Consider the following 56,239-nt stretch of genomic DNA (forward strand, 5'->3'; position numbering starts at 1 on the left):
CGAACACGGAAGTTAAGCTCTTCAGCGTTGATGATAGCCGGGGGTTCTCCCCCCGTGAAAGTAGATCGCTGCCGGGCACTAAAGCCTTTTTCTCTTACTGGAGAGAAAGGCTTTTATTATATGAAATCATTTAACAATTGAGGTTGACTATGGCTTTAATGCCCTTTACAATAGTATTTGTGTCTGAGCAGATCACAAGTAAGCTTACATAGCTGAGATATTTTATCTGCTTCCTTAGCTCAGCAGGTAGAGCGCATCCATGGTAAGGATGAGGTCACCGGTTCGAATCCGGTAGGAAGCTCCATTAGTTAAATGACAACGCCAGTCCGAAACATCGGACTGGCGTTTTTTTATCCAGGACGCTTACAACAGAAGACGGGTGGGATTAAATATACTCCTTATTTTAAAAATTAACGTAATAGGGTAAACTATACTCGTTCCGATAAATGGATGATTACTGTTAAAGAAGCGGTGGTGAAGTTTAAATGAGGAAAAAATACGCTGGTTATGCTGAATTAAATGCTGGTGAATTAGAAGGCCGTGATTATGACATACGTGTACTTTTGGGTAGCCATAGAACCCTTGTGGCTCTGGCTCCGCATGGGGGAGCTATCGAAGCGGGAACCAGCGAACTGGTCGAAGAGCTTCACCGCAGCTGTCACTTTTCTGCCTATGATTTTCACGCTAAAAAGCGTACTGGTAACAGAAGGCTCCATATCAGATCCACGTGTTTCGATGAACCAAGAGCCCTCTCACTGGCTGCTGAAGCTTTATTTACAGTTACTCTTCATGGATACCGGGGCGAGGAGAGAAAAACCTATATAGGAGGACTGGATACGTCCACGGCAGACCTTATAGGTGCAGAGCTGGCTGCTTCCGGTTTTAGTGTGGATTTTGAACCACCATCTGCTATAGAAGGAAAATATAAAGGGAATATATGTAATAAAAACAGAAGAAAGCAGGGCGTACAGCTTGAGATCAGTTCAGCCCAGCGCCGTGCTTTTTTTGCTAATGAAGACTTGAGCAGTGCGAATAGAGGCAATCGCCTTTCTTCTTTTTATGAGTATGCCGGGGCGATTGGGAGAGCTTTGAGGCGGGCGGAAACCACCGTTTGTGTTACAGAAATGCAGATGTCTGAATAATCAACCGGGATGTTTCAAAAGCCTGGTTATTACATAAAAAGCTGATAAAAAGCGATACCCGCATTCACAGCAAACAGAAGGCCGATAAGAATACCTCCCAGTAAGGACAGGGCGCTAATCCGTATCCGTGGATCGCGGACAGTAAGAGCTGCGGCCAGGATTAACGTGACGAGTGCTGAAAGGTAAAATCCGAGCCGAAGTATTTCATGGGCCCTGTCGCCGAGCTCCCAGGTCAATGCCTGATAGATCATCCCTATCCCGAATACAAGCATAACTGTAAAGAAAATTACGCCAGAGCGTTGCAGAACAGTCAGTTGAAGCACCTCCATTTATTTATTGATTATATGTATTTAAGTGTTCTTTAAAACGAATCAGGGCCGCCGCCAGCTTGGGAATTGCTGCCGGCTTTCTCCTGCCCCTTGTAAGTATAACGCATGGGGAGATGTCCTTTATGATAAAATAGGGAAAAAGAGAGGAGCTTTTATGTTTACATATCGTATCCGGGAAGATCTTTATTTAAAGCTGCTGGAGCCATCAGATGCCGAGGCCGTTTTTACGCTCACAGACAACTCGCGGGAGCATCTAAGAGAGTGGCTGCCGTGGGTGGATCATACAAATGAAAAAGAGGATACAAAAGCGTTCATTCATAATGTGCGGCATGGATGGGCGGATCAAAAAATGTTTTCGGCCGGTATCGTTTTTCAAGGAAGCATTGCTGGAATAGCCGGCTTCAACCGTCTGGATCACCAAAACAGCCTTGGGGAAATTGGTTACTGGCTTGGAGAGAATTATCAGGGAAAAGGCATTATGACTGCGGTAACAGAAGCCTTTATTTCTTATGGCTTTGAACAGCTTGGCTTAAATAAAATCGTTATAAAAGTTGCCACGGCTAACGAAAAAAGCCGTGCTGTACCGGAGAGATTGGGATTTAAGCAGGAGGGCACACTGCGGCAGGAGCACTGGCTGCATGACCAATACGTGGATATTGCGGTATATAGTCTGCTGAATGAAGAATGGAAAATTTAAACGGTCGCAACTGCGCAGCAAAGTATATTATAATAGTGCAATGTGTGCAAATCCATAATTAGATTGAGGGGTTATTTTTGGTGATTGTAGTAAGCGGAATGATTGGAATTGGCAAAACGAGTGTCGCGCAGATACTTGGAGACGGCCTGGACTCGAAAGTGTACTATGAGCATGTATCGGACAATCCGATTCTTCCTTTGTTTTATCAGGCAGATCAAAAGGAAATTAATGAAAAAAGGTATCCATTTTTGCTTCAGCTCTATTTTCTCCGGACAAGGTTCCAATCGATTAAACAGGCTTACAAGGATAACGATGCTATTTTGGATCGGAGCATTTATGAAGACTGGTATTTTACAAAAATTAATCGTGATCTCGGAAACATTAACGATATGGAATTTTCCATTTATGAAGGCCTGCTTGAAGAAATGATGAAAGAAATTGAAGGTCTCCCTTATAAAAAGGCACCGGATCTTAATGTTTATCTGCGTGGCTCCTTCGAAACAGTAATGGACCGGATCTTCGAACGCGGACGGGATTTCGAACAGGATGAGGAACTGGTGGAATACTATCGGAAGCTCTGGGAAGGCTACGACGACTGGCTGGAAAATTACTATAGCGCAAGCGATACACTAATTGTAGATATGGATAAGACCGATGTCGTTCATAATCCGCAGGATGCTGAAGATCTGGTGGAACAGGTGAAGACTCTCCTGCATGCGAAAAATAAAATATAGACAGAATAAAGCTCCCGGGAATAAAGTCTCCGGGAGCTATTTCTTATATAACTAGAAAATTATGAAGGAAAAGTATGGAAAAGGATAAATATTGAATATTATTGCATGACAAACATTGCAGGTGTATTTCAAAAAATTGTAATAGTTTACAGTCTTATAACAACAATGTGTAAGACCTTGTAGTGCTGAGAGCCGCTACGTATACTAAGCCGTAAGCAAACATATCAAATAAAAAATCAGGAGGTGACAGCGTTAATTTATTAACAGGCAGAGCTTATACATATAGGAAACAAAGACGTACCCCAAAGGCAACACTGTTAATAAACATAACGTGCACTATTTATGAAAAAATTTGTAATGAGTTCGGCGGTAGCGGCAGCAATTTTATTCGCTCCTTCAGTAGCGGACGCTTCTATTGGAGATCAGAACCTTAAATCGGGTATGAAGGATTCAGATGTTTCAGAGCTGCAGCAGTGGTTGAATGATAAAGGCTACGAAGCAGGGCCTGTAGACGGTGTCTTTGGACCGCTGACAAAGCAGGGTGTTGAAGCGTTTCAGGCAGCGCAAAGTATTTCCGTCGATGGCATTGCCGGACCACAAACATTTGGAGAGATGAATTTAGGAGATTCGACTACCCCGCAAAGCAGCTCTGACTCGTCAGAGGATACAGCGGTAGCCGCAGAGTCTACATACAGCAGCTCCGGCTTTGCGCTTCCGGCTTCCGGGCACGTAACGTCTGAATACGGCCAGCGCGGCAGCGGCTCCCATAATGGAATCGACATTGGATATGGCGGAAGTTCAAGTATTTCTGCTTCAGCTTCTGGAACAGTAACATATGCCGGCACCATGAACGGCTATGGGAATACAATTATTTTAGAGCATACTGTTGATGGGCAAACGTACAATACCCTATACGCTCATCTGAGATCCATCAGCGTATCAAACGGGGAATCAGTATCTCAGGGAGAAGGTATCGGTATCATGGGTAACACCGGCCGAAGTACGGGCAGACACCTGCACTTTGAAGTGCATGAAGGAGCCTGGAACGGGGCAAAATCAAACGCTGTTAACCCGCGTTCCTACGTTTCTTTCTAATATGAGCACAATCAATGTAATGTAAAGAAACAGCGCAGCCTCTTTCAAAAGGCTGCGCTGTTTTCTGTAAATAAAAACCCCGGCCATGAAGCCGGAGTTTAGTTAAGTTATTATTCGGAACCGCTGTTTCCTTCTGATTCAGACCCACTATTTCCTCCCGATTCGGAACCGCTGCTTCCTCCAGATTCAGAGGCCACATTATTTTTGATATCTGCTTCCTCACGCAGCTTATCGGTGTATTGCTGCTGTTGTTCCTGTTGTTTTTGGGATTTAAGCTGCTGTTCGATCTGCGGACGGAGCTTTTCAAGAGAACCTGCATCTTCCTGACCTTGGGTCATCTGATTGTACATATCTTCTACTTCTTTATCGGTGACTTCTACCTCTCCTAGTTCTTCATCCAGAAGAGCCTGTATTTGCAGGGAGGTTTTTGCTTCCTCACGCAATTCTTCTTCTGTGTATCCTTGCTCTTCAAGAGCTTTTTGATATTCTTGGTCGGACTTAAATTGTTCTTTAAGAGAGCTTATTTGATCGTCGACCTCTTTTTCTTTTACCTCATAATTTCCTGATTTGGCTTTCTGTTCCAGAAGCTCCTGATTGATGAGGGAAGTAGCCGTTTGTTCTTTTAGAGTCGATTGAAGTTCTTCATTACTTTGATTGCCAGAGGCATCTGCTTGTGGAGCGTACTGCTCATAGTTAGTAGTAAAGATTGGTTCGAACTCTTCTTTAGTAATTTCTTGTCCGTTTACAGTAGCTACTACGTCAGGCACATCGCTTAAATCTGGTTCAGGCAAATCTTCGGACTGCTGTCCGCCAGAGCCCTGATTATTACCGGAGCCCTGATTATTACCAGAATCTTGGTTATTGCCGGAATCTTGGTTATTACCTGAAGCTTGTTGATCAGAGGATCCTTCACCTGATTTTTCTTGCTGATTGTTATCATTGTTGTTATTGGAGTTTTCCTCTGACTGTTGTTCTTCGTTTCCGTTATTGTTATCAGAGGAATTCTCCCCGCCGTCGCCGTTGCTGCAGGCGCCAATAATTGCCACCGACAAGGCGAGGCCTGTGCTCAGAATCCATTTTTTGCTCACTCTGATTTCTCCTCTCCATTGTATGCTCTCCGGGCATTGTAACACACGCCGTTACTCCTGTATGCTTTAACAGTCTATAAAAATGTATAATTATTATGAAAACTTGTAAAAGAAGAAAAAAGTATTGAAAGTTACGAAAGAATGTCGGCAAATCTAAAAATTCCTGATAAATAGCTGGAATAGTACGGTTGAAAGAGGAGGACAAACACATGGCTGCGTATTTTATGCTTATTATGGTGGTATTTTTTTATTCTGGAAATATTTTGGTAGGAAAGGCCATAAATGATCTCCCACCTTTTACAATAGCTTTCTTTCGGCTGCTGATTGCTTTTTTGTGCATTGTTCCCCTGGGCTGGAAAAGCGCCTGGAGGGCACGAAATGTATTTTGGGAGCATAGGCTGCCGTTGTTGCTGTTAACTGTGACAGGTGTAACGTTTTTTAATACATTCATCTATGGTGCGCTTCAATTTACTTCTTCTACTAACGTTTCTGTATTGGAAACAATAATCCCGGCAGTAACCGTTTTGTTGAGTACATACATTTTAAAAGAACGGCTGCGCTTTATTCAATGGACTGGGGTCGTACTGTCAATTGTAGGGGCGCTTTGGGTTGTAATGAATGGAAGATTGTTTGCCATAGCAGAAATGAACTGGAACGCCGGCGACGGTATTATGGTAGGGGCGATAGCCTGCTGGTCCATTTATTCCATCGCTGTCAAACGTTATATGCATCTGTTTCCCCCCTACGGTGTCCTGCTCGTAATGACGGGGATATCAATTATAATTTTAGTTCCTTTTATTACGGCGGAGTGGCTCTTTCTTGGCGTGCCTTCCTTCACCCTAAGCGAGCAGCTGCCGAGCCTTGCTTACCTGGGGCTCTTTCCAGGGTTCATCGCTCTATTGTTTTACAACCGGGCGGTGGACCAGCTTGGAGCCTCAAAAGCTTCGGTTTTCCTGAATTTCCTTCCGGTGGTTACGATGGCTGGGGCGGTGCTTTGGCTCGAAGAAACGTTAACACCGGCCAAGGTAATAGGGGCGCTGATTGTAATAGCCGGGGTTCTTCTGACTACCCAGGGGAGACCAAAACGATTTCCTGAAGGACAACCCAGCAGAAAACCATAAAAAGCTGCTTCTCCCGAACAGGGAGAGGCAGCTTTCATTGTTCCACTGGTGTCTCTGGGCCGGAGAGGGCACGCTGGTAAAAAACAAGGTCAAGCCATCGTTCAAACTTGTATCCGGCCTTTTTCACCGTGCCCACGTATTCAAAATCCTCTGTTTCGTGCAGATAGATGCTTCCCGGATTGGAAGAATCTATGCCGGCAATCATGGTGGCGAAGCCCTCCTGTTCCGCATGGTCGATTAATGTGCGGAGAAGAGTGCGGCCAACCCCGGCGCCACGGGCACGAGGGTGGACATATACTGAATGCTCAATGGAGTATTTGAAAGCTGCCCATGGGCGGAATGGACCGTAAGCAGCATACCCCTGAACCTTTCCATTTTGTTCATAAACAAAAACAGGAAGACCGTTTTTCTTTTTTGTGCGGAGCCATTCCAGCCGGTTTTCTGCCGAATATGGATGGTAATCGTAGACAGCGGTGGTGTTTAGAATTGCATCATTATATATCTCGGTAATCGCGTGAATATCGGCTTCTTCAGCCTGACGGATGTTCATAGGAATTCTCCTTTCTCCGCTTAAAAATAATACAATTCCCAGCTTTTCGCAATCATTATGTATAAAGAAACGACGAGCAGGGAATATATTTGAAGGACCATATAGAGAAGAGGTTAAACAGGAGGGAGAGCAGGAAATGACACTAAAAGTAGTTTTTGATTCCGGAGTCGCCGGCAGTGACCGTATTCAGGTGAATGATGAAATCACGCTGACGTATACGTGCGAGCATTATGAGCCAATAGACAGCTCTCCTTATTTCAAAGTGAATTTTGAGACAGAGGATCCTTTCGAACCGCAGGAGGGAATTGTCTATTTTGATGGAACGAATTCCAGAGTGGACAAGTATGGTCATGTGTTTTATCTATTATAAAAAGAAGCTGCCTGTGCGGCTTCTTACTACATAAGAACAAGTGGGAGTGCGGGCCATGTGGTTTATTTTAGCGCTGTTAAGTGCCGTGGTATTTGGATTTTCCTCTTTTTTCATGAAGGTTAATTCTTTTTGGAGGCTGCCGTTAATGCCGTTTTTGACGGGGCTCTACACGAGTGGGAGCGTCGGTTTTCTGGGATATGCTCTAATGGAGGATTCGTTTCATTTGAGCCTGGCAGTGCTTTTTGGAGGGATAATGGTGGGGGCTGGATCCACCTTTGGAAATCTTTTATATATGAAAGCTTTAAACGTTGGGCCGGCGAGTCTTTCTTCTCCGCTGGTAAATACCAACATTCTGCTGATTGTTCTGCTGGGTGTGTTTGTATACGGTGAACAGATCGGAGCAGTTCAGTACGCGGGCATTGGGTTCATTATGGCAGCCATTGCTGTACTGCCGTTGGATCCGAAGGAGGACTTCTCGATAAAAGGAGGCGTATGGTACGGGTTTATTTTAACAGCCACGTTATTTATGTTTTTCCGGAATGGAGGACTGAAAATAACAGAAGAAGCTGGACTTGAAAATACGCCGGTACTGTTTACAGGCTATCTGTTTGGCATGCTTTATTCGTTATATGGGTGGAGCCGGGAAAAGAATCAGCAAGCCCGTGATGCCACTCATTTACATATGAAAAAGGCATTTGGATGGGGGCTGGTTACAGGGATTTTTTCGTTTGGGGGAATGCAGCTCTACGCTGCTGCTCTTCGGGAAGGACCGGCAAGTATCGTTTCTCCTCTGTTTGCGGCCCACGCGCTTTTAGTAGCACTGCTATCGATGCTTTATCTAGAGGAGCGCATTACAAGATATCAGGCGGTAATCCTTGCAGTTGTCCTTATGGGGATCGTTTTTCTGCGCCTGTAATAAAAAAATCCGCCAAAAAAGCGGCGGATTTGAATTTTATGCGCGTTCGCCAACGACAGCGAAACGCTGGTTTTCATGAGCTGCTGTTTCTATTTCATCGACAACGGCCACCGCGTAGTCCGCATAGCTGATATAGCTTTCGTGATCGCTGTTAAGCGGCAGTACGTCCTCGGAGGTGGAGTAGGAGCCGGTTCGCCTGCCCTCTACATCAAAGTTTACAGCCGGACTGATAAACGTCCACTGTAAGCCGGTTGTCTGCTGAAGATCCTGTAAATTCCTGTTCTGCCCGTTAGCGGTAGGCTTCACCGCCTCGGGAAATTCCGGCGTTTCCACGACCCGGGTAGTTTTTGCGTTGTCTGTAAACAGGCTGCCGGCGCCGCCTACAACGATAAGACGGACATTTCCAGCTTCTTTTATAATAGAAATGAGATGCCGCCCGGCGTTTACATGTGCTTCTTCTTCCCCGAGTCCGGCTCCAAACGCATTCACCACCACATCAAAATCCGATACGTCTGATGCGGTTAACGAAAACAAGTTCTTTTCTTTTAAATTTACGCTGCTGTCAGGAAGCTTCGAAGCATCCCGGACGATGGCTGTCGTTTCTATGCCCCGGGCTTCTGCTTCTTTTAAAATACGGCTGCCGGCTTTTCCGGACGCGCCGATAATTCCTGCTTTCATACATCAATCACACCTTTTGTTTATAGCTTTTGAAGATACATATTATGAGTGAAAATTGTCTCTTCCTATTTTATACAAAGAGATGGGCCGTGACGTCTGCCAGGCTCTGCTTTTCCAGCTCTGCTTCCATGGCATTCTGTGCCCGCTTAAATGAGTCCTCCAGGGCGCTTTGAATATTTCGGCCGACAGGGCAGTCAGGGTTTGGGCTGCTGTGAGTGGAAAAAAGGAGGTCGTCCTGCTGAACTGCCCGGTAAATATCAAGAAGCGTAATATCTTCGGGCGCTCTGGTAATTAAAGAACCGGAGACTCCGGGCTTTGTCTGCAGCAGGCCTGCCTGCTTTAACATACCTGAAATCCGGCGGATAACGACAGGGTTTGTATTAACGCTTGCTGCGATGTAACTGGAACTGAGTCTTCGCTCCGGTTCACTTGCAAGCAGCGAAAGAATATGCACAGCGACAGAGAATCGTGTATTTATCATTGCTGGTCACCACCTGTAGCTTTAATGGTTACGAAACAATTATAGGATCATCGTTTATAAAAGTTTAGTACCATTTCTGATTTCGGCATCCTGGCTTTTAAATTGAACGCTATCAGCCAAGTGCTTTTAACTATACCCATTTTTATCGATAATAGAACTAGAAATTGAGATGGGCCGGATCTCTTGAATGAAAGCTGTGTTCAGTGTTCAGCATTTTCGGGCTCCACGTGCACATGAACGTCATGTACACCATGCTGCTCAATTAAAGCATATTCCACCTTTGTAGCTGTGTTGTGTGCTTCCTGGATATCGATTGAAGGGTCTACCAGAATGGTAATATCAACCACGGTGTTGTTTCCGTAATTTCTTGCTTTAATATTTCGGACCTTCTGCACATCATACAGTTTGGAAATTGTTTCCCGGTAATCTTCAATTTTATTTTCATCGAAGCCGTCGGTGAGCTGGAGCGCCGCGCCCCGGAAAACGTCCCAGCCGGTTTTAATAATTAACAAGCCTACAAGAGCAGCTGTCAGTGGATCAAGCCAATACAGCTGAAACTGAGCGCCAATAATGCCGATAACTGTGCCGATACTCACCATGGCATCGCTCCAGTTATCCTTGGCGGCGGCCATGATGGATGGGCTGTTAATTTTTTTGGATAAATTTTTGTTGTAGGTGTAAACGCCGAACATACAGACGGCGGCAAAAGCGCCGACAAAGGCAGAAATTAAGCCGGGGGGATCAGAAGGCCCGGCGAGAATAGATTGCACCGCGCTTACAAATACCTGAAGACCGACAGCAAGCATAATAAAAGAAGTAAATAAAGAAGCCACCATTTCTGCCTTCCAATGGCCGTAAGGATGGTCGGCATCCGGCGGCTTCTGGGAATAGCGGAGGCCGAACAAAACAGCGATCGACGCGATGGTATCTGTTAAATTATTCAAACCGTCGGCACGAAGAGCCGCAGAATTAGCCAGCTGGCCGACGGTAAGCTTTAAGGCAGAGAGAAATAAATAAGCGAAGATGCTGATGATAGCTCCCCGCTCTCCACGTTTTAAGTTACGAATACGTTCATCATTCATATTGACCCGGTCCCCTTGCGCAATTGATCGAACTATAGAGTAGCAGGAAAACTGCCATTGAGTCTACAGCAACGTTTTTCTACAAAGGTATAAAAATAACAAAAGGGAAAAAAAGTTGTTTGATGGCAAAAAACGTAATAATGTATAAAGTGCAAGCTTTTTGTTCCCAATCGTCTGTAATATTTGTTATACTAAACCCATCAACCAGTTATATAACAATGAACCATTCGTTATGCTTGGGTAAAGAACCCATCAGCAGCAACGGATGGCATCAGCTATCAAGGAGGCCAATAGAATGGTTGAAAGAAATGCAGACGTAGAAGAATTTTTAAATTCGCTCCCAGAACAGCAGAGCTCGATATTCCGCTACATGCGAGATGAGTATGAAGCATTGGCAGAGCGGGGCGAGCGGTTCGACGAAGCTAAGAATGACGAATACGTGGAAACTCTGGCCAGTAAAAAATTCGACGTTTCTCCTTTAGAAGCTGGAAACATTTATGCGACGGTAGAATCGCGCATTAACGCTTTTGAAGCCCTGCGTTCTTCGTAAAAAACTCTAAAAGACCAACGATGATAAAAACCTGCTGAGCCAGCAGGTTTTTTTATGCAGCTAAGCTGACAAGAGATGGTGCTGGGTAATAATACTTCGTATTGAGAGCTCTGCTGTCCAGAAATAGCTGTTAAGAAGAACGGTCTTTCTGATACAATATATCCGTACCTTTCATTAGAGGCGGAGGAACAAGGCATGAAAAAGATCTTTTACAGTCTGCTTTTTGTTATAGGAGCAGCTTTATTAATCAATGCATCGTTTTTTGCACTTCCGCAAAAAACCGTAGCATCCCTTTTAACACACCAGGACGAGCCGAAAAACGCAGACGTTATTATTGCTCTTAGCGGCGATTTTGAACGTTTATATACGGTAGCTGATTTAATGGAAAAAGGCTATGCGGATAAAGTGATCTTAACCAATGGAGAAGATGGCAGCTTTAATGAAAACCTGGCTGTGCGCGCTGGAATACCTGAAGAGGCGATTATTATGGAAAATCAGGCAGTCAGCACTCATGAAAATGCTGTATATTCAAAGGAAATCATGCAGGAGCGTAATTTTGATTCTGCTCTGGTGGTAACGAGTGATTACCATATGAAACGGACCAAATTTCAATTTGATGATGTAATGGCAAATACAGGTATTACTCTGGATTATGTACCTCATGTGCATGCAAAAGAAGCCTGGGGGGCTAAGCACGTACAGCTCTGGAAGGAATTTTATAAACTTACCGGCACTATAGGAATCGAATCCTGGGACCGGATGTCATAAAAAAACGAGCAGAGGATATCTGCTCGTTTTTATTTATTTAAGACCGGACAGAACCGTGCGGGTCAATAACGAATTTCTTCGCGGCCCCTTTGTCAAAGTCCTGATAGCCTTTAGGTGCGTCGTCCAGTGAAATCAGCGTAGCGTTTACTGCTTTGGCAATCTGCGCTTTATCGCTTAGAATTAATTTTAACAAGTTGCGGTGATATTTCATGACCGGTGTCTGCCCGGTAACGAACGTATGGGCCTTCGCCCAGCCTAAACCGATACGAATTTTTAGAGAGCCCTGCTTGGCGTCGCTGTCAGAAGCGCCGGGATCTTCTGTAACGTACAGACCCGGGATACCCAGCTGCCCGCCGGCTTCTGTAACTGTCATGATCGAGTTCAGCACGGTAGCTGGAGCTTCTTTCGCGTCTGGCCCGTGGCCGGATGCTTCAAAACCAACGGCGTCAACGGCGCAGTCTACTTCCGGTATGCCGAGGATCTGCTCAATCTGTTCGCCAAGACTGTCATGCTTTGTTAAGTTTACAGTTTCGCAGCCGAAGCTTTCTGCCTGCTTCAGACGCTGTTCATTAAGGTCGCCCACAATAACAACGGAGGCGCCGAGAAGCTGGGCGGAGTGAGCGGCTGCAAGACCTACAGGCCCTGCACCGGCGACATACACAGTAGACCCGGGACGTACACCTGCAGAAGCGGCTCCGTGGAAGCCGGTTGGGAAAATATCTGAAAGCATGGTCAGGTCCATAATTTTTTCCATCGCCTGCTCTTTGTCCGGGAAGGCAAGCAGCTGAAAGTCTGCATAAGGAACCATAACATATTCAGACTGACCGCCTACCCAGCCGCCCATGTCTACATAACCATAAGCGCCTCCAGGACGTTCAGGGTTCACATTTAAGCATATATGAGTTTTCTGTTCTTTACACAATTTACATCTGCCGCACGCTACATTAAACGGTACAGAAACAAAATCGCCTTTTTTAATAAATTCTACGTCGCGTCCTACTTCCACTACTTCCCCTGTAATCTCATGTCCAAGAGCCAGTCCTTTAGGGGCGGTTGTTCTGCCGCGAACCATATGCTGGTCGCTTCCGCAAATGTTTGTCGTCACAATCTTAAGAATAACACCGTGTTCACATTTTCGTCCTGCATTTGACGGCGGGACCCCCGGGCCTTCGTGAAGTACTAAATCAGGATAGCCAATGTCTTGAATCTCAACGTTACCAGCACCTTGATAAACCACTGCTTTGTTGCTCATCCTTTGATTCCTCCTCATAGTAGTGAAGTAGGAGCGCTTACGCCCTACTATCAGTGTATGTGATAAATTGACAGCAAGGAAGTACGCACTTTCTTGTTTGTTGCTTTCTGTCATGATACTATGTATAAAAAAGGGAGCGCTTTCATATGATGGATCCATTCCAGGCACATTGCGAGATGGAAGTGACGCTGGCTGTAATAAGTGGTAAATGGAAAGCAGATATTGTCCGGATACTCTCCGATGGTACTCCCCGAAGATACGGCTTCTTTCAGAAAAACCTCCCTGAAGTTACCCCGAAAATATTGACGAATCAGCTTCGTGAGCTTGAAAATGCAGGTATTTTGACACGTGTCATTTATCCAGAGGTGCCAGTCCGGGTAGAGTATCAGCTTACGGAAGCCGGAACGGGTCTTCTCCCGATTTTAGAAGCAATGGAAAGATGGGCTCAAAGCTATACGAAAAAATTTCAGTAAAGTGGTTGTAAAATACAGTCCGGCATCCCCTTTTATATATAGAAGCCGCAATATACCGGCTGACTATATGAAAAAGGGGATGTTTTAATGTTTCAACAACTGCCTCAGCTCGTCGATGTACGGGGAAGCGTAAAAAGAAATGGTTCTTATCAGAAGCGGTCGCTATCACAGATTACAGGCATCGCAAGACACCATTCAGCTACAACAAGCGGTGACGCTTTTTCCTTTGCCAATTATCATGTGGATACGCTTGGCTGGCCGAGCGTCGGTTATCATTTTGTAATTACAAAAGACGGAACGATTCAATGGGCCAATGGGATCGACCGGGTTTCATACCATGTAGGAAACAACAACACCCCATTAATAGGCGTCTGCCTGGTTGGAAGCGGTTCATTTACCGAGGCGCAGGAGCGCTCGTTCTTTGATCTTCAGGCGGCCTTAAGAGGAACCGATGGTGTAGAGGTTTCCACTAGTGACGTAAAAGGACACCGGGAGTATCCCGGCCACTCTTCAAACACTTGCCCGGGCATCGATATGGATATTGTGAGAGAAGCGGTGCGTGAAGGTCACCCGGTAGGAGAAGATTTAACACCGACGCTTCGTCCAGGCGACAACGGTCCGGCAGTCGCCCGAATGCAGCAGCTGCTGATGGACGCTGGGGAGAAGCTTCCGCTGTACGGCGCAGATGGCGATTTCGGAGACGAAACAGAAAATGCGGTCCGTTCCTTTCAGGAGTCGCAAAATTTAACCGTAGACGGCATTGTTGGCCCAAACACGTGGGAAGCTCTTGAAGCCTCTGCAGTTAAAGGAAAACTCGCGGTAGTACTGGCCGAGGTGCTGAATGTCCGTTCCCGCCCGTCCTTTGATGCTGATGCAGTAGCAGGAACGGTCAGTCAGGGAGAAGCATTCACCATTATGGAAAAAGTGAAGGTGGACGGAAGCAGCACTGAAATGTTCCGGTTGAAATCAGGGCTGTATATCACTGCCCATCCAGGCTATGTGCAGGTAAAATAAAATGTTCAGAAGATGGGTGCCATAGAGGCATCCATCTTTTTTACTATTTTTTTCTCATTTATAATATTTATCCAATTAAATGGTTTTTTTCTATATAATGGTCATTATGCAGTGTTAAAAAACAGAATATTCCAATCGGATCTTAACGCTGCCTACATATTTATTTGAAGGGAGTGCCATAATGCCATTAAGGAAAAAAATCGGGTTGCTGCTGGGACCGGCTTTATTTGCTTTATTGTTTTTCATCCCATCGCTTACCGGTCTTGAAAGCGAACCGAGAGCAGTACTTGCCGTTACGGTCTGGGTAGCTTCCTGGTGGATTACAGAAGCCTTGCCCATACCAGCTACGTCGCTGCTCCCTATCTTTCTGCTTCCAATCACAGGAGGGGCGGATGAAGAAACAGCAACGATGGCGTATGCTGATCCCATTGTTTTCATGTATATGGGTGGTTTTACCATTGCTCTTGCGATTGAAAAATGGAACTTACATAAACGAATTGCAATGACAATCATTTCGTTTGTCGGTACTGGAAGTCAGCGCATTGTGCTGGGCGTTATATTGGCAACGGCCCTGCTATCCATGTGGATTTCAAATGCTGCGACAGCATTAATGATGCTGCCGATTGCGCTGGCTTTAATTAAAGAGGTGAAGGATAAGGATTTTTTTGATGAAGTATCCTTGAACCGTTTTGCTAAGGGGCTGCTGCTGTCAGTGGCTTATGCAGCCTCTATCGGCGGACTGGCAACATTAATAGGGTCAGTGCCCAATGCTGCTTTTGCAGCTGTAGCTTCCTCTAATCTGGATCGGACGGTTACCTTTGCCGAATGGTTTCTATTTGGTTTCCCTTTAACAGTTATTCTATTGACCGGACTTTATTTTTATTTAACGAAAATTCAGTTTCGTGTGACAGCGCAAAAGGATATTTCAACTGATTTTGCAAGAAATCAGTTGAAAGAGCTGGGACCTATGTCCTTCGAAGAAAAATCGGTGCTGACCATCTTTACAATTGTCGGTTTTCTTTGGATTACAAGCGGATTTATTCCCGAAGCCTATCGTCTGTCTGATACTTCCATATCCATTATTGGAGCTACATCGATGTTTTTGCTTCCTGCTAAACAAGAGAGGGGCGGGCTTATGGTATGGCAGGATATGAAAGAGCTTCCCTGGGGGCTGCTTCTGCTTTTCGGGGGCGGATTGTCTCTGGCGGCCGCGTTTGAATCTTCGAATTTAACAGGATGGTTTGGCGAGCTGTTGGGGGGACTTGAGGTACTTCCTTTTGTCTTAATTTTAATAGTGCTTGCTGCGATTGTATTATTTATGACAGAAATCATGTCCAATACGGCAGTCTCGAATATGCTGATGCCGATTAGTATAGGTCTTGCGCTTGGCATTGGGGTAGACCCTTACGCCATCATGGGAATTGTGGCTCTTACTGCCAGCTGTGCTTTCATGCTGCCCATATCCACTCCACCCAACGCCGCGGTGTTCAGTTCAGATTATTTAACCATCGATGACATGGTGAAGGCCGGGTTTTGGATGAACATTGTAGCTATTTTTGTCATCGTGGCCTTTGTTTACTTCTGGCAGCCGGTTGTATTGAACTATTAAGCGATCGGGAAGGGTTATTTTATGTACACGCAGGATCAGAGTATCTTAGAAGTACTGTTTCCATTTGCGCTGATATTGATTGTTTGGTTCATATTCGATGGACTGTTACGGCAGAAAACCAGGCTGCCCTATAAAAATAAACCGAAGCGCAGGAGAAGTAAATCAGTAATTATAGTAGAAAAATCTTTAGAATGGACAGGGTCGGCATGTGTGCTATTTTTAAGCATCAGCTCCGGAAATTTTTTAATGTGGCATTTGATTCTTCTCGGAATGCCTTTAGCTTTAGTTCAACTAATTCAAGCAATTGAGCAGCGTGAAAATATACCAGAATCGAAAACCCATTGGCATTCATTTTTAGGAGCAGTATTTACTACCGCAATGGTATGCCGGGCGCTTGTTACATTCAATTAGAATCTAAAAGGCAATACGTCTCTACATTGAAAAAACCGCCTCCTGCAAACAAGCAGGGAGGCGGTTAATTAAAAGATGAAGGAATTAATCGATTGATTTTGCACCAATGTAGTGCTCTTCCCAATAATCACTGTTCGTGTCAGCGACCTCGACACCGTTTGAACCGGAGTGAATCATTTGGCCGTCCCCGATGTAAAGGCCACTGTGCGAAGCGCCTTCTGTGTCGTACGTACCTTCATAAAAGACAACGTCGCCTACGTTTGGCTCTTCTACAAATTCACCGTTGTTCTGCCAGATGCCTTCATGGGTTCTGGAAACGTCTATGCCGTTTTCTTCAAACACGTAGTTGATAAAACCGCTGCTGTCCAGACCGCTTGCGGTAGTTCCGCCCCATTCATAAGGAGTGCCCAGTACGCTTTCCGCGGAATCGACAAGTCCGGAATCAGATGTATTGGCTGATGTGCTTTCATCGTTAGGCTCCGAAGATTCTTCAGAGGATGCAGAAGCAACTTCTTCGCTTTCATCATTATCTTCGCTGTTCTCGCTGCTGCTTTCTTCTGTTTCACCGCCGGCCTCGGATGAGCTGTCTGTTTCGTCCAATGCTCCCATTGTTTCAGGGCCTGCGATGCCGTCTATGCTTAAGTTATTTTCTGTTTGAAATGCTTCTACAGCCTGTACAGTTTCATCATCGTAAGTACCATCAGCTTCAGAGTTATAGTAATCAAGATCGCTTAAAGCCGACTGAAGAGATTCTACACTGCTGCCGGTATCGCCGAGATAAAGCAGGTTATCATCAACAGATTCAGTTTCGTTTTCTGTATCGGAAGAGTCACTTTGGCTGGAGCTGCTGCTTTCGTCTGAATCAGGATCAGCGAATGCATCGGCATTTCCGCTTAAAGCCGGTGTTAAAGCTAAAGCCGTAACGACGGCTGAGGATAATATATATTTTGGTGCTTGTCTGTTGGATTTAAACATTCAGGTTCCTCCTTGTGGTGTTGATCAATTTATCGAACCGGGAGTAAGTGTAACAGACAAAACCATTCGGGAGGTTTCAGCCAGATTACGTTTTAATAACGTTATTTATGAAAATAGGACATAATTAATGAATAATTCCTATTTAATATAGAGATAAATGGCGGGAGGAAGGAAAGGAGCCAATCTCAACAGCTGTAATATTTTTAATAAAATGAATATTACGATTATTTATAAAGCTAGTATTTAAAAGGAGGTCGAACAATGGAGAGAGCAGAAAAGAGGCCGCTGAGAGAAAGAGTAAAGGTGCTTGGTCCGGGGGTGATTGTAGCAGCATCGTTTATAGGACCGGGAACGGTAACAACGGCCACAGGTGCAGGAGCCTCTTTTGGCTTTGCCCTGCTCTGGGCAGTGGTTTTTTCAATTATTACCACCGTCATACTTCAGGAGATGTGCTCGCGGCTGGGGATTATTACAGGAAAGGGGCTGGGAGCGGCAATCAGGGACCAGTTCACAAACCCGCTGCTGAAATACGGATCCATGTGGCTGATGATTATCGCTATTGTATTCGGCTGTGCTGCCTACATCGCAGGGGACTTACTCGGTACTTCTTTAGGATTAACGACCTTAACGGGCGTTTCTGAAAATACGATCGGTCCTGTCGTAGGCATTATTATTTTATTGATCGGTCTTAGTGGAAGCTACAAGCTCATTGAACGGGTCATGATAGTACTAATTACGGTCATGAGTATAACGTTTGTGACTACAATGGTCACGGCACAGCCTGATCCCGGCGATCTGTTTCGGGGTGCCTTTGTTCCATCGATTCCAACGGGAGCTATTATTACCGTGATTGCAATTGTAGGTACCACAGTTGTTCCTTATAATCTGTTTCTTCATTCCGAGAATGTAAAAGAACGCTGGAGTGAGCCTCGGCATTTAAAAGAAGCACGTCTGGACGTAGTTTTGTCCATTGGCTTGGGCGGCTTAATTACTGCAGCGATTTTAATTACGTCCGGGGCGACGATCCGCGGTCTGGAAGTAGAGTCCGTGGCAGATCTTGCTTTGCAGCTTGAACCACTGCTTGGCAGCTGGGCTACCGCTTTTATCAGTATCGGCTTATGTGCCGCCGGTTTTTCTTCCGCGCTTGCATCACCGCTCGGGGCCGCAGTTACCGTCAGCAGCGTATTGAAGTGGGAGCGCGGTATGAAAAATATTCGCTTCAAACTAGTGTTTTTGTCTGTGATGGCTATTGGAATTATTTCCTCCGGACTTGGGTTCGAGCCACTCGATGTTTTACTTTTTGCTCAGGCATTAAACGGTCTCATTCTGCCCTTTGTCTCAATTATGCTCCTGGTTATTATGAATAACAAAAACCGCCTTGGCCATTACGTGAACCACTGGAAGATGAATCTGGTGGGTGGGATTATTGTTTTAATCTGCGTATTTCTCGGCGTTTACAGTATTGTAGATGCGATTATGAGCTTTACTTCGTAAACTGCCTGTTTTTCTTGAAGGAAAATAAAAAGACGCAGCATAGGAGTGACGAGAACGGGAATAGATAGTACAAATCGGTACGGCACTCTGGCCCGGACGCGAAAGCAAAAAGCGCATTAAAAACGGGCTGGTGGTGAAAGGAGGGGCGTTTCATGAATCATCATGATTATGAAAAAAGGCTTGCTCTGCATGAGCTGTCCCCAGCAGAGCTTCGTTTGGAATTTAATGCTGAAGCCTTCTCATTTGAAACGACAGAGGACATGAACGATTTCCCTTATGAAATGATCGGCCAGGAGCGGGCCGAGCGGGCCATGGAGTTTGGTCTTTCAGTAAGCCAGGCGGGGTATAATTTATTTGTAGTCGGTCCCACGGGGAGTGGAAGAATGACATATACCCAGCACAGTGTGGAAAACCTGGCCCGGAAACAGAAGCAGCCGGATGATTGGTGCTACGTGCATAATTTTGATAATCCGGACCGCCCGGAAGTGCTTTCATTTCAGGCCGGGGAAGGCCAGCGTTTCCGCCGCGAGGTCGAAGGGCTTCTGGTAAACATCGGGCGTGAACTAAAGACAGCGTTCTCAAGCGACAATCACGAGAGACAAAAGCGGGAAATGTTTGAACAACTGCGTACGGAGATGGACGAGCTGTGGAAAGAAACTGACCAGTTCGCGGTGCAGCATCATTTCAAACTCGAACGCATGCAGAATGGCATTAATAAAATTCCCCTTCAGCGCGGTCAGCCAATGAACAGGGAGACGTACCAGCACCTGCTTGAAGCAGAAAAGGAACAGCTGAGGGCAAACGAAAAACTCGTGGAGGAAAAAGTGCAGGACGCTCTCCGGCGTGTGGCCAAAATGGAGGAAACCTTCCGTAAAGACGTGCAGATATTTATGGCAGACACAGCCTCGGCCGCGGTACAAAAGCTATTTGAGCCGCTTCGCAGGCAGTACGGTCATATGCCAAAGGTAACGGCTTATTTGACCGCATACGAGCGGGACGTTGTAGAGCATTTTTACTTTTTTGCCGAAGGCCAGGGACAGGAGGGCTCGGCGGGGGCGCTTGAAGGAATGAAGGAAAAACAGTATCAGCGGTACGTGGTGAATCTGCTCGTCAACAACAAGCATTTAGACGGAGCCCCGGTAATTTACGAATCGAATCCGACGTATCACAATCTGTTTGGCAAGGTGGAATACCAGGGGCAGATTGGCAGCCTGGTGACGAATTTTACTTTCATTAAACCAGGAGCGGTGCATCTGGCGAACGGCGGCTATTTGATTCTTCAGGCGGCGGATTTACTCCAGCATCCAGGTGCCTGGCCGGGATTAAAACGGATGCTTCAGACCGGGCATGTGCATATTGAAAACTCCTATGAAGAGCGGGGGCTGCTGCCAACCAGTGCACTAAAGCCGGAGCCCATTCCCTTCCGGACAAAGGTTATTATTATTGGCTCTTATTATGTTTATGATCTGCTCTCGAGGCTTGATGAAGAGTTTGATAAGCTGTTTAAGGTCAAAGTAGAGTTCGATACCGTCATGACCAAAAGCAATGAAAACAGCTGGAAAATGGCCGGATTCGTGAAAAACTACGTTCAGGAAGAAGGCCTGCTTCCGTTTCACCGGGAAGCTGTGGCCAGAGTGATCGACTACAGCTCCCGATTAATAGATGAACAGGGAAAAATGACCACCAGGTTTCAGGATATTACAAAGCTGCTCGTAGAATCCAGCCACTACGCGCTGCAGGAGGGTAATGCTTACGTCAAAGCAGAGCACATCTTCCGGGCGCTTGAGGAGAAATACAGACGTTCAAGCCATATTCCCGAACAGTACCGGGAGAAAATTCATGATGAAACAATCATGATTCAAACGGAAGGCTACCGGGTCGGGCAGATTAACGGACTGGCTGTGATGGGAACAAGAGACTCCATGTTTGGCATACCGACGAAAATTACGGCGCAGACGTATGTCGGGAAAAGCGGGTTGATGAACATTGAGCGTGAAACGTCTCTCAGCGGCCAGATTCATCACAAGGGCATGATGATTTTGACCGGCTTTCTTTCTGGCCAGTTTGCTAAAAACCGTCCTATTCCTTTATCGGCGAGCATCACTTTTGAGCAGACCTACAGTCTGATCGATGGCGACAGCGCTTCAAGCACAGAGCTGTACGTGCTGCTTTCATCTTTGGCAGAAGTACCTATTTACCAGGGTATAGCAGTAACCGGCTCGGTCAATCAGTGGGGAGAAATTCAGCCAATCGGCGGTGTTAACGAGAAAATCGAGGGTTTCTATCATATTTGCCGGGAAAAAGGGCTGACCGGCAGGCAGGGGGTCATTATCCCGAAGCAGAATGCCCGCAATTTAATGCTCGCTCGAGAGGTTGTGGAAGCGGCGGAAGCAGGCAGCTTCCATGTATGGGCAGTCGGCCATATTTCGGAGGGTATGGAAATTCTGACGGGTGAACGGGCGGGAGCGGTACGCCGAGAGGACGGCACGTATCCGGAAGGTTCGGTATTTGCCCGCACGGAAGCCCGTTTTAACCGCATGTATGAAATGGAAATCCGGCAGCATGGGACGGAATAATAAGCGGAGAGCACAGCCTGTAAGCGCGGGCTGTGCTTTTTATAAAATTGAGAAAATTGCTCTTGACTTTTCATGTATGCGGTTCCATAATAAAACCAAGTCACCGTGAATACGTATTCACCAGGAGTTAAAAAATGATTTCTTCCAAAGAAGTTGCCAGAGAAGCAGGAGTATCCCAGTCGACAGTGTCCAGGGTGCTGAATAATTCCAACAAGGTAAGCAAGGAAAATGTAGCAAAAGTCACAGAAGCAATGAGAAAGTTAAACTACAGACCAAACGCTATAGCCAGGTCGTTAGTCAGTAAGCGTTCCAAAACAATAGCGCTTATATCGGGCCCGTTGCATAACCCCTTTTTTGTGGAAACTACTTCATCTATTGTGAACTACGCGAAAGAGAAGGGGTATAACACAAACGTTTTTTTTGAAAACAATGGAGACAATATGGCTGTATATGAAACGGTTCTCTCCATGCAGGTGGACGGTATTATTTTATCTTCGGTTTTCATGGATGATCCCATTCTTCAAGAATTGCAGAACTCTCAAATACCTTATGTAATGTTTAACCGCAAGCATAACGAAGGTGGAAATTTTGTTGAATTAAATAATTACCAGGCTGGAAAGATGGCTGCAGATCATTTATATCAGCTCGGGCACAAGTATATAGGCTTCATCGGAGGGCCGATGTATACATCCACTTTTTACGGCCGGTATTTAGGATTTACGGAAGGAATAGCGGAACAAACCATGGAGACTGATAAAGTTTTTTTAAACGAAACGGACACCAGTGAAGAAGCAATAGCAGATGCCATCTTTAAAATGATGGGGCGCAAAGAACGTCCTACAGCGGTGTTTGCTGCTACAGATGCTATAGCTATTACTGCCATGGATACACTCATGGAACTCGGGTACCGGATCCCTGAAGATATTAGTATTTGCGGAGTGGACAATGTACGGATGGCCCGGCATCATGCGTTTGAATTAACCACTATCGGTGCCCAGTCCAATAAAAATTTAGGAAGACTTGGAATTGAACACCTTATTAATTCCATTGAAGCCGGAAAAGAAAATATGTCCCCGATCCAGGTTACCCTGGAACCTGCGCTGTATCAAAGAAAGACGACGGGACCTTTTAAACCAGGCTCAGTATAAACTGAGCGGTTTAATTTCGCTTCCGAGAATACGTATTCACGAATTTTGTTAGGAGGATGAAGGATGAAAAAGGGTTTGTTTTTATCAGGAGAGGATAAGGCGGCTGAAAAATATTATTCAGTTTTTAATCCCCATACGGAAGGTTTGATTGGAGAAGCAGCTGACTGTACCCCCTCCGAGATGAGTGAAGCAATAGAAAAAGCAGAGGAAGCGTACAAAAAAATGAAAGCGTTAACATCAAACGAAAAAGCTGAGATTTTATTCCGAGCTGCAACGATTCTGCGGGATAGGGAGGAAGAAGCTGCGAGGATTATCTCTCAGGAAGCCTGTAAACCGGTAACTGCTGCCCGCACAGAAGTCCAGCGGACCGTGCAGACGCTGCAATTTTCAGGCGAAGAAACCAAGAGAATGAACGGGGAATACTTACAATTAGACGCTGCAGAAGGCGGTGAAGGACGGGATGCTTATACACTCCATGAATCAATCGGAGTGGTCGGAGCAATTACTCCTTTTAATTTTCCATTAAATCTTGTTACTCATAAGGTTGGCCCGGCAATAGCCGCAGGAAACACTATCGTGGTTAAACCAGCGGAGCAAACTCCTTTTTCAAGCATGCTCCTGGCAGAAATATTAAGTGAAGCAGGTCTTCACCCAGGTGCAATCGCAATAGTTCCTGGAGATGGAAAAACGCTGGGAGAGGTAATGCTGAAGGATGAACGAATTAAAAAAATATCTTTTACCGGCAGCCCGGAAGTAGGAAAGCTGCTCAAAGCAGAAGCCGGCCTGAAAAAAATGACTCTTGAATTAGGAAGCAACTCGCCGATGTATGTGGATCAGTCATGCCGCGGAGAAGTGAGTGAAGTGGCTGAGAAATCAGTTAAAGGGGCGTTCGCTTATAATGGCCAGGTTTGTTTGAGTACACAGCGCATTTATGTGCATGAAGAAATTTTTGATGAATTTATACAAGAGTGCTCAGAAAAAACTGCCCGGCTTCAATTCGGAGACCCTTTGGAAGAAAGCACGGAGGTTTCGAGCCTGATTAATAAAAAATCACAGCAGCGCCTGTATGAATGGATTAAAGAAGCAAAAGCAGAGGGAGCAGAGGTTCTGGCAGGAGGAGAAAAAGTTGGTAATGGTCTAGAGCCAACGATTTTATCCAATGCTTCTTCTACATCCTCTATATCCTGCAAAGAAGCTTTTGGGCCGGTAGTAATCATCAACAAAGTAAAAAACTCTGAAGAAGCTCTGGAACAAATGAATAACAGCCGATTTGGCCTGAATGCGGGGGTGTTTACAAATGATCTGAAACAGGCCGTTGATATGGCACATCGCATAGAAGCCGGGCAGGTTCTCATTAACGATGTCCCTACTCTCCGTTTCGACCATATGCCTTACGGGGGAGTGAAGGATTCCGGCTATGGAAGGGAAGGGGTAAAATATGCTATCGAAGAAATGACGGAATTAAAAATGATAAGTATAAAATACCGTTAAGGAGAGAGTAGTATGCAAATACAGACAATGAGAGGAAAGAAAAAAGAGTATTTGTTTACTTGTTATTATCCTAAGTACGCAGCTGAATGGCTCGTAACGTTTCAGACCCTATTTGGCGAACGAACAGAAAAAATTATTACCGCTGGAGACGGGATAACAAATCAGCAGGGCATCATAGATGGTCTGCCAGTCTGTGAAACTGTCGAAGTACAGAACGAAGCAATTATTCCTTATGAGATCGAGAAGCAGGAATTTCAGGAGCAGGGAAAAGAGACATTAAGAAAATACTTTTTATATCAACGCCGTTCCTGGAAGGTTCCTGTAGTAAAAAGGGAGAACACGTATGTTTTTTATGCTCCTTATCAAATTGAAAGTGCAAAAAAACTTAACAGTAATAAAATGAAAGTAATGTTATATGAAGTGAGTTCAGAATCTTACGATAAATTAGAAAAGTTTCCTATTATCCAGCGATTTTATCAAGAAAGGGGAGCGTAGAATGAACTTCCTGATAATTATGGCCGTTTGTATAGCTGGCACCTGGGTCGGGATGGCACTGACACTTTGGAAAACAAATATTTTAAAGGAAAAAGAATAGGGGGATTCGATGGATACACAAATTGTAACCTATTCCTGGATTTTCATGGGCTTATTTATACTAATGATGCTTTATTTCGGCTGGATTGGAATGAAAAAAACGAAAACGTCAGAGGATTTTGCCACCGCAAGATCAAGCTACAGCCCCTTAGTAATCGCCTTAGTAATTGCAGCGGGTATATCCAGTGGCTCCACTTTTATGGGCATGCCGGGGCTTGCTTACAGCATCGGGACTCCGAGCCTCTGGTATCCGCTGCTTTATCCTATAGCCACCGTTATTGGCATGCTTTTTGTAGCTAAGGTTATAAAGAAATATGGCGATGAATTCGGTACAAGAACGATTCCGGAATTTATCGGCGAAAGATACAAAAGTGATTTTCTGCGGATTGCTTTAACGATTATTTCCATTTTGCTTATTTTTTACGTCGTTTCTCAATTTGTTGCTGCTGCGACAATGTTTCAAACTATGATGGGTGTTGATTACGGAGTTGGTTTAATTATCACAGCAGCAGTACTTGCTGTGTATGTATTTATGGGAGGGTCGCACTCAGATATTATTACCGATGCTGTACAGGGACTTTTAATGCTAATAGTGGCTATTACAGTATTTGTTTGCTTTATGACGAGCGTAGGCGTCAATGGCGGCTTTACCGATATGCTGAACACAGTGAGTAATGAAAATCCCCAGGGCGGCTTTAATCAATTGTTTCTTCCCGGTGATAATACGTACGGAGCTTTTTGGCTGGTAGCCTTACTATTTGTAGCTCACTTACCTTTTTCCGTGCAGCCGCACCTTGGTAACAAATTTATGGCTGTGAAAGGCAGTAAAGATATTAGAAAGCTGATTATGTATTGTACTATTTTTGCTACAATCCTGCCTTTAATGGCGTTGGGCGGAATGCTTGGAGTGGCCGTAGTCGGTGCAGACGCAGGTATTAGTCCTGACCAGATAATTCCGGTCCTTTTCAGTGAAATATTTCCGCCAGTAATTGCAGCATTTCTGGCAATAGCTGTACTATCTGCTGTAATGTCAACTTCAGACGGTCTGATAGTATCACTGACTCAACTGCTGGCTAATGATTTATATCGTAAAACGATTGTGCCTAAAATCAATATTTCGAAGGCAAAAGCGGAACGCAATGAATTGATTATCAGTCGTTACAGCACCTTTGTAGTAATCATAGCAGCTATCTTTTTCGCCTGGTCCCCGCCAGAATTCCTGGCAGTTTTCATGTGGATCGGCATTGGAGGTATCATGGCGGCTACTGCAGGCCCTATCGTGGTCGGTGGTATATGGGATCGGGCAAACAAAACAGCGGCTATTTCCTCTTTGATAGCAGCCACAGTTGTATACTGGTTCGTGTATCTGCCAATTGGACTTAACTTCTCTAATCCTTTCGGAGCTGCTGGTATTGGGGTCATCGTCGGTATGCTGACGATGTATATTGTAACTATAGCTACTACGGAGGCACCAAAGGAAAGCGGCTTAGATATAAAACAAAAACCTAGTACAAGGAGTGGAAAAAATGTATAAATCGTTTGTTTCCCCAATCAGAATTGTTTCAGGTGAAGGAGCGGTAAATGAAATACCGGCTTTGCTGAAGTCCTATCAGGCAGGGCGGGTGATGGTTTTTGCTGACCCAGGGGTGTTGGATGCCGGCATCGTAGCTCCTTTAGAAGACCAGTTAAAAGAAGCCGGGGTAATATATGAAATATATTCCGACCTAAAGCCGGAACCGCCTGCAGAAATTGGAAAGAATGCCCTGCAGGCACTAAAATCATTTGATGCGGATTTTGTTATCGGAATTGGAGGAGGAAGCTCGCTTGACATCGCAAAGGCAGTTTCTGTATTGCACGGTAACGAAGGGTCCATTGAGAATTATTTAAACCTTTCAGGAGATAAATCCCTTGCAAATAGAGGTCTCCCAAAGCTTTTAATACCAACAACTGCCGGTACAGGGGCAGAGGTAACAGATATAAGCGTATTTTCGCTGGAAGGTACCAAGGACGTAATCACCCATGAATTTTTATTGGCAGATGTTGCCGTGGTAGATCCGGATCTTACGATGACAGTGCCACCTAAGGTTACTGCTGCTACTGGGGTGGATGCTCTTACTCATGCAGTAGAAGCATATATTTCTGTTAACAGCACTCCGCTGACGGATGCTCTCGCTTTGGACGCAATGGAAAGAATAGCGAAAAATATTCGTACAGCTGTATGGAATGGCAGTAATAAAGAGGCGCGTGCACAAATGAGCTGGGGGAGCATGACTGCGGGGTTAAGCTTTTATAATGCAGGTGTTGCTGGTGTACACGCTTTAGCCTATCCGTTAGGGGGGTTATTTAAAATCCCTCATGGTGAATCGAATGCTGTACTTCTTCCTTATATCTTTGATTACATCTGGCCTTCCTGCATGGAAAAAATGGGAGTGATAGCAGAGCGGATAGGGGCAAATACTGAAGGATTATCAAAAAGAGAAGCCGCAATAGCGGGTGTTCGGGAGCTGAAAAACATTGTGGAGGATGTTGGGATTCCCTCTACATTGGAGCAATTCGGAATTAAAGAAAGTGATCTCGTGAATTTGGCTGAAAGTGGGGAAAAACAAACAAGGCTTTTAGCAAGAAGCCCTAAGCCGTATTCTTATCAGGATATTTTAGGAAGGTATGAAGCGGCTTATGCAGGTATTTTAGAAATTGACAAGTAAGTAAAAAAAGGCCCTGTTCTTATAAAAAGAACGGGCCTCTGCTTTATTCGCCGGTAATTTTTTCTACTGAATCGTTGAGCTGGTATTCACGGCCAAGCAGCGTGAAATCACTCCATTTTGTATTGTTTACATAATAAAACTGTTCGTTTTGAACGGCTTCGGTATCAGCAAGCAGATCATCCACAAGCTCCTGGGATTGCTCTGTCGGCTCTCCCTGGTCGGTGAGAACGAACAGGTAGTCGGCCCCTTCCACGTAATCAGGCACTGTTTCAAGAGAAATAGCCTGCGTTTCCGTGTTTTCTGTCACGCCCTCTGTCGGTTCAAGCCCTGCGCCTTCATACAGGCCGGCAAATACGGATTGATCGTGAACGTAAACTTCTTTGCCGATGAATTGGACGACGGCTGCTGTTGCATCTTCCGGCACGTCATTGTCCGCAAGCGTCTGTCTGGCTTCCTCCGCCTGCCGTTCATATTCGTTCAGCCATTCTTCGCTGGCATCTTCTTTGTTCAATGCATCAGCGGTGTTTTGAAGCTGCTCTTCCGGCGTGTCCCCAAAGGCAGTCATATACACCGGAGCAATTTGTTCGAGCTGATCGAGAGAGTCCGACTGATAATCGGATAAAAGGATCATATCCGGCTCAAGCTCGTTGATCTTCTCGACGTTTGGCGTATCACCGCCAACGCTTTCCACTCCCTCGAGCTGGGCTCCGTACGTATCGAGATAATAGTCAGAAGTGCCTATCGGCTGTTCATCAAGAATCAGCATGTCTGCTACATTCTGCAGGGCTACAACGTTTTGCGGATCTGATGGAATTTCCACTTCCCGGCCGGTGGGGTCAGTGACTGTTCTTGTTTCTGCCTCCGCATTCTCGCCGCTGTCTTCACTTCCGCCGGAATCTCCGGATGAATCGTTGCCGCAGGCAGCAAGCACAAATAAAAAGGCGAAGCCAACTGCAAATAAAGAAATCCACTTTTTAACCAATATGTATATCCCCCTAGTTGATAATAATAATCATTTGCATGACTATTATATGGTATTCATTTTATAATTACAATGTAAACCTTTGGAACTAAGTAAAAAATGTTTTTCGCATATTTTTAATAGAGCAGGAGGGGTGTGCTTTAGCCTGTTTAACGTTACACTGAAGGTACTTTGCTTTTACGATTGTAAAACGCATGCCGGAGACTCTGCGTACAGGAGGAAATTTTATGCGATTCGAACCGTCTGAACAAATCGAACGACTGCCGGAACAATTTTTTGCTTCACTTTCAAGAAAGGTCCAGAAACGCAAGGAAGAGGGACAGGACTTGATTAACCTGGGCCAGGGAAATCCTGATCAGCCGACTCCTGAGCCTATTGTCGAAAAGATGAGGGGCGCTGCTGAAAATCCGGAATACCATAAATATTCCCCATTTAGGGGGTATGAATTTTTGAAGAAGTCAGCGGCTGATTTTTATCAGCGGGAATACGGTGTGACGTTGGATCCAAAAACGGAAGTGGCGGTTTTATTCGGTGCAAAAACGGGGCTTGTGGAGATCAGCCAGTGTCTTCTTAACCTAGGGGATACCGCGTTACTGCCAGACCCGGGTTATCCTGACTATCTCTCGGGAACAGCCCTTGCCAACGCAGAAACGGCTTTTATGCCGCTTAAAAAAGAAAATAATTTTCGTCCCGATTTTCGGCAGATTGAAGCAGATGTGCTCAACCGGGCAAAAATGATGTTTTTAAATTATCCTAACAACCCGACTGCCGGCACTGCTACAACGGAATTTTTTGAAGAGACGGTCCGGACTGCTGTCCAGCACCACATTTGTGTCGTTCACGATTTCGCCTATGGGTCGCTCGGCTATGACGGCGAAAAGCCTCCCAGCTTTCTTCAGACCCCCGGGGCCCGGGAAGTGGGCATAGAAATGTATACACTTTCGAAAACGTTTAACATGGCCGGATGGCGTGTGGCTGTTGCGGTGGGCAATGCTTCAGTCATAGAAATGATTAATAACATCCAGGATCATCTGTATGTAAGTTTGTTTGGGGCGGTTCAGGAAACGGCAGCTTATGCGTTTGATCACGGGGCAGAGATGGCTGAAGATATACTGAATGTTTATGAAAGCAGAAGAAACGTATTTATTCAGGCGCTTCACGATCACGGTGTAGCGGTGCAGTCGCCCCGTGGTTCCTTTTTTGTATGGATGGAAGTGCCAAAAGGCTACACCTCTGCTTCGTTCACCGAAGAGCTGCTCGAAGAAGCAGGTGTAGTAGTCGCCCCGGGCCATGGCTTTGGCAGCATGGGAGAGGGGTACGTCCGCATTGGTCTGCTCGAAGAGGAACAGCGATTAAAAGAAGCGGCTGCACGGATCGCGGGTGTAGCCGCGGCGGTGAAATAAAAAAGCTGTTTAACTTTTTATTTCACCCATATTTCTGCTGATGGTCTTTTTTCCACGATAAATAGGTTTCGTCCTCCCGGGCCTTAATCCATTTTTCCTCAAAAATCCGGGCGGATTCGGCTTTTTCTTCATTGATCTGACGATCGTTCACGTTACCGTCTTTGTCGTATTTTTTGCCTCCTTTATAGTTGGCGTACCGGCGTGAGCGCGTATAGCCCATCTGCAGAAATTTTCTTGCCATATCCATTCCGACGAAGTCTTTTTGCTTTTTATACTCCAAAAATAATTCATAAATTTGCCCGGAGGACTCCCTGGCAATGTCCGGGGTCTTAAACCTCCAATACGGAAGAATTTCACTTTTATACGGCTCCACCATTAAAACGCCCTGTTCCCCGCGTCCTACGCGGTATTTATCCGGCTGTTCACGAAAATCAATACGATCAAAATCTTCATTATAATTAAAGCTCATAGCTGCTCTCTCCTTTATTTGCCTTTGTTTTCTTTGCCCGAAAATGATAAGAGTTATGTGTGAAAATACGTGCCTTATCAAGATTTATTTTCCCTGAAAAGGGGAATAACTAGTATGCGTAGCAGAAAAAAGGATTATTGAACATACATATCGAATTCTTGTGGTGGATGGAGGTTTTAAGATGGAATATATTGAAAATGTACGCAGCCAGCTTCTGGAGGAAGTCGAACCAGTTCCGGAAGCAGATTGGAACATAAAGACAGACACTACTGATTGGAGTATCGCCCAGGTAGTGGAACACCTCCGGTTATTTGAAGCTTTCGTAGGGAGGAGTATGAAAAGTGCTCTGGAAACAGAACCTACCACAAGAGCGGAAGAAAAGCCGATTCAAATGATGAAGTACCGGCGCCGGCCGGCAGAAGCGCCGCAGGAGCTCCAGCCGGAGGACATGGAATTTGGCAAGCAAAACCTGCTTGAGGAACTGAAGGAAACAAGAGAATATATCCGTCACCTGGAGGAAAAGCATACCAGGGAAGACTTAGCAGCACGTTCCATTTCGCATCCCAATTTTGGGCCTATGCCTCTTCATCAGTGGCTGGAAATGATCGGTCTTCATGAGGAGCGTCATATCGCTCAAATTCAAGATATAAAAACTAAATTATAGACTGAGGGAGGATAACAAATGAAAAAGCTCATTAATGGTGTGGACCAGATTGTTTCTGAAATGGTGGAGGGACTGGTGGCCGCTCACCCGGATAAGCTCCGGTCGATTGAGAACACAAATGTCATCGTGCGGGCAGATGCCCCGGTGCAGGGGAAAGTAGCATTGATCAGCGGCGGTGGAAGCGGACATGAACCTGCCCATGCGGGATATGTGGGAGAAGGGCTGCTCGATGCAGCAGTAAGCGGGGAAGTCTTCACCTCGCCGACACCGGACCAGGTGCTTGAAGCCATTAAAGCTGTCGACAGCGGATCGGGAGTTCTTTTGATCGTAAAAAACTACAGTGGGGATGTCATGAACTTCGATATGGCAGCTGATCTGGCAGAAGCAGAGGATATTACGGTCAAACAGGTTGTTATACGGGACGATGTAGCGATTTCTAATCCGGAGGACCGCCGCGGTGTAGCTGGAACGACGCTTGTGCATATGATTGCCGGTGCAGTAGCAGCTGAGGGAAAAAGCCTGGACGAGGTGGAAGCCATTGCCCAGGGTGTGGCTGACAACGTGCGTTCAATGGGCGTGTCCCTTTCTCCGTGTACTGTTCCGGCTTCCGGTAAACCTGGATTTACCCTCGATGAAAACGAGATGGAAATCGGGACCGGCATTCACGGCGAACAGGGCGTGGAACGGCGCGAGCTAATGCAGGCAGACGCCGTTACGGAAGAATTGGTTCAGCACGTGCTCGATGATATGCATCTAAATGACGGCAGCGAAGTAGCGTTAATGATCAACGGTCAGGGTGCGACGCCTTTAATGGAGCTGTATATTGTGGCAAGAAAGGCCATTCAGCTGTTGAAGGACCGTGGTATTCATGTAAAGAAAACCTTTGTAGGAGAATATATGACGTCACTTGAAATGACAGGGTGCTCGGTAACGATTTTAAATTTGGATGAGGAACGTAAACGGTTGCTACTATCCGGCAGGGAGTGAAGCTTTCATGGAACTAAGCACAGCAGTAATGAAGCAGTGGGCACTAAGAATCAATGCAAAAATGCAGGAGCATAAGGACAGGCTGTCCGAGCTTGATCAGGCCATCGGAGACGGAGATCACGGGCATAATATGGCCCGCGGCTTTCAGGAAGTAGCCAATAAATTGGAGGATACTTCCTACGATGATATTGGCGCGATGTATAAAGACGTAGCTTCAACACTGATTTCGAAGGTGGGAGGAGCTTCGGGCCCGCTGTATGGAACGGCATTTCTTAAAGCAGCCAATGCATGGAAGGGAAGAGATGCGCTTGACAGCGCAGCGTTTACCGAAGGCATCGAGGCAGCCGTTGGTGGTATTGAAACGAGAGGGAAGGCTTCCCTTGGCGACAAAACGATGCTCGACGTATGGATTCCTGTGCGGGATGAAATGAAAGAGCATGGTGCAGACGCGGAGAAGGCTGCCGGCACAGCTGAAAAAGAAGCAGAAGCCACCATCGATAAAGTTGCTAAAAAAGGAAGGGCTTCTTATTTAGGAGAGCGTTCGAAGGGCCATATGGACCCTGGAGCCTTTTCATCTCAGCTCGTTTTTGAAGCATTGGCAGAAGTGTACAAAGAGGGGGCCTCTTAATGGCTAAAGTCAGCATCATCGTTATTTCTCACAGCAAAGAACTCGCTGACGGCATTGTAGATCTCGTATCACAGACGAAACAGGAGGATGTTGCAATCGCCGCAGCCGGCGGAACTGAAGACGGAGAAATCGGCACGAGCGTTGATCGGATCACAGGAGCCGTCGAATCAGTTACGACCGAAGAAGGTGTGCTTCTGCTTTTTGACATCGGAAGTGCATTAATGAACGCGGAAATGGCACTTGAAATGCTGCCGGAGCTTGAAGGCCGTATTACAATAGCTGATGCTCCGCTTGTGGAAGGAACGTATATCGCTGCGGTTGAAGCTGGCATGGGAAAAACGCTTGAAGAAGTAAAAAAAGCAGCAGAATCGGCAAAAGAATGGAAAAAAATCGAGGATTAATAAATAAACCCTGCAGCCATAAATTTGGCTGCAGGGTTTTCGTTAATATACAGTTCTGCACAAAGGCTGAAATGGCCGGGTTCCTTAGTGTTCCAGCTTAAGAGCTGGTTTTTGGTTTTGCATTTTTATAATAGGAATCCTGAGATGATTTTTCTTTTTCGGCAGAAGGTGTTTTCGACGAACGTGCGAGTAACACGTAGCTGAGCACTGCTGCAGCATCCGCTCCAAAAATCACTATCCCCATCGGTACTGCTGTATGCTCTCCGGCAATGCCGACCAGCGGGGCTGAAGCCGCACCGAATAAAAATGGAAGCAGCCCGATTAAAGCAGCAGCGCTGCCGGCACGGTGACCCTGTTCTTCCATCGCAAGAGAGAACGAAGCCGTATTGACAAGCCCGAGGCTTGAAACGACGAAAAACATCGGAATGACGATAGCAGCAAGCGGTGCCTGAATTACTGTCATTGTTAATAAGACAGAGCTTGAAATGAGGGTCAGCCCAAGCCCGAAGGTGAGTATTTTTCGTTCCGGGACAACACCGGCGAGCCGGCCGGTTGTCTGCGAACCGATAATAATGCCGATCCCGTTAAGTGCGAATAAAAAGCCAAAGGTTTGCGGTGACGCTCCGTAAATGCCTTGATACACAAACGGTGTGCCGGAAACGTAAGCAAAAATGCCAGCCATTTTTAAACCCTGGGCGAGAGCAAAGCCCATAAACGAACGATCCTTCAATAAACTGCCAAAGGTACGTACTGTTTCTTTTATATCGCTGTCTGACCGGTTTGTTTCCGGAAGGGTTTCGGGAAGCAGGGATAAAACAATAATAAAGATAATGATTCCTATCGCACTTAGTACGGCAAAGACGCCGTTCCATGTCGTAAAGTTAAGAATGGCCCCGCCAAGCACTGGAGCAATTATTGGTGTAAGGCCATTTACGAGCATTAACAGGGAAAAGAACTTTGTCAGTTCTTTTCCGGAGTACATGTCCCGGACAATTGCCCGGGAAATAACGATGCCGGCTGAAGCTGAAAATCCCTGCAGAAAACGGCAGGCTATTAGAATCCAGATGGTTGGGGCAAATATACATAAAATAGAAGCGGCTATATAAATAAATAGAAAAACAGACAGCGGTTTTTTTCTGCCATTCACATCACTCATGGGGCCTACGATTAATTGGCCAAAGGCGAGACCGAGCAGGCAGGCTGTTAAACTGAGCTGCACAAGCGATGCACTTGTATCAAGATCCTGGGCTATAGAAGGAAAACTGGGTAAATACATGTCGATAGTCAAAGCGCCAAATGCAGCCAGCGAGCCCAGCAGAATAGCCAGGCCGATCCGTTTTTTAGACGATACTGCCTGTGTGGAACTCATGATAAAATCTACTCCCTTGTTATAAAATACGTATTACGGGACACATCTGTTTTTTGCACACAAGAGAGGATTTTATCACAGAGCATATAAAAAGAAAAGCCCGTTTTTAAGACGGACTTTTCCTGGTCGTTGCTTCCAGAGCGGCAAACAGCAGGTGCCAGCACTCTGCAGCAAGAACGAAAAAGAGAATAACAAGCGCTCCGGCCCATTCCTGAAAAAAGGCGAGAGCAATGATTGTGTACCACGAGCAGCGGAGCAAGTGCTGGAGCGGAGGCATCCATAAAAAGCAGAGCGGCCGGAACAAAAGAAAAAAGGCAAAGCTGAATAGAAAAAATACGTATTCCTGAGTTAATTCTACGGCAAATACAGCGCTTAGCCCTTCATTTACTAAGGAAAAAAAGGAAAGATTCATCACTTTCGCTTACTCCTCAGTATCTGCAGGAAAGCGGACACCGATCTGGGCACGTATTTCATCAAGCACCTGCAGCACCTGAATAGAGCGTTCGATAGAAATGTGCCGCACGTCTTCACCGGCGCACAGCTGAATAAAGGCGCGTATTTCGTGAGCCATGGAATCCTCCTGATTGTTTTCCCAAAGAACAGTCGTTGCATCTTTTTTTGTAAGGGTCACCCGGTGCATATGGTTAATATGATCGATGGTGATTGTCCCGTCTTCACCCTGCAGCTCCACCGGCTGGGTGGAAGAAGAAATTTTTGAATAGCTGACAACAGCCTGGGCTTCCGGATAACCGAGAAGCACAGCGGCCTGGCCGTCGGCTCCGGTTTCAAGCAGGTAGCCATGTGCCTGTACCGTTTGCGGCATGCCAAGGAGTTCAAGGGCGGGGTGAAGGCAGTAGATGCCGATATCCATCGAGGCTCCGTTGGAAAGCTCCGGCTTAAAAGCATTGAGTACGGTCCCTTCGCGGTAGGCATCGTAGCGGCTCGAATACTGGCAGTAGGAAATCGATGCCCGGCGCAGTCTTCCAATGTCGTCAAGATGGTTCGAAACAGCTTCCCATGCCGGAAAATACATGTTTTTGATCGCTTCCATAATGGTGACGCCGTATTCTGAAGCAGCGGCCAAAAGCCGTTTGGCTTCTTCCGCATTAGAGCACATCGGTTTTTCACAGATGATGTGCTTGCCATGCTGAATGCCAGCCATAGCGATGGAAAAGTGATGCCTGGTAGGGCTTGCAATGTACAGTGCTTCAACGTTTGTATCCCGGCAAAGCTGTTCTAAATCATCGTAAGCCGAAGGCGCGTCGTACTGATCCGCGAGCGTTTGGGCACGCTCAATATTCCGGGAATAAACAGCCTGCAGCTGAAAATCTTTAAGCGAACTGCCGGCCTGAATGAAGGCTTCGGTGATCCAGTTTGTCCCCACAGTGGCAAAATTCATTATGTAAAACCTCCTTAAATGTCAGCTGGTCCTAAGAGCTTCCTTTTCTTTTCCGAGTCGTACGTGTTTTTGCTTCCGCTTTTGGGATGGAAGCCCGTCGTTTTCGTTCCTCAAAAAAGAGAAAAAACTGATCGTATGCCTCCACAGCAGCTGCAAAGCCAAGAATGAAGAAAATAGACCCGGCCTCCTGCAGTAAAACATAGCCGAGGCCCGCGTACCACAGCATTTTTAGCAGCCGGGCAGCTGCTGGTTTCCACAAAAAGAAGACAGGACGAAGTAAAAGGTACAGTAAAATAGCGAGAACAAATACAGCGATATTTTCGCCGAAGGTCCCCGGTACCCGGGAAATAATTTGATCGATGATTTGTCCGAATTCTGCTAAGCGTTCTTCCATTGGCTGCAGCTCCTTTGAGTGATGTAGATACAAGTATTCATAATTGTATCGTAGCGGTTTTAGACTCAAATGAACAGCCTTGAATCAAAAAAGGACAAATGATAAAAAGCTCCCTTCTTAAAAAAGAAGAGAGCGCAGCGTAAAAAGCATATAAAGTGAATTATGGACGGACAGGCCGCAGATCTTCATTTTCCTTCAGGGAACAAATGTATTCGACCAGCAGCTCGATAACATTTTCGATATCGTCCATGCTGGCTGTCTCCACCGGGGCATGCATGTACCGTAGTGGAAGAGAAACATTGACGCTTGGAACGCCGTTGCCAGCGAGCCGCAGCCGGTCGGCATCAGTGCCGGTCACCCTCGGGGTGAGCTCGTATTGCACGGAAAGACCGGCCTTTTGGGCAGCCTGTTCCAGTCCTTCATTAGCTTTTGGGTGGATCGGAGCTCCCTTGGCGAGGACAGGGCCGCCGCCGAGTGTCACTTCTGTTTCCTGGTTTGGATTGGACCCGGGGTAATCATACGCAAATGTAACGTCAAGGGCGATTGCTAAATCTGGACGGAGGCCGGCACCGGCAAAATGGGCCCCGCCCATGTTTGTCTCTTCATTGACTGTGCTCACGCCGTAGACGCCCACCGTTGGTCGTTTGTCCTGCAGCCGGCGCAGCACTTCTGCAGTAATAAAGGCACCTGTCCGGTTGTCGAGCCCGCGTCCGCTGAAACGGTCGTTTAGCAGTTTTTCGGGCGTGCGCTCATAAACTCCGGGATCACCGACGGAAAGATACTTTTCCATTTCTTCTTTGCTTTTAGCCCCAAAGTCTATGTACAGATCAGAAAAGGCGAAATCTTTTTTACTGCCGCCCTTATGTTCCGCATTGACACCCGTAACGCCTGTGATAGGTCCCTGCCTGCCCTGAAAGGTTACTTTCATTCCCAGAGCAGGCGCCTGGCTGATGCCGCCAAGCTTTTCCACCCGTACGAAGCCACTGCTGTCGATGGACTTTACAAGAAAACCAATTTCGTCGCAGTGCCCGGCTAAAAGGATGTGAAACGAGGCTTCCGGATTGATGACGCCCCAGGCATTGCCTATCGTATCCGTGTGAACTTCATCCGCATACGGAGAGACGTATTGAAGCCACTTACGCTGAATAGCTGTTTCATGTCCCGATGGGGAGGGAGTCTGGAGTAAATCGTATAAAAACTGTTCAGATGATTCCTTCATGGGTTTTCCTCCTTGGAATTTCAATTTATTACAGCATCCCGTTTTTTATCTTTGCCGTCAACTCCTGTTCCTGAAGCAGCTGGGGCCTACTTGTAGTGACCCCCGATTTTTTCTGCCCGGGCAAGGGCCTGGCCGCCGGGAAGAAGCGATGAGGCCTGGAGCACAGCTGCTGGTCCGTACCTGTCCTTGAGAGCATCAATCGTTTTGTTTAAATCTTCGCGATGCTCTTTTTCAGAAAACAGATCCAACTGCACAAATTGGTTGCTTTCAAGCTGCTGCAGGCTGACGTTCAGCCCCCGGACCGGGAAGTGTGTCCAATGTTTATGAAACAGAAATGCAGCGGCTCTGTAGATAGCTTTGCCGTCATTAACCGGTTCAGCCTGGGCCGCCTGCCGGTGAAAATGAAGAGAATTTTCGTTGTCATGCCCCTCGGCTCCTACGGTAACTGTCCAGCCTGCACAGCCCTCTGTCCGGGCCCGGCGTCCAACCTCTTCGCTCAGCTCGCGCAAAACGACGCTGATATCCTCCCAGCTTGAGTAATCACGGGGGAGGGTCATGTGGTGTCCGATAGCCTTTCGGCGCGTGTGAGTGCCGGGAGAGACAGGGGAAGGGTCAATACCGTGCGCCGTCTGCCAGAGAAGTTCTCCGTTCAGTCCAAAACGGTGGCGAAGCTCTTCTACAGGATAGGCAGCAAGGTGGCCGGCTTTTCGGATTCCCATCTGCTGCAGGTGTTTTTCCATCCGGCGCCCGACCCCGAACAGGTGATTCACAGGAAGAGGCCAAAGCGTTGAAGCCAGCTGATCCTGCCTCAGGGTGAAAATCCCATCGGCAGATTTTTTGGCAAAATGGTCACAGGCCATCTTGGCGAGAACCTTGGTCGCTCCGATGCCGGTGCGGGGGTAAACGCCGAATGCCCGGAGAAGATGCCGGTTGATGAAAAGAGCCGCCTGCTCCGGCGTGGAAGCTGTATGCTTGTATGTATGCGTCATGTCTGCAAAAAGCTCGTCTACGCTGTACGGTTCTATTTTATCGCTGTAAGCTTCAAGCGCCGTCGCAATCTGCACAGAAATTTTTAAATACAGCTCCATGCGCGGAGGAATAATAACGAGCCCAGGGCACTTTTGCTGTGCTTCTCCGATGGTTTCGGCTGTTTTTACTCCTTCACGTTTAGCAACAGGACATGCAGCCAAAATCACCCCGCTCCGGATGGACGGGTCTCCGGCTACGGCTGTTGGTTTATGCTGCAGGTTGGAATAATACAGTTTTTCAACATTGGCGTAGAACGACTGCATGTCGATAAGAAAAATAATCCGCGCCACAGCCCCTCCTCCTTTGGTGAAAAAATTGCTCCTTTCTATAGATTATACCTCAAAATAAATATTTTAAACGAACAAATGTTCTTATTTTAAATAAAAACCGGACCCTGATCCAGGGCCCGTTATCTGCATTATGAAGAAGGGAGACCCCTTTTTTGTACGAGGGTGTTATTGAAACGCTCAAGCAGCTGGGCAAATTGATCGCGTTCTTCCTTATCCCAGTCGGCCAACAGGCTGTCATACATATGAATCCGTTCCTGCTTCAGCGTATTGATCGCTTCGATTCCTTCGTTCGTAATAAAAATCTGATTGACCCGTTTATCGTGATGATCCGGCCGGCGGGAAACAAGGCCTTTTTTCTCCAGCGAATGAATCTGGCGACTGAGTGTCGAAATATCGAGGAGAAAATGATCAGCGAGCTCACGTGCAGAACGGGGGCTCTGCTGGTGCAGCACCTGGAGAATCAAATAAGCGGAACGATCCAGGCTGCTGGCCTGGCTGTCAAGCGTCCGTTTAAAATCCGCCCGGCGCATTAACGTGACTACGCCAGTTTCAATTAGTTCGAGCATTTCCTTATCATGTTCGTTCATCGGGGCCCCTCCAATTCCAATCGGTCTTTTTCTCTATTGTAATATAGATCAGGATCGAAAAAAGAGATAAGCGTAAAACGATATATATAAAACGAAAATAACATACGTTCTTTCCTAGTCGGCTCGCTGCATAGCCCTTCTTTCAGCGTATTCGAGGCATTTTTCACAGACAAATACTTTTTCATTCTGTTTTGTAAAGTATGGGCGCATATAGGACGTTTTTGATCTGCAGTAGTAGCAGCGCTTTGAGAAAGAGAGGCTTCTTATCCATTGCTTAAGCAACAAATTTTCCTCCTTTTGTATTGGGATGTATTTTTACGATAAGAGAAAGAGAGGATGAATGCGAACGATTTGCTCATGAAAAATTCAAAAAGAATGATTTGCTTTCATATGAATTTATATAATTATTCAATAAAATAATACTTCAATTCATGAATGAAAACCTTCATTTTCGGGAAAGAAACTGTAAATGAAGACTAATAAGAAGGTGATCAGCGTGGCAAAAAGATTAGACCGTGAACAATGGAGCGTATTTCAAAGCGAGCTCTATCAGACAAATACGACTGTCGTCGTGACAGATGATTTGATATTAATCACAGACCCTACATGGCTCCCAGCGGAGATTGAGGAGATACGGAATTTTGTCGGGGAACGAAAAAAGAATCAGCCGGTATATCTGCTGCTGACCCATTCGGATTTTGATCACGTTATCGGAGCCGGTGCTTTTCCGGAAGCAACTATCATTGCTTCCCGAGGATTTAATGCAAGATCCGATAAGGAAGAGATTGTTCAGCAAATGAAAGAGTTTGACAGTGCATATTATATTCACCGCAGCTATGAACTCCAGTATCCGAAACCAGATATTATTGTTGATTCGGATGAGCAGGTGCTTGAAGAAGGGGAGACCAAAATTACATTCTATCTGGCACCGGGCCATACCGTGGACGGACTGGCAGCAGTCGTAGAACCGCTTGGTCTCTGCATCGCCGGAGACTACTTAAGCAATGTAGAGATTCCCATTATTGAATATCACAGCGAATCCTACCAGTTTACGTTAAAAAAGCTGGATGAGCTCTGGAAGGACAGCAAATACAGCACTGTGGTTCCGGGACATGGTCTTGTAGCCTCGAAGCCGGAAGAAATAGAAAAGCGTCTCCGGGATTCAGAATGGTATATTGAAAATACGAAAAAATCGCTGAAAGACCCATACGTGGAGAGTGCCATTTTTGCGTTTATTGACCGTCATAAGTTTGAAGCACCGTTAAAGCAGGTACACGCAGATAATAAAGAACAATTAAAAACGGAAAGATAGAAAACTGGCTGCCCTTTTAAGGAGCAGCCAGTTTTTGGTTTAGTATTTCTTATTCAGAGGACTCGTTTTGATTACGTGGAAGAATCAATACCTCCACGCGCCGGTTCTGGGCACGGCCCTCTTCGGTATCATTAGAAGCCACCGGTTCAAACTCGCCGAACCCCTTGGCACTGAAGTCTCTTGGGTCGAGATCGGGATTTTCGAGCACTATCTCCATAAAATGCACTGCCCGCATGACGCTGAGTTCCCAGTTTGTGCTAAAATCGGCGTTCGCGATAGGGGTGTCATCCGTATGGCCGCTGATAATAATGTTGCGCGGGGGATTTAGTACCAGCAGCTCGGACATATCCCCGGCAGTTTCAAGAGCCTCTTCGCGTATTTCTGCTTCACCAACATTAAACAAAATATTGTCTTTAATGGAGAGGAGCAGTCCATCATCAGAGAGACGGGTCGTAAACTGGCCTTCAAGTCCCCGCTCATCAATAAATCCTTCCACTCTCTCCTGGAGCTCGGCAAGTTCGTTTTGATCCTCTGCCTCTTCGATTGCTGTTGGAGGACTTTCATCGACATTGTCTTCGGCGTTCAGCTCTTCGACAGAGCTTCCGGATTCGTTGATGCCGCTTCCACCAGTGAAAACAGAGTTAAAGGAATCGGAGATCTGGTCAAATTTTCGGGCATCCACCTCACTTGATGCAAATAGCACGATAAACAGTGCAAGCAGCAGGGTCAGGAGGTCTGCGTAAGGAAGAAGCCAAGCTTCACTGACGTGTTCTTCCTCTTCCTTTTTCCGCTTACGCCGCCTAGCCATTTTCGGCACCTTCCTTCCATTCGGTTTCCTGGGCCGCTTCCATAATCTTTTCCCGTTCCTTCGCTGGAACGTACATTAAAAGCTTTTGTTCAATTGTTTTGGGCGGCTGCCCCTCCTGGACCGATAATACACCTTCAATCATGACACTGCGGACATGAATTTCGTGCTTGGATTTGCGCTTGAGTTTATTGGCAAAGGGGTGCCAGAGCACATAGCCGGTGAAAATGCCGAGAAGTGTGGCGACGAAGGCAGCGCTGATTGCTTCTCCAAGCTTATCGATATCAGACATGTCGGCAAGCGCCGCAATGAGACCGACCACAGCACCGAGCACACCGAGTGTAGGAGCATAGGTTCCTGCCTGGGTAAAAATAGAAACGCCTGTTTGATGACGGGATTCGATTGCTTCGAGCTCTTCGCTCATGATGTCGCGGATGAAATCTGAGTTCTGGCCGTCCACAGCCATCGTCATACCATTACGAAGAAAGGGGTCCTGAATGTCCTGAACGTCGCCCTCGAGGGCCAAGAGACCTTCTTTTCTAGCTGTCTGGGCCCATTTGGAGAACATGGGAACAAGCTGAGCGACACTCCATTCATTCTGATTTTTAAATAAAACGCCGAAAAGCTTCGGCACGTTTTTTAATTCATTACCGGGGAAAGCAATTACTACAGTGGCGATCGTTCCCCCAAAAATAATTAATAAAGCGGCCGGGTTCAGCAAAGAAATGAGCTCCATCCCTTTAATGGCGATACCGCTCATGATAGCTGCAAAAGCTATAATAATGCCGATGGTTGATGCCTTATCCATACGTATCAATCCCTTTATGTTTGATTCTACTGTTTATATCGGCGCTTAAGATGCTAACATAAAGAAGGATAGAAAAATTCATGAGGAAGTAAGGAATAATTAACTAGGCAGACGATCTTGTGAATAAAAAAGCATAAAGACGCCTTGAATGGCAGGGAAAGGATGTCCATGATGAAAAAATGGATGATCGTTGCAGGAATGTCGGGGCTCTTGGTCAGTACCGGCTGTGCGAATAACGGGAACGAAGAGAGCGGAGCTGACGAAGCTGAAGAAGCCTCTTCGGACGCTTCAGGGAAAAATAACGGAGAAGGTCAGGAAGAAACAGAGGGCGATACAGAAGAGAATGCAGAGGAAGCAGAAAATGACGGCCGGTCAGAGGCAGGAGAGGATCCACCTGAGACAGAAGAAAACGGAGATTTGGAGAACCCATCGGCTATCGACGCTTTAATTAACCGTGAATACCATCTGCCTTCAGATTATGAACCGGAAAACTTAGTAATTCCGGACGTGGCTTTTCCATTTGAGGGAGAGCCCCAGAAAAAGTATATGAGAGAAAAAGCGGCAGATCAGCTTGAAAACATGTTCGCGGAGGCACAAGAGGAGGATATTGAGCTTTCAGCTGTGTCGGGATACCGTTCGTATGACCGTCAGGAAAGTATATTTGCAGCTAACGCGGAAGAAGACGGAGAAGAAGAGGCGAACAAATATAGTGCAAGAGCCGGGGAGAGCGAGCATCAAAGCGGTCTGGCGATGGACGTGAGTGCTGCATCCGTCGGCTATTCGTTGACGACAGATCTCGGTGAAACAGAAGAAGGGGAATGGCTTGAAGAAAATGCGCATGAGTACGGCTTTGTAGTCCGCTATCCTGAGGATAAAACGGATATTACCGGCTATCAGTATGAGCCCTGGCACCTGCGGTATGTAGGAAAAGATTTAGCCGGAACGCTTCACGAAAACGATTGGGTGATGGAAGAGTATTACGGAGAGGAGCTCGAAGAAGAGTCATCAAACGGCGAAGAAGACAAATAAAGCCGGGGGACGCCCCCAGGCTTTATTTTTTAATCTTCATCGATTGTCGGCAGCTCGGTTTTTGCGATCTTTTCGTCTAATGCTTCGTAATCGTAGTACGAAATCGTACGGTACAGCTCTTCGCGTGTCTGCATATCCTCAAGCATATCCTTTTGGGTGCCTTTATCATGAATTTCCTGAAAAACCCGTTCGACGGCTTTGGCAGCGGCCCGCAGGGAAGTAACCGGATAGATGATCATATTAAATCCCCATGATTCGAACTGGTCCGCATGATAATACGGGGTGCGGCCAAATTCAGTCATATTAGCGAGCAGCGGCGTGCCGCTGAGGCTATCCCCGGCCCGGCGGAAATCCTCCTCTGCGGAAAGAGCTTCCGGGAAGATGCCGTCTGCGCCGGCCTCCCGGTAGAGAGCCGCCCTCTCCATAGCTGCGTCTATACCTTCCACGCCCCTGGCGTCGGTACGGGCAATAACGGCGAGCGTCGGAGCGACTTCTTTGATAACTTTAATCTTTTGAACCATTTCTTCGGCGGAGACTAATTTTTTCCCGTTTAAATGACCGCATTTTTTCGGGAGATCCTGGTCTTCAATCTGTACGGCGGCCACCCCGGCTTCGGTCATTTCCCGGGCGGTGCGTGCCACGTCGAGCACTCCCCCAAAGCCGGTATCAATATCAACGAGCAGAGGGAGCTTTGCTGCGCGAACAATATCCCGGGCCCGTTCAGCAACTTCATGGGAATGAATGATGCCAAGGTCCGGCAGGCCCCGACTCGCTGTATAGGCAGCGCCCGATAGATACAAAATATCAAAGCCGGTGTTTCTGGCGATCAGTGCAGACATGCTGTCATGAACACCGGGAATTTTTACCGCCGGCTTCTGCTTAATACGGTCACGAAATAATTGGGCGAGTTCCTTTTGGGAAACAGGTTCTTCGGTTAACCAACTCAATGTATTTCCTCCTTTTAGTAAACCCAGTCTGACATAAAGTGATGAACAGGAGTTTCTGCCAGCCGGTCATGGTCGAGCATTTGTTCCAGAAGCAGGGAGGCCTGTTTTGGCGGATAGTGGGCATTCAGATTCTGCCGGCACTTTTCGATAATCTGCGGCTTGGCCTCTTCCCGGCGGCGCTGGTGGCCGAGCGGGTATTCCACTTCTACGGGGGCTGTGCTTGTGCCGTCCATAAAGTGGACCTGCACCTGGTTGGGGATGGAACGCTTGGATGGATCCAGGTAATCCTCGGTGTACTGTTTGTTTTCTTTCACGATCATTTTGTTCCGGAGCTGGTCAATCACAGGATTTGCGGCAGCGGAATCCTCATAGTGATCAGCGTCAAGCCGGCCGAAGATCAAGCCGATGGCTGTCATATACTGCAGGCAGTGATCACGGTCTGCAGGGTTTTGCAGCGGGCCGGTTTTATCGATAATACGGATAGCAGCTTCATGAGTAACAATATCGATGCGCTCAATATCCTGCAGCCGTTCTTTTACCTCCCCGTGCAGTTCAATCGCAGCTTCCACAGCGGTTTGGGCGTGGAATTCAGCCGGGAAGGAGACTTTGAACAGAACGTGCTCCATCACGTAAGCATCCATTTTCGGCACAGAAAGCTCCTCGCCGTTCATCATGACATCCTGAAAGCCCCAGCCTTTAGCAGAAAGAGCGGTAGCATACCCCATCTCCCCTTTCACAGCCATTAAGGCAAGACGAACACCCCGGCTGGTGGCGTCACCGGCGGCCCATGATTTACGGGAGCCGGCATTAGGATAATGGCGGTAGGTGCGGAGACTGGAATTGTCCACCCATGCGTTGGAAACCGCGTTGATCATTTCCTGCTTACTGCCGCCGAGCATGTGGGTGACCACCGCTGTCGTAGCTACTTTAACGAGAAGCACATGGTCGAGCCCGACTCGGTTAAAGCTGTGGTTTAAAGCGATGGATCCCTGAATTTCATGGGCTTTCACCATGGCGGTTAGTACGTCGTGCATCGTCAGGGGATTTTTGCCTTCTGCTACGCGCTTTCGGCTTAAATAGTCGGCGGTGGCAAGAATGCCCCCGAGATTATCGGAAGGGTGGCCCCATTCTTTGGCAAGCCAGGTATCGTTATAATCGAGCCAGCGGATTGCGCAGCCGATATTAAAAGCAGCATGCACCGGGTCGAGTTCAAACTGGGTGCCCGGCATGCGTGCGCCGTTCGGGACGATAGTGCCCGGCACAATAGGTCCGAGGTGCTTGGTGCACTCCGGATATCGTAATGCCAGGATTCCTGCCCCTAGCGTATCCATTAATACATAGCGGGCGGTATCATACGCCTCACTGCTTGAAATGTCCTGGTCATATACATAGTCGGCGATGTCGGTCAGTAAAGCATCCGTCTGCTGCATTGTCTGGTTCATTTTCATTTCCTCCTTAGGTTAACGTGATACCCCGTGGGCCGGTGTAGTTGACTCTCGGGCGGAACAAGCGGTTATTGCTGTGCTGCTCGATCACATGAGCTCCGAGTCCGGCGGCCCGCGATGCAAAAAAGATAGGCGTATACAGGTCAATTGGGATGCCGAGCAGATAATACACCGGCGCTGCGTAGTAGTCGAGGTTTGGATGCAGCCCTTTTTCTTCTGCAATCAGCTCTTCACCGCGTACGCACATATCATACAGGTCCATGCGATCCTGCTTTTCCGCGAGTCGGTGCAGCGATTTTTTCATCAGCTGGGCGCGCGGGTCCATTTTTTTCATATACACCCTGTGGCCAAATCCCATGATTCGTTCTTTGTTGGCCAGCTTTTCACGGAAGAGCCGCTCGACTCCGTCCGGGGTGCCGGCTTCGAGCAGGAGATGCATAACGGCTTCATTGGCTCCCCCGTGTAAAGGCCCCTTCAGAGAAGCCACCGCACCCGTAAAGGCACCATACATATCGGCCTGTGTGGAGGCAATCACCCGGGCTGCGAATGTTGAGTTTGGCATTTCATGCTCAATGTAGGCCACAAGCGACTGGTCAAACACTTCGGTTTCCAATGCTGTTGGCGTTTTCCCGGTGAGCATGTGAAGCATATTGGCGCTAAAAGACATCGAAGGGTCTGGAGATATGAGTGATTCCTGCTGCTGCGTACGATAACTGCCGGCCATAATGGCAGGTATAGCGCCCAGCAGTTTGACCGCTTTTTCCTGATTGGCTTCTGCGGAATGGTCATGCATATGCTTCTCTGAGCCCGCAAGCAGGGAAATGCCGGTACGGAGCATATCCATGGCACTCATTGAAGCAGGAAACAACGAAAAGGACGAAGTCAGGGATTCCGGAAGATCGAGCTGTTGATAAAGGCGGTCCTGGAACGATTGCTTCTCCCCTGTTTTTGGAAGAGAGCCGTAAAGAAGCAAATGAGCAACATCCAAAAAATGACGATTTTCCGCTAATTCAATAAGGTCGTAGCCGCGTATAACAATTTGTTCCTGCTCCACATCAAGATAGGAAATCGACGTCTCGGCGGCAATAACACCTTCAAGGCCAGGGCTGTACTCGTTTTCTGCAGACATAGTGGTGCCTCCTTTATTTTTAAAGCGTTTTCAAAAACGGTTAAAAATATAAGCTGCTTCTTTGTATAATTGTATACAATTATTTGGAAAAAGGCAAAATCCTTTTAGCAACTCCTAGGAAGAAGAAATATGAAATTCAAGTGTTTCTTTCGTCGAGGCGAGGCTTCTTTGGATATGAGTGCGCATGTAATGCTCAGCCGCGGGGCCATCTTTTTGTTCGATAGCAGCCAGGATTTTTTCGTGTTCAGATACTGGAGTATCGATTGTATAATCAGGGTGTCTGTAGCCGCTGAGCCGCCGGTATCTTTCAAGACGGCTGTTCAGCTGGTTTAAAAACTGGACCGCCGTAGGCGAAGCGTGTTCATACAATAGATGATGGAAGCGGCTGCCGTACGTAATGGAAGTAAATCGTTCATCTGCTTCAGCCATATGCAGAAGTGCTTCTCTCATGGCTGTTACAGCCTCAGAGGAGGCCCGCATGGCAGCTTCTTTAGCCACAAGTCCTTCGAGTGCTTCCCGGACGGCAAAAATATCGACAGCTTCTTCAATACTGAGCGCCTGGACCTCCATACGCCCATTCGCTTTTTTCACAATTAATCCCTCGAGCTCGAGACGGTAGAGCGCCTGACGGAGCGGCGTACGGCTTACTGCGATTTCTTCAGTTAGTTGTTCCTCACGGAGCGCCTGCCCCGGGGAATAATGAAATTCAATGATGTTTTGCTTTAAAGCTTCGTAGGCTAAATCGCTTACGGATACACGGCGTCTCTGCACAGGCCTTCGCTCCCTTCGGTTTGATTTAACCTATTATAGCAAAAAAGAGACCGGCTGAGTGCCGGTCTCCTTATTCAGGATTCTTCTCTGACCGGGGCTCGACCCGGAAGGCGCGGAAGGTGTACGTAAACATGGCAAGGGCGAACAGGGAAACCAGGGTCAGGATGAGATAAACGTTGGAATAAATGGCGCTGCTGCCGCCGGAAGCAAACGGGTTCAACGAGGTGGTCACGCCCTGAATTCCGAGCACAGCTCCAAAGATGGCACTGCTGAAAGCTCCGGCCATGAAGTTCATCAGGTTGAACATGCCGATGCCGACGCCGGTTTCATTTTCTTCAAGGACAGAAGACAAAATGTTGGCGGTTGAGCTCTGAATGAGGGGGAATCCTATATAAGCAATAATCAGGACAACAGAGACAGCGACTGCGGAAACGCCGGCAAATCCGGAAAGCAGCATTGTTCCAAAAGCAATGAAAACCAGGGCGGCGATAACAACTACCTTTGGCCCGTGGCGGTCTGCAAGGTCGCCCCCGGTGCGTCCGAGAAAACCGGCAAGGATGGCTCCCGGAAAGATAACAAGGCCAATCTGCGTAGTGGAAAGTTCATACAGCTCTCTGGTCATTAGCGGAATGATAAACAAAAGACCGAACATGCTGCAGACTCCGAGAAAACTCGTCAAAATAGTAACAGTATAGTATTTGTTTCTCAAAAGGGATGGGCGGATAAATGGATCGTCCGCTTTCGCCGTCCGAAAAGCGAAAACAGCCATGAAAACGATAAACATAAGAAGAAAGATCCATTGAAGAGTAGTAACAAACAGTAAAATTCCGGCTATTGCCACTCCGAAAAGAGCAGCACCTAAATAATCGATAAACCCGGAACGTTTTTCTTCATCCGGCAGCCATTTTCTAAGAAAAGGTAGAGCTAAAAGCGATAGAATAGAAAATAAGAACAAATAACGCCAGCTGAGCCATCCCCCGAGCAGCCCGCCAACAATTGGGCCGACGCCGGAAGCGAAGGCTATTGTGGAAGAAATCAGGCCAAATACCCGGCCTTTGTCCTCCGGGAAAAAGCGGGCAGGTATCACAAACCCGAGCGCGGGAATAGTTGCTCCGCCTGCCGCCTGAAGGACCCGGGCGACGATAAGCATGGCAAAGCTTTCAGAAAAAAGGCCGAGCGTTGCACCAGCAGCAAAAAGGATAATGCCAAAGGTGAGCAGAGCTTTAATGGAATAAAAGTCTGCTAGTTTTCCATACATCAGGGCCCCGATAGCGTAGACCATAATGTATGAAGTAAGTACCCAGCTGACCTGGGAGGAAGAGATGCCGAAATACGACTGGATATCGGGAATTGCTACGTTAAACATGGTGCCGTTCATAACCGCGATGGTTAAAATCAGAGCCACCAGAAAAATAAGCTTCTTTTTCTGGGCCGGCCCGACGTGTAAGGATTCATTTGTCATAAAAATTCACGCTTTCTATTGTTAGTTTCAGGGAATTTGGTTTTGTGTGAAACTATCATATATTAACTGAAACAATACCGAGAAACAAATATAATGAACGAAGCTGTATAGACGCCTCGGGGAATCGCAAAGTCGTCATTCTCGTCTTTAAGATTATGTGATAATATAAAGTGGTGGATTTGTGTAGATGAAAAATTACTGGGATATTGTGTTTCAGCTGATAATTTTACTGTGTTATAAAGGTTTATTACATAGGATGCGGTCATGAATGGCAGGTCTGCATTATGCAGAATATAGAAAAATTAGAATAGGAGAGTCTCGCTGTGTATATAGATATAGATGGGGTTAACGTGAACTACCATGTGTCCGGCGAAGGGGAAGATGTCGTCTTATTACATGGATGGGGCGCAAACATTCAGGCATTTGCCCCAGTGCATCAATCACTGGAAAAAAACTTCCGGGTCTGGTCGATTGATTTTCCAGGCTTTGGCCAAAGCGGGGAGCCGCCTGAATCCTGGACGGTCGGTGACTATACCGAATTGCTGAAAAAATGGCTGCTGAAAACCGGCATAGACAACCCGATTCTTATCGGCCACTCCTTCGGGGGGCGGGTTTCGATTAAGTATGCAGCAGACAACCCGGTGAAGAAAATTATTCTGGTGGACAGCGCCGGCGTAAAGCCAAAACGAAAGCTGAAATATTACGTGAAAGTCTATACGTATAAAACCTTTAAAAAGCTGCTGAAGCTGCCTGGATTAAAAAACCGCGAACAGGAAATTCTCGATAAAGTCAAAGGCCGGGTCGGTTCGGCAGATTACCAAAATGTTTCCGGTGTGATGCAGCAGACGATGGTGAAGGTGGTCAATGAAGACCTGCAGCATCATTTTGAGCATGTTACGCCTCCGGTGCTGCTCGTGTGGGGAGAAAATGACGAGGCAACTCCTGTATCGGACGCCAGGATCATGGAACAAAAGATGCCAAATGCGGGTCTTGTCGTACTGCGCGGAGCCGGCCATTATTCGTACATTGACAACTTAAACGAGTTTTTAATCATTATTGACCACTTTTTAAGAAACGAAGAGCAGGAGGCCGCACAGCATGATTAATACAATATTAGCGATTTTATACCTGGCGGCTTGGGCATTTTACACTGTGCGCTTTACGAAACGAAGCACACATATGCTCCAGCAGAATTCTTACAAGAATGAGCGCTTCTGGGGATGGATTAAAGCTCATACTTCGAGGGCGTTTCCAATCCGGAACACGATCGGCCTTGCAGCTGTTGTGCCGTTTCTTTTCGGAGCAGAGGCATTAGGTCTGATTATTGGCTTTATTTACTTTCTGTTTATGGCCCTGACTATGCCGCAGCTGAAGGAGAAGAAGGCGCTGGTAGTCACAGCACGGGTAAAACGGCTGTTTATCACGATCGGTGTCCTCTTCGTACTGTTTACTGCAGCGGGGCTTCTGCTCGGTAACACGGCATTATTTTATACGTATGGATGGCTCGTGTTTTTAACAGTCATTGCGACGATTCTTACGTATTTTATTACGATGGGTGCGAACTATATTAATTACCCAATGGAACGAAAAATCAGTCAGCATTACGTCAATGATGCAGAACGAATTATTAAATCGATGCCGGACCTTGAAGTAATAGGCATCACAGGAAGCTACGGAAAGACAAGTACTAAGCACATGCTTGAAACGGTTCTTTCCTCCGAATTTAATACGCTGATGACCCCGGAAAGCTACAACACGCCGATGGGCGTGACAAAAACGATCCGGACGATGCTGAGGCCGTATCACGAAATTTTCATTGCCGAAATGGGCGCGAAAAGACCGGGAGACATTGAAGAAATCTGTGATATTGTGCACCAGCGGTACGGTGTTTTAACTGCGGTAGGAGAGCAGCACCTCGAAACATTCAAAACGCTTGATAACATTAAAAAAACCAAATTTGAAATTGTCGAAACGCTTCCGCAGGAAGGTACTGCTTTTGTGAACAAAGATGATGAAAACATTATGAGCTACGAGCAGCAGAACCAGTGCCGGACGATTTACTACGGCATCGACGCCGAAGATCTTCATTACCGTGCTAAAAATATTGGATACTCTTCCAAGGGGACGTCGTTTACCGTGGTGAAATATGACGGAACCACTGCAGAGATTCAGACCAAACTGCTCGGCCGCCATAATATTTATAATATTTTAGCTGCCGTGGCTATCGGCTCTGAAAAGGGCATCTCGTTTGAAAAAATAGCGAGAGCGCTGCGGAAGGCTCAGCCGGTGGAACACCGTCTGGAGCTGAAAAAAACGAATGGCAACATTACGATTGTGGATGACAGCTTTAATTCCAATCCGGTTGGCTCCAGGATGGCTATGGAAGTATTAAGTCATATGCCGGAATACAAAATTGCCATAACCCCGGGCATGGTTGAGCTTGGGGAAAAAGAGTATGAATTAAATAAAGCACTTGGTACTTATATGGCAGATGCGTGTGATTTCATTATTTTAGTCGGAAAGAAACAGACTGTGCCGCTTCAGGACGGGTTGAAAGAAAAAAATTATCCGGAAGAGCAGTTGTACGTTGCCTCCGACCTTCAGGACGCCCTGGCAAAAATGAACGAAATCGCGACTCAGCCATCCGTGGTACTGCTTGAAAATGACCTTCCGGATTCATTCAACGAGTAAAGACATAGGGAGCGGATATTATGAAAACGAGAATAGGAGTATTTTTCGGCGGTATTTCCGTCGAACACGAGGTTTCTGTCATTTCGGCTGTACAAGCTATGGAGTCCATGGATGAAGACCGGTACGAAATCGTCCCGATTTACATCAGTAAAGAACGTAAGTGGTATACCGGCAATGTCTTACGGGACATTGAAGCCTATAAAGACATGACGAAATTATTGAACGAGGCTCAGCAGGTGCTGATTACGTACGGGGAAGAAGATAACGTGGTACTTCACAAAAAGCCTGCACCTAAATTCGGCAAAAAAGAAGTGGCTGCAATTGATGTTGCTTTTCCAATTGTTCACGGAACGTTTGGCGAAGACGGAGCGCTTCAGGGGCTGTTTGAGCTTTACGGCCTGCCTTACGTCGGCTGCGATGTAGCCTCTTCGGCCGTGGGCATGGATAAGGTAATGATGAAGCAGATTTTGAGAGACTCCCGTCTGCCGGTACTAAATGATGTGTGGTTCTACAGCAACCATTGGGCAGAGGACACCGAAAGCGTCATTGCCATGATCGAAGAGAGTGTTCCTTATCCGGTCATTGTAAAGCCGGCCAACCTTGGTTCAAGCGTCGGTATCGGCGCAGCAAAAAACCGGGAGGAACTGGAGCAGGCGGTTGAAGAAGCTACTGAATTCGCGGGAAAAATTCTCGTGGAAAAAATGCTCGAAGGTATGACAGAGGTGAACTGTTCTGTTGTAGGTGACTACGAAGATGTAGAAGCGTCGGTAATCGAAAAAGTACTCAAGACAGATGAAATACTGAGCTATAAAGATAAATACCAGGGCGGTAAAAACGGCAGCTCGTCCAAGGGAATGGAAGCGACAGACCGGGAAATCCCGGCTCCCATCACAGAAGAAAAAGCAGGCGAAGTACGGGAGCTTGCCAAGGATACGTTCCAAATTCTTGGCTGCAGTGGTGTCTCCCGGATTGATTTCCTGATTGAGGACAGCACCGAAACAGTATTTGTAAATGAAATCAACACGATTCCGGGATCGCTTTCCTTCTATCTATGGGACCCGGCAGGGAAAAGCTACAGCGAATTGATTCATCAGCTGATTCAATTGGCGTTAAAGCGGAAACGGGAAAGAGAAAGACTGACGTTTTCGATCGACTCCAACCTGTTTTCTCTTCAAAGCGGCCAGGGAAGCAAAGGCGGCACAAAAACAGGCTCTGCATCTAATCGATAATAATTGTTCAGCCGGCCTGATATCATGGGCCGGCTTTTTATATACTGATAGAATAAAACAAGAAAATATCAAACTTTTTTGAATATAGTAATTTGGTTGCAAGAGAGAAAAAAATGCTTTAAAATACTTTACTGTAGCAATGAAAGAAAAGCTTCATGCAGTTTATGGCCCGTTGGTCAAGTGGTTAAGACACCGCCCTTTCACGGCGGTATCACGGGTTCGAATCCCGTACGGGTCACCATACATAAAGCTGTTTTTGCCGAGAGGCATGTATCAGGTTTTTCACATGCCGGTCTAGCTCAATTGGTAGAGCAACTGACTTGTAATCAGTAGGTTGGGGGTTCAAGTCCTCTGGCCGGCACCACGTGGAGGGGTAGCGAAGTTGGCCAAACGCGGCGGACTGTAAATCCGCTCCTTCGGGTTCGGCGGTTCGAATCCGTCCCCCTCCACCACTTAATACGAGCCATTAGCTCAGTTGGTAGAGCATCTGACTTTTAATCAGAGGGTCGGAGGTTCGAATCCTCCATGGCTCACCATTGTTATTATCCTTGTTTGGAACTGCGGAAGTAGTTCAGTGGTAGAACACCACCTTGCCAAGGTGGGGGTCGCGGGTTCGAATCCCGTCTTCCGCTCCATTATTTGACGGGGACGGTAAGCAGTGATAGTATGAATAATGTTGATTTGTATATAGATTATGCGGGTGTAGTTTAGTGGTAAAACCTCAGCCTTCCAAGCTGATGTCGTGGGTTCGATTCCCATCACCCGCTCCATTTTTGTTAGATCAAACATATGCAGGGGGCCTTAGCTCAGCTGGGAGAGCGCCTGCTTTGCACGCAGGAGGTCAGCGGTTCGATCCCGCTAGGCTCCACCAAACAACACGAACGTGTTCAGCCTGAAGGGCTGATTTTTTTATGTCAATTTTAAGGCTTTTAATCCTCCAGGGATGAATGTCTGAAAGAATCATGGTAGAATACGCGGGCATAGAAAAACTCTTATGCATTTAGGAAGAACGCATAAGAGTTTTACGGGATATAAGCTCATATTTATTTAAAAGAACATCCAGTTCCTTGCTTAAAGCCAGGACATCATCCGAAATCAGGGAAGCCGTATGATCGGAAGTCAGTTGATGGAGTCTGTCTCTTGTTTGTTCTATTTCCTGCCGTAAATATTGTTGAGACAAACGTTCTTCACCTCCTATATGGTGCGTGTTTACATTATTACCCATTTTAACTCATTTTCAAAGTTATTTATGCCATATTTTCCAAAATGTGACTATGGTTCTAGAGGGTGCATAAATAGTAATATGGATAAAGATAGAGAATGGAAATCGTGTTACAATTGGCTGAATTGAAAAAATTACCATAATAAAGATGAGTTAAGCAGCCGAAGGCTGTTAAATAAATGAAACGGATAGACTCATTGAACGTATGTATAGTCCCACGAGGTGGAGGTCGCCAAATGGATGCAACAGTGAAACGGTTAGTGAAAGAAGTGAAAAAAGACGGGGATCAGGACGCTTTCCGGGAATTGGTTGATTTGTACAAAGACAAGGTATACCAAATCGCCTATCGGATGGTGGGCAATGCCTATGAAGCTCAGGATATGGCCCAGGAAGCGTTTTTAAGAGCATACGCCAATATTGAAAGCTATGACGAAAAAAGAAAATTCTCCACCTGGCTTTTCCGTATTACTACAAATCTCTGTATCGACCGTCTCCGTAAGAAAAAGCCGGACTATTCCCTGGATGCAGAAATACCCGGGGCGGAAGGACTTGATGGATATTCGCAGCTTTCCTCGCCGGACAGGCTGCCGGATGAACAGGTCGTAACAATGGAAATGCAGGAATGGGTGCAGGAAGGGATATTGAAGCTGCCGCCGAAATACCGGACAGCTATTGTTCTTCGCTACATCGAAGACCTTTCTATTCAGGAAATTAGTGACATACTGGATCTTCCCGAAAACACGGTAAAAACGCACGTGCACAGGGGGCGCGAAGCTTTAAGAAAACATTTGGGAAACACGTGAATGAGGGGGTGGGACCATGGCTTTAAACGAGCGGGAGGAAGAGTACATCCAGCGCTACATTGACGGTGATATGGATGAACGTGAAAAAGAAAAGTTTCACACGTATATCAAAGAAAATCCGGAATGTGCACACCGTCTTCAGGAATTGAAACGGACAGTAACGATAGTGCAGGGCACTTCGCACGTTTGGGCTCCAGAAACTTTTACCGACAGCATCATGAAAGAGCTGCCTAAGAAAAGAAAACGGACAGCCTGGAAATCATGGTCCAGGCAGCATCCTGTGCTGGTTGCAGTTTCCATGTTTATTGTGCTGATGGCTTCAAGCGTGCTGTTTGCCTGGAATGATCAGGCGGGGGCTGAGATGACGGTTTCTGGCGATAGAGAAAATGTAAACATTGATTACGATAACAACGCAGTAATCATACCGGAGGGGGAAACGGTGCAGGGAGATTTAACAGTTCGAAACGGAGAAGTTGATGTGCACGGGAACGTCAATGGTGACCTCACGGTGATTAATGGGGAACCCTACATGGCTTCGGCTGGAAGTGTTTCCGGCAATATTGAGGAAGTGGACCAGGTGCTTGAGTGGATCTGGTACCATACGAAACGAATAAGTCAGGAAGCCTGGCACATGGATGAAGAAGAAGCGGCATAACACGGGCGTTTATAAACAGCAGCAGGCTTTTATCAGAGCGTGCTGCTGTTTGCCTATTAATCCGGGCGCAAACTACATAATAAAATTGCCGGAAATCCAAATAAAGCACGCAGAGAATAGAAGTGATTGTGATATAATATAACCGTTACTTTGCTTACGGGATAGAATCAATTGGAGGAAGTGCCATGTTTGCTGGACAAGATTTCGATTTACTCAACATCATACGAATTGTCGTAGACATATCGCTGGTGGCGTATGTCATTTACAAAGCGATCACGATTATCCGGGGCACTCGGGCCGTCCAGCTGGTAAAAGGCATTGCTGTTATTTTAGCTGTTTGGTTTATAAGCAGTTTTTTTGGTCTGCGAACGCTTCAATGGATTATGGGGAACTCGGTTACATACGGACTGCTTGCCATCATTATTATCTTTCAGCCGGAACTCCGGCGTGCCCTTGAACAGCTCGGCAGGGGGAGGCTCTTCGGCAGAGCTTCTTATGTAGAAGAAGATGAAACGTTAAAAACGATTGATGCCATTATGAAATCAACAAAGTATATGGCAAAGAGGCGGATTGGAGCGCTGATTTCCATCGAGCGCGAAACTGGAATGAATGATTACATTGAAACCGGCATATCTATGGATGCAAACATTACATCAGAACTTTTAATTAATACCTTTATTCCAAACACTCCGCTTCATGACGGGGCGGTAGTGATGAGAGAAAACAAAATAGCCGCTGCTGCCTGCTATCTGCCTCTATCAGAAAAT

The 56,239-nt window shown here is 46.6% G+C and carries 58 protein-coding genes and 8 tRNA genes (1 of these 66 cut by a window edge); 41 read left to right on the plus strand and 25 right to left on the minus strand.

From position 1 onward, the window contains the following. Positions 1 to 228: 228 nt before the first annotated feature. Positions 229 to 304: transfer RNA gene (locus Q0757_RS02775), tRNA-Thr, on the plus strand. 181 nt (positions 305 to 485) lie between these two features. Next, complete coding sequence (locus Q0757_RS02780) at positions 486 to 1,142, plus strand: poly-gamma-glutamate hydrolase family protein (protein WP_298784527.1); 657 nt, start codon at positions 486 to 488, stop codon at positions 1,140 to 1,142. Positions 1,143 to 1,171: 29 nt separating this feature from the next. Here the strand turns inward: Q0757_RS02780 and Q0757_RS02785 are convergent, their stop codons facing one another. After that, a complete protein-coding gene (locus Q0757_RS02785; RefSeq protein ID WP_298784529.1) occupies positions 1,172 to 1,471 on the minus strand; it encodes a hypothetical protein in 300 nt (99 codons plus the stop codon). A 154-nt stretch (positions 1,472 to 1,625) separates the two neighbouring features. On the opposite strand from Q0757_RS02785, the gene Q0757_RS02790 reads away from it, so the two are divergent. The 3 genes from Q0757_RS02790 to Q0757_RS02800 all read left to right on the plus strand — a co-directional run bounded on the left by Q0757_RS02790 (position 1,626) and on the right by Q0757_RS02800 (position 3,997). Further along, the gene (locus tag Q0757_RS02790; RefSeq protein WP_298784532.1) at positions 1,626 to 2,168 is read left to right on the plus strand and encodes a GNAT family N-acetyltransferase; all 543 of its coding nucleotides are present in this window, start codon (positions 1,626 to 1,628) and stop codon (positions 2,166 to 2,168) included. A 62-nt stretch (positions 2,169 to 2,230) separates the two neighbouring features. Continuing rightward, positions 2,231 to 2,902 carry a deoxynucleoside kinase gene (locus Q0757_RS02795; protein ID WP_366139514.1) on the plus strand — a complete coding sequence of 224 codons (672 nt, stop codon included), beginning with the start codon at positions 2,231 to 2,233 and terminating at the stop codon, positions 2,900 to 2,902. 342 nt (positions 2,903 to 3,244) lie between these two features. Then, positions 3,245 to 3,997, plus strand: coding sequence for a peptidoglycan DD-metalloendopeptidase family protein (locus Q0757_RS02800; protein ID WP_298784534.1), 753 nt, complete (start codon positions 3,245 to 3,247; stop codon positions 3,995 to 3,997). 110 nt (positions 3,998 to 4,107) lie between these two features. On the opposite strand, the gene Q0757_RS02805 is transcribed toward Q0757_RS02800, so the two are convergent. Next, the gene (locus tag Q0757_RS02805; RefSeq protein WP_298784536.1) at positions 4,108 to 5,085 is read right to left on the minus strand and encodes a SurA N-terminal domain-containing protein; all 978 of its coding nucleotides are present in this window, start codon (positions 5,083 to 5,085) and stop codon (positions 4,108 to 4,110) included. 233 nt (positions 5,086 to 5,318) lie between these two features. Here Q0757_RS02805 and Q0757_RS02810 point away from each other — a divergent pair, with 233 nt between their 5' ends. Further along, the gene (locus tag Q0757_RS02810; protein WP_298785378.1) at positions 5,319 to 6,206 is read left to right on the plus strand and encodes a DMT family transporter; all 888 of its coding nucleotides are present in this window, start codon (positions 5,319 to 5,321) and stop codon (positions 6,204 to 6,206) included. A 34-nt stretch (positions 6,207 to 6,240) separates the two neighbouring features. Here Q0757_RS02810 and Q0757_RS02815 read toward each other — a convergent pair whose 3' ends face one another. Continuing rightward, positions 6,241 to 6,756, minus strand: coding sequence for a GNAT family N-acetyltransferase (locus Q0757_RS02815; protein ID WP_298784538.1), 516 nt, complete (start codon positions 6,754 to 6,756; stop codon positions 6,241 to 6,243). 136 nt (positions 6,757 to 6,892) lie between these two features. Between Q0757_RS02815 and Q0757_RS02820 the strand changes: the two genes are divergently transcribed. Together Q0757_RS02820 and Q0757_RS02825 are read left to right on the plus strand one after the other, a co-directional pair. Next, positions 6,893 to 7,126: a hypothetical protein gene (locus Q0757_RS02820; protein WP_298784540.1), complete on the plus strand. Its 234-nt coding sequence runs from the start codon at positions 6,893 to 6,895 to the stop codon at positions 7,124 to 7,126. Between the two features lie 55 nt (positions 7,127 to 7,181). Continuing rightward, positions 7,182 to 8,042, plus strand: coding sequence for a DMT family transporter (locus tag Q0757_RS02825; protein WP_298784542.1), 861 nt, complete (start codon positions 7,182 to 7,184; stop codon positions 8,040 to 8,042). A 36-nt stretch (positions 8,043 to 8,078) separates the two neighbouring features. Here the strand turns inward: Q0757_RS02825 and Q0757_RS02830 are convergent, their stop codons facing one another. From Q0757_RS02830 to Q0757_RS02840, 3 genes are all read right to left on the minus strand, one after another. Next, a complete protein-coding gene (locus tag Q0757_RS02830; RefSeq protein ID WP_298784544.1) occupies positions 8,079 to 8,720 on the minus strand; it encodes an NAD(P)-dependent oxidoreductase in 642 nt (213 codons plus the stop codon). Positions 8,721 to 8,790: 70 nt separating this feature from the next. Further along, positions 8,791 to 9,201 (minus strand): Rrf2 family transcriptional regulator, encoded by a 411-nt coding sequence (locus tag Q0757_RS02835; protein WP_298784547.1) that lies wholly within the window; start codon positions 9,199 to 9,201, stop codon positions 8,791 to 8,793. 200 nt (positions 9,202 to 9,401) lie between these two features. Further along, positions 9,402 to 10,283, minus strand: coding sequence for a cation diffusion facilitator family transporter (locus Q0757_RS02840; protein WP_298784549.1), 882 nt, complete (start codon positions 10,281 to 10,283; stop codon positions 9,402 to 9,404). 295 nt (positions 10,284 to 10,578) lie between these two features. Between Q0757_RS02840 and Q0757_RS02845 the strand changes: the two genes are divergently transcribed. Both Q0757_RS02845 and Q0757_RS02850 read left to right on the plus strand, forming a co-directional pair. Beyond that, on the plus strand, positions 10,579 to 10,833 hold the full coding sequence (locus Q0757_RS02845) for a hypothetical protein (protein WP_298784551.1): 255 nt from the start codon (positions 10,579 to 10,581) through the stop codon (positions 10,831 to 10,833). Positions 10,834 to 11,028: 195 nt separating this feature from the next. Then, the gene (locus tag Q0757_RS02850; protein WP_298784552.1) at positions 11,029 to 11,601 is read left to right on the plus strand and encodes a YdcF family protein; all 573 of its coding nucleotides are present in this window, start codon (positions 11,029 to 11,031) and stop codon (positions 11,599 to 11,601) included. A gap of 37 nt (positions 11,602 to 11,638) precedes the next feature. Here Q0757_RS02850 and fdhA read toward each other — a convergent pair whose 3' ends face one another. Then, entirely contained in the window at positions 11,639 to 12,853 is a 1,215-nt protein-coding gene (fdhA, locus tag Q0757_RS02855) for a formaldehyde dehydrogenase, glutathione-independent (RefSeq protein ID WP_298784554.1), read from the minus strand. A gap of 146 nt (positions 12,854 to 12,999) precedes the next feature. Between fdhA and Q0757_RS02860 the strand changes: the two genes are divergently transcribed. The 4 genes from Q0757_RS02860 to Q0757_RS02875 all read left to right on the plus strand — a co-directional run bounded on the left by Q0757_RS02860 (position 13,000) and on the right by Q0757_RS02875 (position 16,360). Continuing rightward, the gene (locus Q0757_RS02860; protein WP_298784556.1) at positions 13,000 to 13,326 is read left to right on the plus strand and encodes a helix-turn-helix domain-containing protein; all 327 of its coding nucleotides are present in this window, start codon (positions 13,000 to 13,002) and stop codon (positions 13,324 to 13,326) included. A gap of 87 nt (positions 13,327 to 13,413) precedes the next feature. Beyond that, a complete protein-coding gene (locus Q0757_RS02865) occupies positions 13,414 to 14,340 on the plus strand; it encodes an N-acetylmuramoyl-L-alanine amidase (RefSeq protein ID WP_298784557.1) in 927 nt (308 codons plus the stop codon). 181 nt (positions 14,341 to 14,521) lie between these two features. Beyond that, positions 14,522 to 15,949: an SLC13 family permease gene (locus tag Q0757_RS02870; RefSeq protein WP_298784559.1), complete on the plus strand. Its 1,428-nt coding sequence runs from the start codon at positions 14,522 to 14,524 to the stop codon at positions 15,947 to 15,949. Between the two features lie 21 nt (positions 15,950 to 15,970). After that, on the plus strand, positions 15,971 to 16,360 hold the full coding sequence (locus Q0757_RS02875; RefSeq protein WP_298784563.1) for a hypothetical protein: 390 nt from the start codon (positions 15,971 to 15,973) through the stop codon (positions 16,358 to 16,360). Positions 16,361 to 16,444: 84 nt separating this feature from the next. Here Q0757_RS02875 and Q0757_RS02880 read toward each other — a convergent pair whose 3' ends face one another. After that, the gene (locus Q0757_RS02880; RefSeq protein WP_298784565.1) at positions 16,445 to 17,335 is read right to left on the minus strand and encodes a C40 family peptidase; all 891 of its coding nucleotides are present in this window, start codon (positions 17,333 to 17,335) and stop codon (positions 16,445 to 16,447) included. Between the two features lie 261 nt (positions 17,336 to 17,596). On the opposite strand from Q0757_RS02880, the gene Q0757_RS02885 reads away from it, so the two are divergent. The 7 genes from Q0757_RS02885 to Q0757_RS02915 all read left to right on the plus strand — a co-directional run bounded on the left by Q0757_RS02885 (position 17,597) and on the right by Q0757_RS02915 (position 27,343). Further along, positions 17,597 to 18,829, plus strand: coding sequence for an Nramp family divalent metal transporter (locus Q0757_RS02885; RefSeq protein ID WP_298784566.1), 1,233 nt, complete (start codon positions 17,597 to 17,599; stop codon positions 18,827 to 18,829). A gap of 152 nt (positions 18,830 to 18,981) precedes the next feature. Then, positions 18,982 to 21,405 (plus strand): Lon protease family protein, encoded by a 2,424-nt coding sequence (locus Q0757_RS02890; RefSeq protein WP_298784568.1) that lies wholly within the window; start codon positions 18,982 to 18,984, stop codon positions 21,403 to 21,405. A gap of 134 nt (positions 21,406 to 21,539) precedes the next feature. Then, a complete protein-coding gene (locus Q0757_RS02895) occupies positions 21,540 to 22,553 on the plus strand; it encodes a LacI family DNA-binding transcriptional regulator (protein WP_298784570.1) in 1,014 nt (337 codons plus the stop codon). Positions 22,554 to 22,616: 63 nt separating this feature from the next. Beyond that, the gene (locus Q0757_RS02900; protein ID WP_298784572.1) at positions 22,617 to 24,044 is read left to right on the plus strand and encodes an aldehyde dehydrogenase family protein; all 1,428 of its coding nucleotides are present in this window, start codon (positions 22,617 to 22,619) and stop codon (positions 24,042 to 24,044) included. A 27-nt stretch (positions 24,045 to 24,071) separates the two neighbouring features. Then, complete coding sequence (locus Q0757_RS02905) at positions 24,072 to 24,539, plus strand: hypothetical protein (RefSeq protein ID WP_298784574.1); 468 nt, start codon at positions 24,072 to 24,074, stop codon at positions 24,537 to 24,539. Positions 24,540 to 24,648: 109 nt separating this feature from the next. Then, positions 24,649 to 26,172 carry a sodium:solute symporter gene (locus Q0757_RS02910; protein WP_298784576.1) on the plus strand — a complete coding sequence of 508 codons (1,524 nt, stop codon included), beginning with the start codon at positions 24,649 to 24,651 and terminating at the stop codon, positions 26,170 to 26,172. Next, a complete protein-coding gene (locus tag Q0757_RS02915) occupies positions 26,165 to 27,343 on the plus strand; it encodes an iron-containing alcohol dehydrogenase (RefSeq protein WP_298785379.1) in 1,179 nt (392 codons plus the stop codon). The genes Q0757_RS02910 and Q0757_RS02915 overlap by 8 nt, the downstream gene beginning before the upstream one ends. A gap of 43 nt (positions 27,344 to 27,386) precedes the next feature. Here Q0757_RS02915 and Q0757_RS02920 read toward each other — a convergent pair whose 3' ends face one another. Further along, positions 27,387 to 28,325 carry an ABC transporter substrate-binding protein gene (locus Q0757_RS02920; RefSeq protein ID WP_298784578.1) on the minus strand — a complete coding sequence of 313 codons (939 nt, stop codon included), beginning with the start codon at positions 28,323 to 28,325 and terminating at the stop codon, positions 27,387 to 27,389. 227 nt (positions 28,326 to 28,552) lie between these two features. Between Q0757_RS02920 and Q0757_RS02925 the strand changes: the two genes are divergently transcribed. Then, positions 28,553 to 29,728 (plus strand): pyridoxal phosphate-dependent aminotransferase, encoded by a 1,176-nt coding sequence (locus tag Q0757_RS02925; RefSeq protein ID WP_298784580.1) that lies wholly within the window; start codon positions 28,553 to 28,555, stop codon positions 29,726 to 29,728. Between the two features lie 22 nt (positions 29,729 to 29,750). Here the strand turns inward: Q0757_RS02925 and Q0757_RS02930 are convergent, their stop codons facing one another. Next, the gene (locus Q0757_RS02930; protein ID WP_298784582.1) at positions 29,751 to 30,197 is read right to left on the minus strand and encodes a DUF4385 domain-containing protein; all 447 of its coding nucleotides are present in this window, start codon (positions 30,195 to 30,197) and stop codon (positions 29,751 to 29,753) included. 181 nt (positions 30,198 to 30,378) lie between these two features. Here Q0757_RS02930 and Q0757_RS02935 point away from each other — a divergent pair, with 181 nt between their 5' ends. Genes Q0757_RS02935 through dhaM form a run of 4 tightly spaced genes read left to right on the plus strand, consistent with a single transcriptional unit; the run spans position 30,379 to position 32,877 of the window. Beyond that, positions 30,379 to 30,861: a DinB family protein gene (locus Q0757_RS02935; protein ID WP_298784584.1), complete on the plus strand. Its 483-nt coding sequence runs from the start codon at positions 30,379 to 30,381 to the stop codon at positions 30,859 to 30,861. 18 nt (positions 30,862 to 30,879) lie between these two features. Then, positions 30,880 to 31,848, plus strand: coding sequence for a dihydroxyacetone kinase subunit DhaK (dhaK, locus tag Q0757_RS02940; RefSeq protein WP_298784585.1), 969 nt, complete (start codon positions 30,880 to 30,882; stop codon positions 31,846 to 31,848). A gap of 7 nt (positions 31,849 to 31,855) precedes the next feature. After that, positions 31,856 to 32,476: a dihydroxyacetone kinase subunit DhaL gene (dhaL, locus tag Q0757_RS02945; protein WP_298784587.1), complete on the plus strand. Its 621-nt coding sequence runs from the start codon at positions 31,856 to 31,858 to the stop codon at positions 32,474 to 32,476. Further along, the gene (dhaM, locus tag Q0757_RS02950; protein WP_298784590.1) at positions 32,476 to 32,877 is read left to right on the plus strand and encodes a dihydroxyacetone kinase phosphoryl donor subunit DhaM; all 402 of its coding nucleotides are present in this window, start codon (positions 32,476 to 32,478) and stop codon (positions 32,875 to 32,877) included. Before dhaL ends, dhaM begins: the two co-directional genes overlap by 1 nt. Before the next feature lie 97 nt (positions 32,878 to 32,974). Here the strand turns inward: dhaM and Q0757_RS02955 are convergent, their stop codons facing one another. From Q0757_RS02955 to Q0757_RS02985, 7 genes are all read right to left on the minus strand, one after another. Beyond that, complete coding sequence (locus tag Q0757_RS02955; RefSeq protein ID WP_298784592.1) at positions 32,975 to 34,246, minus strand: multidrug effflux MFS transporter; 1,272 nt, start codon at positions 34,244 to 34,246, stop codon at positions 32,975 to 32,977. A 106-nt stretch (positions 34,247 to 34,352) separates the two neighbouring features. Next, the gene (locus tag Q0757_RS02960; RefSeq protein ID WP_298784594.1) at positions 34,353 to 34,661 is read right to left on the minus strand and encodes a hypothetical protein; all 309 of its coding nucleotides are present in this window, start codon (positions 34,659 to 34,661) and stop codon (positions 34,353 to 34,355) included. A gap of 6 nt (positions 34,662 to 34,667) precedes the next feature. Next, complete coding sequence (locus Q0757_RS02965) at positions 34,668 to 35,645, minus strand: Gfo/Idh/MocA family protein (RefSeq protein WP_298784596.1); 978 nt, start codon at positions 35,643 to 35,645, stop codon at positions 34,668 to 34,670. Between the two features lie 31 nt (positions 35,646 to 35,676). Then, the gene (locus Q0757_RS02970) at positions 35,677 to 36,039 is read right to left on the minus strand and encodes a hypothetical protein (protein WP_298784598.1); all 363 of its coding nucleotides are present in this window, start codon (positions 36,037 to 36,039) and stop codon (positions 35,677 to 35,679) included. 160 nt (positions 36,040 to 36,199) lie between these two features. Continuing rightward, complete coding sequence (locus tag Q0757_RS02975; RefSeq protein ID WP_298784600.1) at positions 36,200 to 37,258, minus strand: M20/M25/M40 family metallo-hydrolase; 1,059 nt, start codon at positions 37,256 to 37,258, stop codon at positions 36,200 to 36,202. An 86-nt stretch (positions 37,259 to 37,344) separates the two neighbouring features. Then, a complete protein-coding gene (locus Q0757_RS02980) occupies positions 37,345 to 38,577 on the minus strand; it encodes a DNA polymerase IV (protein ID WP_298784602.1) in 1,233 nt (410 codons plus the stop codon). A 128-nt stretch (positions 38,578 to 38,705) separates the two neighbouring features. Next, positions 38,706 to 39,164, minus strand: a complete 459-nt coding sequence (locus Q0757_RS02985; protein ID WP_298784606.1) for a MarR family winged helix-turn-helix transcriptional regulator — start codon at positions 39,162 to 39,164, stop codon at positions 38,706 to 38,708. Between the two features lie 496 nt (positions 39,165 to 39,660). On the opposite strand from Q0757_RS02985, the gene Q0757_RS02990 reads away from it, so the two are divergent. Then, entirely contained in the window at positions 39,661 to 40,476 is an 816-nt protein-coding gene (locus Q0757_RS02990) for an MBL fold metallo-hydrolase (protein WP_298784608.1), read from the plus strand. A gap of 49 nt (positions 40,477 to 40,525) precedes the next feature. Here Q0757_RS02990 and motB read toward each other — a convergent pair whose 3' ends face one another. Both motB and motA read right to left on the minus strand, forming a co-directional pair. Continuing rightward, complete coding sequence (motB, locus tag Q0757_RS02995; protein ID WP_298784610.1) at positions 40,526 to 41,284, minus strand: flagellar motor protein MotB; 759 nt, start codon at positions 41,282 to 41,284, stop codon at positions 40,526 to 40,528. Then, on the minus strand, positions 41,277 to 42,089 hold the full coding sequence (gene motA / locus Q0757_RS03000; RefSeq protein WP_298784612.1) for a flagellar motor stator protein MotA: 813 nt from the start codon (positions 42,087 to 42,089) through the stop codon (positions 41,277 to 41,279). The genes motB and motA overlap by 8 nt, the downstream gene beginning before the upstream one ends. A gap of 171 nt (positions 42,090 to 42,260) precedes the next feature. On the opposite strand from motA, the gene Q0757_RS03005 reads away from it, so the two are divergent. Further along, positions 42,261 to 43,118, plus strand: a complete 858-nt coding sequence (locus Q0757_RS03005) for a M15 family metallopeptidase (protein ID WP_298784615.1) — start codon at positions 42,261 to 42,263, stop codon at positions 43,116 to 43,118. A gap of 29 nt (positions 43,119 to 43,147) precedes the next feature. Here Q0757_RS03005 and prpB read toward each other — a convergent pair whose 3' ends face one another. From prpB to Q0757_RS03030, 5 genes are all read right to left on the minus strand, one after another. Continuing rightward, positions 43,148 to 44,065, minus strand: coding sequence for a methylisocitrate lyase (gene prpB / locus Q0757_RS03010; protein WP_298784617.1), 918 nt, complete (start codon positions 44,063 to 44,065; stop codon positions 43,148 to 43,150). Between the two features lie 14 nt (positions 44,066 to 44,079). After that, complete coding sequence (locus tag Q0757_RS03015) at positions 44,080 to 45,513, minus strand: bifunctional 2-methylcitrate dehydratase/aconitate hydratase (protein WP_298784619.1); 1,434 nt, start codon at positions 45,511 to 45,513, stop codon at positions 44,080 to 44,082. Positions 45,514 to 45,520: 7 nt separating this feature from the next. Then, positions 45,521 to 46,639, minus strand: coding sequence for a citrate synthase (mmgD, locus tag Q0757_RS03020; protein ID WP_298784620.1), 1,119 nt, complete (start codon positions 46,637 to 46,639; stop codon positions 45,521 to 45,523). 114 nt (positions 46,640 to 46,753) lie between these two features. Further along, a complete protein-coding gene (locus tag Q0757_RS03025; RefSeq protein ID WP_298784622.1) occupies positions 46,754 to 47,410 on the minus strand; it encodes a GntR family transcriptional regulator in 657 nt (218 codons plus the stop codon). A 70-nt stretch (positions 47,411 to 47,480) separates the two neighbouring features. Further along, positions 47,481 to 48,872 carry an MFS transporter gene (locus Q0757_RS03030; RefSeq protein ID WP_298784624.1) on the minus strand — a complete coding sequence of 464 codons (1,392 nt, stop codon included), beginning with the start codon at positions 48,870 to 48,872 and terminating at the stop codon, positions 47,481 to 47,483. A 323-nt stretch (positions 48,873 to 49,195) separates the two neighbouring features. Here Q0757_RS03030 and Q0757_RS03035 point away from each other — a divergent pair, with 323 nt between their 5' ends. The 10 genes from Q0757_RS03035 to Q0757_RS03080 all read left to right on the plus strand — a co-directional run bounded on the left by Q0757_RS03035 (position 49,196) and on the right by Q0757_RS03080 (position 53,663). After that, positions 49,196 to 49,978, plus strand: coding sequence for an alpha/beta fold hydrolase (locus tag Q0757_RS03035; protein WP_298784626.1), 783 nt, complete (start codon positions 49,196 to 49,198; stop codon positions 49,976 to 49,978). Beyond that, a complete protein-coding gene (locus Q0757_RS03040; protein ID WP_298784628.1) occupies positions 49,971 to 51,563 on the plus strand; it encodes a Mur ligase family protein in 1,593 nt (530 codons plus the stop codon). Before Q0757_RS03035 ends, Q0757_RS03040 begins: the two co-directional genes overlap by 8 nt. Before the next feature lie 20 nt (positions 51,564 to 51,583). Further along, positions 51,584 to 52,792 (plus strand): D-alanine--D-alanine ligase family protein, encoded by a 1,209-nt coding sequence (locus Q0757_RS03045; RefSeq protein ID WP_298784630.1) that lies wholly within the window; start codon positions 51,584 to 51,586, stop codon positions 52,790 to 52,792. Between the two features lie 166 nt (positions 52,793 to 52,958). Further along, positions 52,959 to 53,033, plus strand: a tRNA-Glu gene (locus Q0757_RS03050). 47 nt (positions 53,034 to 53,080) lie between these two features. Beyond that, positions 53,081 to 53,156: transfer RNA gene (locus tag Q0757_RS03055), tRNA-Thr, on the plus strand. 3 nt (positions 53,157 to 53,159) lie between these two features. Continuing rightward, a tRNA-Tyr gene (locus Q0757_RS03060) sits at positions 53,160 to 53,244 on the plus strand. Between the two features lie 8 nt (positions 53,245 to 53,252). Next, a tRNA-Lys gene (locus Q0757_RS03065) sits at positions 53,253 to 53,328 on the plus strand. 24 nt (positions 53,329 to 53,352) lie between these two features. After that, positions 53,353 to 53,427, plus strand: a tRNA-Gly gene (locus Q0757_RS03070). A gap of 61 nt (positions 53,428 to 53,488) precedes the next feature. Then, a tRNA-Gly gene (locus Q0757_RS03075) sits at positions 53,489 to 53,562 on the plus strand. 25 nt (positions 53,563 to 53,587) lie between these two features. After that, a tRNA-Ala gene (locus Q0757_RS03080) sits at positions 53,588 to 53,663 on the plus strand. A gap of 129 nt (positions 53,664 to 53,792) precedes the next feature. On the opposite strand, the gene Q0757_RS16990 is transcribed toward Q0757_RS03080, so the two are convergent. Next, entirely contained in the window at positions 53,793 to 54,017 is a 225-nt protein-coding gene (locus Q0757_RS16990) for an aspartyl-phosphate phosphatase Spo0E family protein (protein ID WP_366139511.1), read from the minus strand. A 233-nt stretch (positions 54,018 to 54,250) separates the two neighbouring features. On the opposite strand from Q0757_RS16990, the gene sigW reads away from it, so the two are divergent. The 3 genes from sigW to cdaA all read left to right on the plus strand — a co-directional run. Then, positions 54,251 to 54,817 carry an RNA polymerase sigma factor SigW gene (gene sigW, locus Q0757_RS03085; protein WP_298784633.1) on the plus strand — a complete coding sequence of 189 codons (567 nt, stop codon included), beginning with the start codon at positions 54,251 to 54,253 and terminating at the stop codon, positions 54,815 to 54,817. Between the two features lie 16 nt (positions 54,818 to 54,833). Beyond that, complete coding sequence (locus Q0757_RS03090; RefSeq protein ID WP_298784635.1) at positions 54,834 to 55,472, plus strand: anti-sigma factor; 639 nt, start codon at positions 54,834 to 54,836, stop codon at positions 55,470 to 55,472. Positions 55,473 to 55,657: 185 nt separating this feature from the next. Next, positions 55,658 to 56,239 carry the 5' portion of a diadenylate cyclase CdaA gene (cdaA, locus tag Q0757_RS03095; RefSeq protein ID WP_022794289.1) on the plus strand. The gene runs 237 nt beyond the window's last position, so 582 of the gene's 819 nt are visible here — the first part of the coding sequence; the start codon lies at positions 55,658 to 55,660; the stop codon falls past the right edge of the window.

Origin of the sequence: uncultured Marinococcus sp., from assembly GCF_947493875.1 — a bacterium.
Lineage (GTDB): Bacteria > Bacillota > Bacilli > Bacillales > Marinococcaceae > Marinococcus.

Coding starts and splice junctions, on each gene's coding strand:
- Q0757_RS02780 (WP_298784527.1), top strand. CDS start 486: ATGAGGAAAAAATACGCTGGTTATGCTGAATTAAATGCTGGTGAATTA.
- Q0757_RS02785 (WP_298784529.1), bottom strand. CDS start 1,471: ATGGAGGTGCTTCAACTGACTGTTCTGCAACGCTCTGGCGTAATTTTC.
- Q0757_RS02790 (WP_298784532.1), top strand. CDS start 1,626: ATGTTTACATATCGTATCCGGGAAGATCTTTATTTAAAGCTGCTGGAG.
- Q0757_RS02800 (WP_298784534.1), top strand. CDS start 3,245: ATGAAAAAATTTGTAATGAGTTCGGCGGTAGCGGCAGCAATTTTATTC.
- Q0757_RS02810 (WP_298785378.1), top strand. CDS start 5,319: ATGGTGGTATTTTTTTATTCTGGAAATATTTTGGTAGGAAAGGCCATA.
- Q0757_RS02815 (WP_298784538.1), bottom strand. CDS start 6,756: ATGAACATCCGTCAGGCTGAAGAAGCCGATATTCACGCGATTACCGAG.
- Q0757_RS02820 (WP_298784540.1), top strand. CDS start 6,893: ATGACACTAAAAGTAGTTTTTGATTCCGGAGTCGCCGGCAGTGACCGT.
- Q0757_RS02825 (WP_298784542.1), top strand. CDS start 7,182: ATGTGGTTTATTTTAGCGCTGTTAAGTGCCGTGGTATTTGGATTTTCC.
- Q0757_RS02830 (WP_298784544.1), bottom strand. CDS start 8,720: ATGAAAGCAGGAATTATCGGCGCGTCCGGAAAAGCCGGCAGCCGTATT.
- Q0757_RS02835 (WP_298784547.1), bottom strand. CDS start 9,201: ATGATAAATACACGATTCTCTGTCGCTGTGCATATTCTTTCGCTGCTT.
- Q0757_RS02840 (WP_298784549.1), bottom strand. CDS start 10,283: ATGAATGATGAACGTATTCGTAACTTAAAACGTGGAGAGCGGGGAGCT.
- Q0757_RS02845 (WP_298784551.1), top strand. CDS start 10,579: ATGGTTGAAAGAAATGCAGACGTAGAAGAATTTTTAAATTCGCTCCCA.
- Q0757_RS02850 (WP_298784552.1), top strand. CDS start 11,029: ATGAAAAAGATCTTTTACAGTCTGCTTTTTGTTATAGGAGCAGCTTTA.
- fdhA (WP_298784554.1), bottom strand. CDS start 12,853: ATGAGCAACAAAGCAGTGGTTTATCAAGGTGCTGGTAACGTTGAGATT.
- Q0757_RS02860 (WP_298784556.1), top strand. CDS start 13,000: ATGATGGATCCATTCCAGGCACATTGCGAGATGGAAGTGACGCTGGCT.
- Q0757_RS02865 (WP_298784557.1), top strand. CDS start 13,414: ATGTTTCAACAACTGCCTCAGCTCGTCGATGTACGGGGAAGCGTAAAA.
- Q0757_RS02870 (WP_298784559.1), top strand. CDS start 14,522: ATGCCATTAAGGAAAAAAATCGGGTTGCTGCTGGGACCGGCTTTATTT.
- Q0757_RS02875 (WP_298784563.1), top strand. CDS start 15,971: ATGTACACGCAGGATCAGAGTATCTTAGAAGTACTGTTTCCATTTGCG.
- Q0757_RS02880 (WP_298784565.1), bottom strand. CDS start 17,335: ATGTTTAAATCCAACAGACAAGCACCAAAATATATATTATCCTCAGCC.
- Q0757_RS02885 (WP_298784566.1), top strand. CDS start 17,597: ATGGAGAGAGCAGAAAAGAGGCCGCTGAGAGAAAGAGTAAAGGTGCTT.
- Q0757_RS02890 (WP_298784568.1), top strand. CDS start 18,982: ATGAATCATCATGATTATGAAAAAAGGCTTGCTCTGCATGAGCTGTCC.
- Q0757_RS02895 (WP_298784570.1), top strand. CDS start 21,540: ATGATTTCTTCCAAAGAAGTTGCCAGAGAAGCAGGAGTATCCCAGTCG.
- Q0757_RS02900 (WP_298784572.1), top strand. CDS start 22,617: ATGAAAAAGGGTTTGTTTTTATCAGGAGAGGATAAGGCGGCTGAAAAA.
- Q0757_RS02905 (WP_298784574.1), top strand. CDS start 24,072: ATGAGAGGAAAGAAAAAAGAGTATTTGTTTACTTGTTATTATCCTAAG.
- Q0757_RS02910 (WP_298784576.1), top strand. CDS start 24,649: ATGGATACACAAATTGTAACCTATTCCTGGATTTTCATGGGCTTATTT.
- Q0757_RS02915 (WP_298785379.1), top strand. CDS start 26,165: ATGTATAAATCGTTTGTTTCCCCAATCAGAATTGTTTCAGGTGAAGGA.
- Q0757_RS02925 (WP_298784580.1), top strand. CDS start 28,553: ATGCGATTCGAACCGTCTGAACAAATCGAACGACTGCCGGAACAATTT.
- Q0757_RS02930 (WP_298784582.1), bottom strand. CDS start 30,197: ATGAGCTTTAATTATAATGAAGATTTTGATCGTATTGATTTTCGTGAA.
- Q0757_RS02935 (WP_298784584.1), top strand. CDS start 30,379: ATGGAATATATTGAAAATGTACGCAGCCAGCTTCTGGAGGAAGTCGAA.
- dhaK (WP_298784585.1), top strand. CDS start 30,880: ATGAAAAAGCTCATTAATGGTGTGGACCAGATTGTTTCTGAAATGGTG.
- dhaL (WP_298784587.1), top strand. CDS start 31,856: ATGGAACTAAGCACAGCAGTAATGAAGCAGTGGGCACTAAGAATCAAT.
- dhaM (WP_298784590.1), top strand. CDS start 32,476: ATGGCTAAAGTCAGCATCATCGTTATTTCTCACAGCAAAGAACTCGCT.
- Q0757_RS02955 (WP_298784592.1), bottom strand. CDS start 34,246: ATGAGTTCCACACAGGCAGTATCGTCTAAAAAACGGATCGGCCTGGCT.
- Q0757_RS02965 (WP_298784596.1), bottom strand. CDS start 35,645: ATGAATTTTGCCACTGTGGGGACAAACTGGATCACCGAAGCCTTCATT.
- Q0757_RS02970 (WP_298784598.1), bottom strand. CDS start 36,039: ATGGAAGAACGCTTAGCAGAATTCGGACAAATCATCGATCAAATTATT.
- Q0757_RS02975 (WP_298784600.1), bottom strand. CDS start 37,258: ATGAAGGAATCATCTGAACAGTTTTTATACGATTTACTCCAGACTCCC.
- Q0757_RS02985 (WP_298784606.1), bottom strand. CDS start 39,164: ATGAACGAACATGATAAGGAAATGCTCGAACTAATTGAAACTGGCGTA.
- motB (WP_298784610.1), bottom strand. CDS start 41,284: ATGGCTAGGCGGCGTAAGCGGAAAAAGGAAGAGGAAGAACACGTCAGT.
- motA (WP_298784612.1), bottom strand. CDS start 42,089: ATGGATAAGGCATCAACCATCGGCATTATTATAGCTTTTGCAGCTATC.
- Q0757_RS03005 (WP_298784615.1), top strand. CDS start 42,261: ATGAAAAAATGGATGATCGTTGCAGGAATGTCGGGGCTCTTGGTCAGT.
- Q0757_RS03015 (WP_298784619.1), bottom strand. CDS start 45,513: ATGAAAATGAACCAGACAATGCAGCAGACGGATGCTTTACTGACCGAC.
- mmgD (WP_298784620.1), bottom strand. CDS start 46,639: ATGTCTGCAGAAAACGAGTACAGCCCTGGCCTTGAAGGTGTTATTGCC.
- Q0757_RS03030 (WP_298784624.1), bottom strand. CDS start 48,872: ATGACAAATGAATCCTTACACGTCGGGCCGGCCCAGAAAAAGAAGCTT.
- Q0757_RS03040 (WP_298784628.1), top strand. CDS start 49,971: ATGATTAATACAATATTAGCGATTTTATACCTGGCGGCTTGGGCATTT.
- Q0757_RS03045 (WP_298784630.1), top strand. CDS start 51,584: ATGAAAACGAGAATAGGAGTATTTTTCGGCGGTATTTCCGTCGAACAC.
- Q0757_RS16990 (WP_366139511.1), bottom strand. CDS start 54,017: ATGGGTAATAATGTAAACACGCACCATATAGGAGGTGAAGAACGTTTG.
- sigW (WP_298784633.1), top strand. CDS start 54,251: ATGGATGCAACAGTGAAACGGTTAGTGAAAGAAGTGAAAAAAGACGGG.
- Q0757_RS03090 (WP_298784635.1), top strand. CDS start 54,834: ATGGCTTTAAACGAGCGGGAGGAAGAGTACATCCAGCGCTACATTGAC.